The 57671-nt window shown below is 36.3% G+C and carries 35 protein-coding genes and 1 pseudogene (1 of these 36 running past the window's edge); 21 read left to right on the top strand and 15 right to left on the bottom strand.

Translation table 11 applies throughout. The annotated features are described in order from the left end of the window. From CJP74_RS00620 to purU, 10 genes are all read right to left on the bottom strand, one after another. Window positions 1–1626, bottom strand: the 5' portion of a protein-coding gene (locus CJP74_RS00620; RefSeq protein WP_119496342.1) for a glycosyltransferase family A protein. 1410 nt of this gene lie to the left of the window's left edge; the window shows 1626 of its 3036 coding nt (coding positions 1–1626); its start codon is at window positions 1624–1626; its stop codon lies off the left edge, out of view. A 588-nt stretch (window positions 1627–2214) separates the two neighbouring features. Continuing rightward, window positions 2215–3486, bottom strand: coding sequence for a serine hydroxymethyltransferase (gene glyA / locus CJP74_RS00615; protein ID WP_119496341.1), 1272 nt, complete (start codon window positions 3484–3486; stop codon window positions 2215–2217). Window positions 3487–3617: 131 nt separating this feature from the next. After that, window positions 3618–5531: a SurA N-terminal domain-containing protein gene (locus tag CJP74_RS00610; RefSeq protein ID WP_119496340.1), complete on the bottom strand. Its 1914-nt coding sequence runs from the start codon at window positions 5529–5531 to the stop codon at window positions 3618–3620. A gap of 147 nt (window positions 5532–5678) precedes the next feature. Beyond that, window positions 5679–6599, bottom strand: coding sequence for a cytidine deaminase (gene cdd, locus CJP74_RS00605; protein WP_119496339.1), 921 nt, complete (start codon window positions 6597–6599; stop codon window positions 5679–5681). A gap of 171 nt (window positions 6600–6770) precedes the next feature. Continuing rightward, on the bottom strand, window positions 6771–7274 hold the full coding sequence (gene ybeY / locus CJP74_RS00600; protein ID WP_119496338.1) for an rRNA maturation RNase YbeY: 504 nt from the start codon (window positions 7272–7274) through the stop codon (window positions 6771–6773). A gap of 8 nt (window positions 7275–7282) precedes the next feature. After that, entirely contained in the window at window positions 7283–10117 is a 2835-nt protein-coding gene (locus CJP74_RS08205; protein WP_245958023.1) for a PhoH family protein, read from the bottom strand. Window positions 10118–10263: 146 nt separating this feature from the next. After that, a complete protein-coding gene (locus CJP74_RS00590) occupies window positions 10264–15210 on the bottom strand; it encodes a BRCT domain-containing protein (protein ID WP_119496337.1) in 4947 nt (1648 codons plus the stop codon). 93 nt (window positions 15211–15303) lie between these two features. Then, the gene (gene rpoD / locus CJP74_RS00585; protein ID WP_119496336.1) at window positions 15304–17220 is read right to left on the bottom strand and encodes an RNA polymerase sigma factor RpoD; all 1917 of its coding nucleotides are present in this window, start codon (window positions 17218–17220) and stop codon (window positions 15304–15306) included. A 434-nt stretch (window positions 17221–17654) separates the two neighbouring features. Beyond that, window positions 17655–18662 (bottom strand): type I glyceraldehyde-3-phosphate dehydrogenase, encoded by a 1008-nt coding sequence (gene gap, locus CJP74_RS00580; protein ID WP_119496335.1) that lies wholly within the window; start codon window positions 18660–18662, stop codon window positions 17655–17657. A gap of 1031 nt (window positions 18663–19693) precedes the next feature. Next, a complete protein-coding gene (purU, locus tag CJP74_RS00575; RefSeq protein ID WP_119496334.1) occupies window positions 19694–20530 on the bottom strand; it encodes a formyltetrahydrofolate deformylase in 837 nt (278 codons plus the stop codon). Window positions 20531–20700: 170 nt separating this feature from the next. On the opposite strand from purU, the gene CJP74_RS00570 reads away from it, so the two are divergent. The 4 genes from CJP74_RS00570 to holA are packed head-to-tail and all read left to right on the top strand — an operon-like array spanning window position 20701 to window position 24754. Then, window positions 20701–21477: a cyclic nucleotide-binding domain-containing protein gene (locus tag CJP74_RS00570; RefSeq protein ID WP_119496333.1), complete on the top strand. Its 777-nt coding sequence runs from the start codon at window positions 20701–20703 to the stop codon at window positions 21475–21477. Window positions 21478–21532: 55 nt separating this feature from the next. Beyond that, complete coding sequence (locus CJP74_RS00565; RefSeq protein ID WP_119496332.1) at window positions 21533–22858, top strand: N5-glutamine methyltransferase family protein; 1326 nt, start codon at window positions 21533–21535, stop codon at window positions 22856–22858. Between the two features lie 40 nt (window positions 22859–22898). Then, a complete protein-coding gene (locus tag CJP74_RS00560) occupies window positions 22899–23597 on the top strand; it encodes a hypothetical protein (protein ID WP_119496331.1) in 699 nt (232 codons plus the stop codon). 5 nt (window positions 23598–23602) lie between these two features. Next, entirely contained in the window at window positions 23603–24754 is a 1152-nt protein-coding gene (gene holA / locus CJP74_RS00555; RefSeq protein WP_119496330.1) for a DNA polymerase III subunit delta, read from the top strand. Window positions 24755–24794: 40 nt separating this feature from the next. Here the strand turns inward: holA and leuS are convergent, their stop codons facing one another. Continuing rightward, window positions 24795–27422, bottom strand: a complete 2628-nt coding sequence (gene leuS, locus CJP74_RS00550) for a leucine--tRNA ligase (protein WP_119496329.1) — start codon at window positions 27420–27422, stop codon at window positions 24795–24797. A 308-nt stretch (window positions 27423–27730) separates the two neighbouring features. Between leuS and CJP74_RS00545 the strand changes: the two genes are divergently transcribed. From CJP74_RS00545 to CJP74_RS00525, 5 genes are all read left to right on the top strand, one after another. Then, a complete protein-coding gene (locus CJP74_RS00545) occupies window positions 27731–32533 on the top strand; it encodes a hypothetical protein (RefSeq protein WP_119496328.1) in 4803 nt (1600 codons plus the stop codon). 184 nt (window positions 32534–32717) lie between these two features. Continuing rightward, the gene (locus CJP74_RS00540; RefSeq protein ID WP_119496327.1) at window positions 32718–33644 is read left to right on the top strand and encodes a hypothetical protein; all 927 of its coding nucleotides are present in this window, start codon (window positions 32718–32720) and stop codon (window positions 33642–33644) included. Beyond that, entirely contained in the window at window positions 33631–33888 is a 258-nt protein-coding gene (gene yfaE / locus CJP74_RS00535; protein WP_119496326.1) for a class I ribonucleotide reductase maintenance protein YfaE, read from the top strand. Before CJP74_RS00540 ends, yfaE begins: the two co-directional genes overlap by 14 nt. A gap of 93 nt (window positions 33889–33981) precedes the next feature. After that, the gene (gene hutX / locus CJP74_RS00530) at window positions 33982–34485 is read left to right on the top strand and encodes a heme utilization cystosolic carrier protein HutX (protein WP_119496325.1); all 504 of its coding nucleotides are present in this window, start codon (window positions 33982–33984) and stop codon (window positions 34483–34485) included. Window positions 34486–34501: 16 nt separating this feature from the next. Then, entirely contained in the window at window positions 34502–35065 is a 564-nt protein-coding gene (locus tag CJP74_RS00525; RefSeq protein WP_119496324.1) for a pyridoxamine 5'-phosphate oxidase family protein, read from the top strand. A gap of 40 nt (window positions 35066–35105) precedes the next feature. Here CJP74_RS00525 and CJP74_RS00520 read toward each other — a convergent pair whose 3' ends face one another. The 3 genes and pseudogenes from CJP74_RS00520 to CJP74_RS00510 form a co-directional block, all read right to left on the bottom strand. Next, a complete protein-coding gene (locus tag CJP74_RS00520) occupies window positions 35106–36350 on the bottom strand; it encodes a NupC/NupG family nucleoside CNT transporter (RefSeq protein WP_119496323.1) in 1245 nt (414 codons plus the stop codon). Between the two features lie 265 nt (window positions 36351–36615). Continuing rightward, complete coding sequence (locus tag CJP74_RS00515; RefSeq protein WP_119496322.1) at window positions 36616–37890, bottom strand: NupC/NupG family nucleoside CNT transporter; 1275 nt, start codon at window positions 37888–37890, stop codon at window positions 36616–36618. Between the two features lie 685 nt (window positions 37891–38575). Further along, a pseudogene (locus CJP74_RS00510) lies at window positions 38576–39361 on the bottom strand (WlaTC/HtrL family glycosyltransferase); the annotation flags it as partial. A 591-nt stretch (window positions 39362–39952) separates the two neighbouring features. Between CJP74_RS00510 and CJP74_RS00505 the strand changes: the two are divergent. The 9 genes from CJP74_RS00505 to CJP74_RS00465 all read left to right on the top strand — a co-directional run bounded on the left by CJP74_RS00505 (window position 39953) and on the right by CJP74_RS00465 (window position 51849). Further along, on the top strand, window positions 39953–41806 hold the full coding sequence (locus CJP74_RS00505; RefSeq protein WP_119496320.1) for an ABC transporter transmembrane domain-containing protein: 1854 nt from the start codon (window positions 39953–39955) through the stop codon (window positions 41804–41806). 294 nt (window positions 41807–42100) lie between these two features. After that, window positions 42101–43186 (top strand): GDP-mannose 4,6-dehydratase, encoded by a 1086-nt coding sequence (gene gmd, locus CJP74_RS00500; protein WP_119496319.1) that lies wholly within the window; start codon window positions 42101–42103, stop codon window positions 43184–43186. 8 nt (window positions 43187–43194) lie between these two features. Next, the gene (fcl, locus tag CJP74_RS00495) at window positions 43195–44154 is read left to right on the top strand and encodes a GDP-L-fucose synthase (protein ID WP_119496318.1); all 960 of its coding nucleotides are present in this window, start codon (window positions 43195–43197) and stop codon (window positions 44152–44154) included. A gap of 165 nt (window positions 44155–44319) precedes the next feature. Next, a complete protein-coding gene (locus tag CJP74_RS00490; protein ID WP_119496317.1) occupies window positions 44320–45732 on the top strand; it encodes a mannose-1-phosphate guanylyltransferase/mannose-6-phosphate isomerase in 1413 nt (470 codons plus the stop codon). Between the two features lie 90 nt (window positions 45733–45822). Further along, the gene (locus tag CJP74_RS00485) at window positions 45823–47031 is read left to right on the top strand and encodes a glycosyltransferase family 8 protein (RefSeq protein WP_119496316.1); all 1209 of its coding nucleotides are present in this window, start codon (window positions 45823–45825) and stop codon (window positions 47029–47031) included. A gap of 26 nt (window positions 47032–47057) precedes the next feature. Beyond that, window positions 47058–47921 carry a WlaTC/HtrL family glycosyltransferase gene (locus tag CJP74_RS00480; RefSeq protein WP_222986794.1) on the top strand — a complete coding sequence of 288 codons (864 nt, stop codon included), beginning with the start codon at window positions 47058–47060 and terminating at the stop codon, window positions 47919–47921. Window positions 47922–48047: 126 nt separating this feature from the next. Next, complete coding sequence (locus CJP74_RS00475; RefSeq protein WP_147397031.1) at window positions 48048–48914, top strand: WlaTC/HtrL family glycosyltransferase; 867 nt, start codon at window positions 48048–48050, stop codon at window positions 48912–48914. Window positions 48915–49000: 86 nt separating this feature from the next. After that, a complete protein-coding gene (locus CJP74_RS00470) occupies window positions 49001–50245 on the top strand; it encodes a glycosyltransferase family 8 protein (protein ID WP_119496313.1) in 1245 nt (414 codons plus the stop codon). A gap of 359 nt (window positions 50246–50604) precedes the next feature. Then, entirely contained in the window at window positions 50605–51849 is a 1245-nt protein-coding gene (locus CJP74_RS00465) for a glycosyltransferase family 8 protein (RefSeq protein WP_119496312.1), read from the top strand. Window positions 51850–51889: 40 nt separating this feature from the next. Here the strand turns inward: CJP74_RS00465 and CJP74_RS00460 are convergent, their stop codons facing one another. Continuing rightward, window positions 51890–52648, bottom strand: coding sequence for a DeoR/GlpR family DNA-binding transcription regulator (locus CJP74_RS00460; RefSeq protein ID WP_119496311.1), 759 nt, complete (start codon window positions 52646–52648; stop codon window positions 51890–51892). 820 nt (window positions 52649–53468) lie between these two features. Here CJP74_RS00460 and CJP74_RS00455 point away from each other — a divergent pair. The 3 genes from CJP74_RS00455 to CJP74_RS00445 all read left to right on the top strand — a co-directional run bounded on the left by CJP74_RS00455 (window position 53469) and on the right by CJP74_RS00445 (window position 57509). After that, on the top strand, window positions 53469–54362 hold the full coding sequence (locus CJP74_RS00455) for an ROK family protein (protein WP_222986793.1): 894 nt from the start codon (window positions 53469–53471) through the stop codon (window positions 54360–54362). Between the two features lie 586 nt (window positions 54363–54948). Then, on the top strand, window positions 54949–55845 hold the full coding sequence (locus CJP74_RS00450) for an N-acetylneuraminate lyase (protein WP_119496309.1): 897 nt from the start codon (window positions 54949–54951) through the stop codon (window positions 55843–55845). Window positions 55846–55967: 122 nt separating this feature from the next. Beyond that, window positions 55968–57509, top strand: a complete 1542-nt coding sequence (locus CJP74_RS00445) for a sodium:solute symporter family transporter (RefSeq protein WP_119496308.1) — start codon at window positions 55968–55970, stop codon at window positions 57507–57509. Window positions 57510–57671 lie beyond the last annotated feature (162 nt).

Genomic DNA, 57671 nt, shown 5'->3' with positions numbered 1-57671 from the left:
CTGCTTACGTTCGCTTGCATTAAGTAAACTTAAATTCAGCATTAGCTGACGTCCAACGTTTAAACCACAAACACGATAAGTAATATTACGCGTGAGGTTTTTGCGGTTAAAGCCCAACGAATCTAAGAAGTTTAAAACCCGATTTGGAATATTGGTTACTATCGCTAAATAAGGTTCTTTATTTTTATAGTAAAGCTTACGATAGTACAGATAAGCTAACTCGGTAGCATTATTAACTAATTGCTTGTTAATTTGGCTATAAGTAGCTCGTTCTAGATGTTCGCCTACCGAACGCTCAATTGCTTGTTCTGAAGTTTGGTTATCAGGATTTGCAGATAACTCTACTACATCCACATGACGCGTTTTTGAACCAAAGAGAGCTTTGAAGCTGTTAGCTACTGACTGAATCGCTCGTTTAAAAGTACTAGTCTCTTCATAAACTCTTTGTTTTGGTACTTCGCTATTAGCGTTTTGATCGTTTGGATTTTTGGTTAATAACCAATCAATTACTTGATCACAACGCTCTGGGTTACAAGCTATAGCTTGTAAGAATAAAGCGTAAGGTTGAGCATTTACGCGCACTAAGAAATTATCGTGCGAAACTGTATCTAAGAACTGAATGGTTGCCCCTACATCACGAATTAAGAACATCCAGTTTTTGAGAATGTTCATAAAGGCAATTAATTCATTACGCACTTTTTCGGTGTAGGTTGTTAGACTTGGAGAAAAGTCTAAAGCGTAAACTAGAGATTGCGAAATAACGGTAAAGTTATCAACAATAAAGTTTACATCAAATTCACATCTTTGGGCTAGCTCATAGGCTGCTACTAAGTAACCTGTTTGCGCATAGATTAGGTCTTGGGAGTTAAATCCAGACTTAGTAAAGAAAATATCCTTGCGTAAAGCTGGCGGTAAAGTATGGAAAATAGCTCCTTTTACATATACCGATCTAAAACCTAAATGAAAACGTGGGTCACCCGCATCTACTAATTTTTTTAGAGCATAGAGATAAGTAAAGTGGAAGATTTTTTCCGAACCAAAGAGAACATCTTCACGGAAAAATACATGTTGTTCTAAACAAAGTTTACGGTTAAAAGCTATCCGACGTGCCGAACGTTGGAGTTTGTTTACCGCACTTAAATCAAAGATCTTGTTATCATCGAGGTCATTTTCAATGATGTTTTTTGGTGCCGAACCTTCAAGATCATGATAAGCTTTGTGATGGCTTGGATTTTGCGGATCATAGCTTTGAATGCGCGTAAAGAACATCCCTATACCTTGATATAAGTATATTGCATGTGCTAATTCAGAAACAAAGTGTTGATCAAAGAAATCACTTGCGGTGGCAAAAATTAACCAGTCACCTTTGGCATTTAAAATACCTAGGTTACGAGCAGCACTTACTCCAGCATGGCCTTGCGAAAGAATGCGTGCATTTTTGTCAGGAAAACGAGCAATTTGCTCTTCCACAACTTTTATATTTTCAGGGATTGAATTATCTACGACAAAAATCACTTCGTAGTTTTTAGGATCAGCATCATACTGAGCTAATAAAGAATCGACAAGAAATGGTAAATCTTTAGTTTGCTCACCTGTTGCACAAGATACAATAATAGAGAAAATCATTTGGTAATCTCACTGGCAAGGAAGAATATTTGTGTTTAAATTATAACTAGAAGTACTATATTATATTACCATGATAAGGCAATAAAAGCTTGGCATTTTTCCTCATCTAAATTATTTATATAGGCACAGGCTTTTATATTCAAACAAAGAGGACTAGGTAATTAAACCTAGTCCTCTTTGTTAGTGTATTAAACTAAAGTTACTACACCAAATATAACTAATACAACTAATAAAACAGTTGCATAAGTCCAGCCGATTTTTTTATTACGGCATGAGTTTAGTTCTGGAGCTGACATAATAATATCCCTTGTACAAGAATTAAAACATTTCCAGGTGATTACTTAAGGTAATCTCTTATACTAATATAATAGCACAGGGGCAAGCTTGCGGGGCTAAAATTGCGAGTTTTTTGCTAAATTGTCAGCTAAATGCTGATTGTTCTTAATTAGCCTTTTGCCTCTGTAAATAAAAATGCTTATTTGTGATTAAGTTAGGATCTTTTCAGAATTTACTTGCCTTGCTATTCTTGAGTAACCTAGTCTGAAATATGGACAAAAAAAAGCCCTGAAACGGGCTTTTTTTTGCTAATTATGCTTTTTTGTACACTGGGTGTTTTGCACAAAGTTCTTTAACTTTAGCACGAGCTTTTTCTACCACTTGCTCTTGGCTTTCTGGATGAGCAAAACTATCTAATAGATCACAGATTAAGTTAGTTAACTCTACTGTATCTTGGCTCGTAAAGCCACGGCGCGTAATAGCTGGAGTACCAAAACGTACACCCGAAGTTTGGAATGGTGAACGAGTTTCTCCAGGTACTGAGTTTTTGTTGGCTGTAATCCAAGCTTTTTCTAATAAAGCGGCCGCTTGCTTACCTGAGTATTCTTTACCAAGTAAATCTAGTAAAAGTAAGTGGTTATCAGTACCACCAGATACTACTTTATAACCGCGCTCTTGGAAAACTCTTACCATAGTTTTAGCATTCTCTAAAACCTTTTCCATGTACACTTTGAATTCAGGTTGTAAAGCTTCTTTAAAAGCTACAGCCTTAGCAGCAATTACGTGCTCTAATGGACCACCTTGGCTACCAGGGAATAAACCTGAGTTAAGTTTTTTATAGAACTCTGGGGTTTGTCCTTTAGAAAGAATCATTCCCCCACGTGGACCTGCAAGAGTTTTATGCGTAGTTGTAGTTACAACATGAGCATAGTCAAGAGGCGAAGGATATAAACCTGTAGCTACTAAACCAGCAACATGGGCAATATCGCAGAATAAATAAGCACCTACTGAATCTGCAATTTCACGCATGCGTTTCCAGTCAACTACACGAGAGTAAGCAGAAAAACCAGCTACAATTACTTTAGGTTTTACTTCTAGAGCTTGTTTAGCTATGGCATCGTAATCGAGATAACCATTAGCATCAACACCGTAACCATAAGAAATGTAGTTTTTCCCTGAAAAACTTACTTTTGCCCCATGGGTTAAGTGACCACCTGCATCAAGATCCATACCTAAAACTACATCACCATGCTCAATTAAAGCAAGGTAAACAGCTAGGTTAGCATTTGAACCTGAGTGAGGTTGCACATTGGCGTAGTCACAATTAAATAATTGTTTTGCACGCTCAATAGCTAATTCTTCAGCCTTATCAATAAATTCACAACCGTTGTAGTAACGGGCATGCGGATAACCTTCGGCATATTTATTGGTTAATACTGAACCTTGTAATTCTAATACTAGTTCTGATACATAGTTTTCCGAAGCAATCAGCTCAATGTGATCTTCTTGACGTTGTTTTTCTTCTTCAACTGTTTGGAATAACTCTGGATCAAACTCTTTTAGAGATAAAGGATTAATAGTCATGGGCAAATACCTCCGCAATAGTTGACTCTAAAAATCTTGACAAAAAATTGTCAACGCTTCTAATTATACCCTATATAAGGGTAAAATTTGCAAATAAAAGAGAGACAAGTCTAGACCTGTCTCTGCATAAATTAGTTATTGCTTGAATCACCTAAAAGGTCATAGTTAATTTTAACATCATACACTTTACGTAATTCTTGCATAATGTTTGAGTTGTATTCGTAGTTAACTTGTTGTAAATAGCCATTACTAAATTGACTGAGAACAGAATTATCTACACCCGCCTCTACAGTAAAGCCAAGTACACCAATTAAGTACACACTATTAGTACTGTTGTCGCTAACTACTAAGTAATCTTCTGGATGACCTGCATATTTTGAGGTAAATAAGGCATTAAAATATGGCACTTGATCCTCTTGAGGAGCAAGAAGGTCAACCGTTTGTTCTTCAGATAAGGTTACATTAGCCTGAGCTAAAAGTTCTTTAGTTTTCTCTGCTCCAGGGTTAGCATTTAATTGTACGGCTAGATCTTGGAGTTTAGCTAGGTTTTGTGCTTGCGCTAAAGAAAGTTTAGTAGCTTCGGTTACTTTATCTTTAATTTCATCTAAAGTAGGGTAAATTGTATCTTGGAACTTATCCAGTTGGGTAATTATCTCGTCTTGAGAATCAGCAATCCCTTGTGGTGAGTTTACGCGATTAACTTGCATGTCACCTGTAAATGAAAGACGTGCTACATCACGTGGCACAGATTCAGGTAAATTGTTTGCCGTAAACTCAGGAGTAGTGCTTACTGGTAAGTCAAGAATTTTTGCTACTTCGGCAATGTTTCCTTGCGATTCAACTACTTCATTAACTTTAGCAAAGAGATCTTGCAGATAAGTTTGCTGATTTGCTTGCGTTAAAGTTTGTTCAATTTGGGCACGAGCAGCCGCAAATGCAATAGTTGAAGTTTCTTTATTATTTAAATAAACAATATGATACTCACCATTTGCATCAGCAATAGGTGCTGAGTAGCTTTTATCTTGCATTAACGGCACTACTTCTTTTAAGTAGTCAGGTAATTGACTTGGCGTTAAACGACCTAATTCCCCGTTGTTAAACTGAGCAGCTACGTCAGTAGAGTATTTTTTCACCGCATCGGTAAAGCTCATACCATCTTTAAGAGCCTGTTCAACTTCTTGAGCTGTTTTTTGGTCAGCAACTACAATTGCCGAAAGGTCATAGATAGTTGAGTTAAATAATTGCGGGTTATTATCGTAATAAGTTTGAATTTGCTCTTGGGTTGGTTTAGGAGCTTTTTGCGCTAAAGTATTACGATTATAACGAATGTAACTTAAAGTAGCCTTAGCAGGAATTGCATAGCTTTCGCGGTGCATATCATAGTATTCTTGAATCTGCTCTTGGCTAGGATTAAATTCGTTTGCTGTTGCTGAGGCCTCTACTTTAGCTACTTGCACATAAGAAGTTGGCGTAGCTAGACGCGCATTTAATTCTACTTCTGCTGGAGTAGTAATATAAGCATTATTTAAGAGCTGAGTTACGCCTTGGTCTCTTAAATCATTAGCTAAAATCGCAAAATATTGCTCAGTAGTAATACCATAATAGTTTAAAAAGGCACGAATACGGTCTTCAGAGTATTGTCCGTCAGCACCTTGGAACATTTGGTTATTACGAATATTTTGAATAATCTCATTATCGCTAATGGTCATGCCAATGCTTTGTGCGTAGAGAATACGTAAACGATTGTTAATCAGATTATCTAATACTGCTTGACGTAATAATTGTTCGTTAGCAGGAGTCATAAATTGCTCAAAAGCTTCTTGACCATAGTTTTGCAGCAATTGATTATAACGTTGTTGATACTCTTGTTGGAATTCATTGTAGGTAATACCTACATCCTTGTTACTAAAAGTAACTAAGTAGTTTTGCTGTTGCGTACCGAGGTTTGCCCCTGTTATTGTTTGTAAAATAAAAGGTACGGCAATGGCAACAGGAAGTAATTTGAAAATAAATGATTTTTGAACCGAGTTAAACTTACCGATCATGGGCAGTAATCCTTGGATATGCTGTCTTATAAATAAATTCTGGTTGCTGTGTCAAAGATTACACAGGCTAATTATCAATTATACTATATATACTCCCAAATCACCAAAAAAAAGAGACCGCTTAAAGCAGTCTCCTTTTATTTAAGATTATAAATTCTCTACTCTTTCTCGGTCATCAACAACTTCGCATACTACATTTATACCAAAGTTGTCTCCCACCATTTTCACTAAATCGGCAATAGGTAATGGGGTGTACTTAGACTCACGCACATAGAAGCGACTAATTTTATTAGCATTTAAACCATATACGCGTACTAAGCAAATTGCCGATAATACCGCTGGAAAACTTGGGTTAAAGGCTGCATTTTCAATATAACGCCCGACAAAGAAATCACGGTCAACCGTAGCAGCTACCACAAAAGCTTCTGAGTGTGAGTAAGGAGAATAGGTTTTGCCTTGACGAATTACCTTTTCTTTTACATCATCATAGCAAGAACTGTGGAATACTGATCTATTATGGTTATTATCAAATAACCTTTCTTTAATCTCTAAATCCGCTGGACCAAAGCTGTCAGGGAGATAATGACTTAAAGGTGCTCCATCAGGAATTTGTGGCAAATAGATTTTGAGATCTTTTGCCGTATTCACTTCATTAATAAACTGACGACAATGACCGCATGGAGAGTAGTTTACAATAATAGATTTAATACCGCGTGCTCCCGAACAATAAGCATGGTTAATAGCACATTGCTCTGCATGCACAGTATATTGCATTAATAAACCTTCATACTCTTGGTTCCCACCAAAGTAAAAATTGCCATCGAGATCTTCAACTATTGCCCCTACGTTAAACTTAGAAATCGTTGGATAAGCATAACAAGTAGCAAATGGAAGTAAAGCAAAATATAACTCTTGGTCGGTTAATTTAAACTCGTATTTTAATCCGTGCGCTTGCTCGGCACTAATATAGCCACGTAATTTATTGTGTAATAAAGTACGATGGATAGCTTTTTGCAGAGGCGTTTCAATCGGATTGGTAAATTCAACTTGAGGAAATAAGCTTGCCATAGTCAGTGTCCTTTAGAGTTTAAAGTGGGCAAAATAATTTACCTTAAATCCTACCCTTTAGGAAGCTAAAGTTAAGATAAAAAAGTAATTACTTTCTCTTTTTATAATACCATAATTTCAGGGAAAAAAGAGAAAAACCTCTGGGAAATTCCAGAGGTTTTTTCGTTTATTTTACTCTAAAGACTCACGAATTTTTTCATCATCGCGATAAGGATCAGGAATACCTAATTGTGCTAAAAGCTCTTTTTCTTTGCCTTCCATTTCCACTGCATCTTCGGGTTCGATATGATCATAACCTAAAAGGTGCAATAAACCATGTAAACAAATATGCGTCCAGTGATGCTCAAGAGGCTTTTCTTGCTCTTTAGCTTCACGTTCGAGTACTGGTGGACAAATAATTAAATCCCCTAACTCGGTAAAACCAAAAGCTTGAGCTTCATGTTCATCACCCATAAACTCAAAACTCAGAACATTAGTAGCATAGTCTTTACCACGATACTGTCCATTGAGTTCTTGCATATACTCAGGCGTCACATAGGTCACCGAAACATGGTAATCCCCGTCTAAACGTTGCTCTACTTCACGATACCAAGTTTGTAGATCTTGTTCGGTAGGTAAAAAAGCAGCTTGGGCTTCTGCCGAATAAAGATCATTCACATCAATTTTTAAAGTCATACTTGCCTCTATTTAATTTCACTTAATACCGTTTGTAAAGGACTTTCTTTACGTTTATTGCCCTTAGCTGGTTCAGGATGTAAAGCTTCGTAAAGATCATAAGCATCAATTACTGCCGATACGGTTGAGTGACGTACTACATCCGAACGATCCATGGTATAAAAACGTACATTAGGGACATTATCTAACACCCGCATTGCATGCTCGAGTCCTGAAGCTTGATTACGTGGTAAGTCAGTTTGCGTTTTATCACCTGTAATTACCATTTTAGAGCCTAAACCAAGACGAGTTACCATCATCTTCATTTGGGCGGTAGTTGTATTTTGGGCTTCATCAAGAATAACAAAAGCATTAGCTAAAGTACGACCACGCATAAAGGCAAGCGGAGCTATTTCAATTACTTTTGAGTTAAGTAATTTGTCAGCTTGCATAGGTCCAAGAATCTCAATAATCGCATCAAAAAGAGGACGTAAATATGGATCGAGTTTTTCTTGTAAAGTACCTGGTAAAAAGCCGAGGTTCTCGCCCGCTTCAACGGCAGGACGCGTTAAAACTAATCTTTCTACTTTACGCTCGGCAAGCATTTTTAACGCCATAGCCACAGCAACTAGAGTTTTACCTGAACCTGCAGGACCTACCCCAAAGGTAATATCATTGTCGAGAATCCCCTGAGCAAATAAATGCTGGTTAATCGATTTACAACGAATTTTTGGGTTAATCTGCATAAAGCCACCAGTGTGACGTAAACGCTCTTCCTCTTGTAACTTTTGGTTACGACTACGTACACTAGCTTCGGTTGTTACAGAAGCTAATTGAGCTACAGACTTAGGTTCTGGGGTAAAGCCTTGCTCTTGAGCTGCTGGAGCATAACTTGGCTCATAAGAGGTAAACTCGTCATTAACATAACGATCCCCGTCTTTATAGCTAATGATCTGAGCTTTTTCTTTTGCTCTTAACTCAGCAATTTCTTGATCAGTATAAACTTTATTAACCAGTTTAGGACGATCAAGTTGCTCTTGCGTCTCTAGCTTAGCTTGGGCATGAGCTTGAGCCTCTTGATCACGAGCTAAAGCTTGAGCATGTAACTCAGCATAACGTTTTAATAGCTCTTGCTCATCAAAAAGTTTTGTATTTTTATTAGCTTGTTTTTGCTCTTCTGCTTGGGCTTGAGATTCAACTTCTGAGTCTGCTTCTACCTGCGCTTCTACCTCTGCTAGGGCTTGAGCTTGTGCTTGAGCTTCTGCCTCAGCTTTTGCTTGAGCCTCTGCTTTCTCAGCTTCTTGTGCTTCAATGGCAAGAAGATTTTCTAGCACCGTATGATACTCTTGCATAAATTGACTAAAGCTAATCGCTTCAGGATCATTTGCCGATAGATCACCTGAGAAGGCTATATCTAAATAAGTATCAGGTAAACCTGCCGACCAGTCTAACTGTTCAATTGCTTCTAAGTAACGATATTTACAATATGCCATTATCTCATAAGCTTTTTGGCGGGTATTTAAACCTTTTACGGTAAAAAAGTCGAGGAGGTCTTCAAGCTGTAAAGCATATTGATACTGCGCTTCATCACTTGCATCAAATTGTTCAAGATACCATTCTGGAGCGACAAACCCTTGACTAAAGAGATAGTAATAATCCCCTTCGGTAAGAATTTTTTGGGCAAAAGTAGAAGCTTTTAATAATTCAGTTAACTCGTCATCAGCCTCAGTTGCAGGTTCAGCGTCATCAAAGAGTTCTAAAAGATCACTTGGAATCGCTAAAGGACGTAATCCTGGAACGCCTGTAAGTAGCTCGCTTTGATTTTTTTCTGCAAAAGCCTGAGCTGCACGGGCTTCGATTTGCTCAAGTTCAATGCTTTTAGCATGGTCTTTGGCAGCTTGACGTGCATGCTGGTTAATTAACAATTGTTTTAATTGTTTTGGATCTAGTTTTTCTTGGGCAGCCATATGAGCTATACGTTGCTCTTCGTTTTCTGCATCAAAAGCTTCTTGTTGAGCAAATTGCTCTTGGGCTTGCTCGAGAGCCTTAGCTATAGCTTGGCTTCGAGTTAAAAGAGGTTCAGGCTCTTTAGCTTCATGCTCAGCAAATAAATCTATTTCTTTTGGATCAAAAGTTGGCATAGCAAAATTATTGCCTTGGTAGTTAGCAAAAAGATCTACTTGAGGCACATTATTTTGTGGTTGCTCTTTGGCAGGAGCTGGGTTAAAGAGATCCTCAAAGTCATCAAAGAAGTTTTCTTTGTATTTGCCTTCGAGAGGTACTACCTCATCATCGCCATATTCCCAATAATTGCGTTTTGGGGTAAGCGATTGTGTTTGCTCATCTTTAGCTTGCGCTAGAGCTTGTTTAGCTTTGGCTACAGCCGCTTGTACGGCAGCAGGAAGTTTAACTTTAGGTTTTTTCTCTTCTTGGGCTAATTGTTGCAGTTCAAGTAATTTATCAAATTGCTCTGCCTCAAAAGCTCTTTCTTCTTGCTCTTGAGCTGCCACTTTACGTTGCGCTTGCTCAAAAGCTTGCTGTTCTTTTAAGAGAGCTACAGCCTTTTCATCTTCGAGAGATTGATGAGCTTTCCATTCATGAATGGTCATATACACATCTTTGGTGCTAATTTCATGAACTTTTTTGCCCGCAAAAGTTTGCTCGTATAAATCACTAATAATATTTTTCGCTAGATTAACCTGCTTTTCTGTATCTGCTAGAAGTTCAATTCTAAAATTGTTTCCTCCTATTTCTACGCCTAGTTCGCTTTCAATGAGATATAGGTTTTCATTGTCAACGCCAACTAGAGCTTGCAGATTCTCAATTACTTCAGGTTGGAGAGAAAAACTTGTTCTTATAGACAAAATATTATCCTTACTTACTTAGTTTGCTAAAAAATTTTTTCCTTTTATATTATATCTTAATTCGCGATGAGAAATAAAAGAGATAAGCCAAAGCCATATAATACAAAAAAAATCCCCACCTCACAGAGGTAGGGAAATGGGGGTAATTATTCTTTAGCCGTACTTTGGTTGTAAATTTGCATAAACTCAGGCTCATAGATAATACGTTTACCCAAGTCTTGCGCTTTTTTCAGTTTACTCGACATGCCAGCAGTTTCAGGCGTACCTGCAACAACGAGAATATCTAGTTCATTGGTTACCGAGCTCGAGAACTTACCACCTGACTCTTTGATAAAGTTACTAAAGGCCTTACGATCCATAGACTCAAGTCCCCCTGTAATACAAACCTTTTTATTAGCAAAAATATTACTAAACTCAGGTTTGTTTTCAATGAGAGTAACCCCGTAACCTAAAAGCTGTTTAATTACGGCTAAATTACTTTCTTGCTTAAAGTAAGCAACTATATTTTGGTAAGTAATTTCCCCTATGAGGTTGAGCGTTGGCGCCTCTAAAGCTTGCTTGAGATCGAGGACATATTCTTGAGTTATAGCCTCATACTCTTGACGTGTTGAGCCATTTACTTTGCGATTGAGTAAATCAAACTTAGTATAAGTTTGTCCCACATGAAGAAATACTTCTTGCTGTGGACTAATTTTTACTCGTAAATCGCTCGTTCCTGAGGCATATAACCCAGGTACTTGCACTCCTACTTCTTGGGCAAAATCTGCTCCTTGCAGTTGCTCAGACTGGGTATAACGACTTTGCAGATGTCTGAGCATTAACGAGTAGTTTAATGCTAGTAAGAGCTTACCTTCATCAAAGTCTAAGAGAGCTTGAGTATTTGGTAAGAGCTGTGGACTTACAAGTTCTACCGAAGCTGAATCTCCGACACCATTGATACCAATTGAACGTAAGAAGTCGGCAATTTTTAGCGTCATCTTTTCGTTTAAACCTGTAGCTATAGCTTTATAGGCTTTCCCCCCAAACAGCTCTTTGCTAATAAAGCTTTTACTTACTTGCTTCCAGTTATAGTCAGAAGTTGCCTCTTTGGCTTTAAGTTTTTGCTTATAAGGGGCTAGTAAAGCTTTAAATTGATTTTGGCGCGTTTGCAGATCCTGACTTAAAAGACTAAAGTACTTGTGCATGCGCGAAGCAAAATGCATAGCATAACTTGGAGCTTTTTCCAGCAGTTGTAAAAAGTCACACAGGTTAGCAATAATTAAACTGCGGGTAGTATAACCTAATTTAGTAAAGTTAACTTCTTTAGAGTTAAGGAAAAGATCTAGGTTATCTCCCACTTTAGCAATTTTACTTTGGTGCTCGGCAAGTAAACCTTCGAGCTCTTGCTCATAGTTTTGATCAAGTAAAGGATCGAGAGTTAAAATGCCAACATTATGCATTACCTTAAGATCATTCATTTGCTTAGCAAAGGCGAGATTTAAAGGTTCGGCATAACGGTTAATTAACTCTACACGAGCATAGAGCTCATTAAACACTAAACTATGTTGTACTCTTTGGGCAAAGGCCGCAAACTGCGTCGCAGGGAAAAGCTTACCTTGAGTTAAGCTTAAAGCAAGCTTAACTTGCTCGTTGGTGAGCAAACTAACTCCTGCTTGGAGTTGAGCATAGGTAAATAAATAAGCATAAATACCATGCTGACGCTCGGTATTAAGTAAACTTCCCGAAGCTACATAAGATGCTAAATCTGCATTATAGTACTCAGGAATTTGACTTACACTTTGTTCTTGGGCAGTATTATAAGCCCAGGTTAAAGGTAAAGCCTCAGCCTGCTCGTCCACTTGCTGTTTATGCTCTTGATAACGACGCATAAACTCGCTTTCGAGGTGTTTACCTTTGGCTAATTCTTGAGCATCTGCTTGCACTTGCGGAGCATAGGCTTGCACATAGTCTTGCTCTTGTAAACTATGATAATCAAAAGCTAAACGCTCTTCGAGATTTAATTGCGGTGAAGTAAAACGTGATAAATAGGTAAGAATATAGTCACGTTGATCACGGGCAAAATCTTGCTCTTGAGCTAAAAACTCTTGCACCCAAGGATAACCTGCAGTTTTTTGCACAAGACTTTCGCGAGCTTGACGCATCCACTCTTCAAAATCAAAATCACTGTCAAGTTCAAGCACTTGCTCGCCTTGCTCTGCTAAAGCTTGGAGCTCAGGCTCAGCAAAAACTTGCTTAAATTCTTTATAAGCAGTTTTAACGGCATCAGTTAAACCATAGGCTTGGGCATTGCTAAACACCTGGGCAAAAAGTTGACTGAGCTCTTGGGCAAGGTCAGCGAGATGCTCGGCACTACTCTGTGCCAATACCTCATAGTTTTGTGAGGCAATTAAATCCTTACTGCTTAGACGCGTTAGTTTAGGGTTGAGATTACCTCCTAAAAACTCAGGTAAAGCAAAAGTATGCTCGTGAGTTGCTTGCTCTAGGTTCAACTGAGCCTTGTTGGCAAAGAGCTCTTGGGCTTGTGCTTTGAGCTGAGGATAACTCGCTAAAAGTTGAGCTAAATAGCCCCAGGTTAAACTAATTTGGTTTAAGAGAGAATTATGCTTACTTACTCCAGCGACAAACTTAGCAAAGGTAGAGGCATAATCTTGACTAGTATTAGCAAGTAAAAACTGTTTAAAACTCTGCTCACAAGCTTGCCATGGACTGGAAAACGTATGCGCTTGTGCCTCAACAAAGTGAGCATAGTCTTGGAGGCTAAATAAACTTGCCAGTTGCTCTTGCCCAGCAAGAAGATCTCTTACTTTTTCACGATAAGCACCATAAGTTGGGTCTTGCTTGCCCTGTTGCTCTTGCACCTTAGCTAAAAAGCGCGTTTCTAGAGCTTTAAGATAGTCCGCACGTAAACTATAGGCTAAAGTAAAAGCTGGCTCGTGCACTACTAGAGCTTTAGCCAAGTCAGATACTTGGCTTAAAAAGCCCTCTTGTCTAAATTTATAGACATCGGCATAGCTACTTACTGCTCCTAGGGTAACAAATTGTTCGAGAATATTTGGTCCTAAGCCTTTGAGTTCAATACCGTCTTTAGAGTAGAAAAACTCAATAGCTCCATTTAATTGCCCCACACAGTTATGGGCAGGATTAGAACAACTTAAAGAACCACTTTGCATTACTTTAAAGCGTTGCTGGTTCTTGCTTGCATCCTTGCGTAAAGAAGCTTGATTATAGAGCTGGTAGAATTTAGCCTTGTACTCTTTAGCTTTTAACTCCTCAGTGGCATGCTGATAATAATACTGAGCAAGCATTAATTCTTTGAGTTGAGCAAAATCACTAGCTTTTTTACCCTTGAGTTCGGGCTCTTTACCCTCGAGCGTAAGAGCTAGAGCTTGCTCGAGTTCACTATCTAAAGTCAGAGGTAAATCTATGGCTGTACGTACCTTAAAGTCTAAAGCCCCTAAAGTACGATAATCGGCAATGGCTAAATCTTGTCCATTTTGGCGATTAAGCTGTTGTAAGCGTGTGTCTTGCACTAAAAACGAACCACACTCAGGGCACGTAGGCAGTATATTTATTGGTAAGGCATCGGCTTTACGCTCTTCAACTACTGCCTCTTTTACCACCGGAATTACTTCTCCACCACGATAAATTATTACCTGATCTTGTTGATAAAGATCCATGCGTTTGAGTAAGTAATAGTTATGTAAACTTAAACTACTAATGGTTACTCCACCAACAAAGCAAGGTTCTACCTTAGCTACAGGACTAACTATGCCCGTACGCCCTATATTGGTTACTACATCAAGTAATTGGGTTTTTGCTTCGTTAGGTAAGAATTTGTAAGCTATAGCCCACTTCGGAGAGTTAGCTATCCAACCTACCATTTCTTGGTCAGTAAGATTATTTACTTTAAATACAGTTCCGTCTATATCAAAATCTAAACTTGGACGTTGTTCGCTTATCTGGTTATAAAAGTTAGTTATTTCTTTTTCGCTTTTTACTAGTTGCACTAACTCAGAAACCGTAAAACCTACGCGACGGGCAAACATTAAAAGATCATAGTGCGTATCACTAGCAAACTCAGGAGCACTGATGTTTTCATGCTGGTTAACCGCATAGGCCATAAAGCGCAAAGGCATTTGTCGTGGCAGGTTATCAATTATGTAAAGATCGTTTTTCTTTACCACTTTACGATAAGGTTCGCGCGAAACAAAAGCTCCAGCAGCATTGCGTAAATTAGCTAGTGGCTTGCGTTTGTAACGTTTATACAAGGCATTGAGATAAGAAAACTCTTGCTGTTGCATAATAAGTTCGCCTCGCACTTCAAGAGTATTCTCTTTTCCTGTTTTGGCAAACTCTTCCATAAGTTCAGGAATTTCTTGCGGAATATTAGGTACTCTTTGCACATGCGGGGTAATATCATAACCGCGACTACCATCTCCACGCGTTGCCCCTGTGACTAATTTACCATTGCGATAAATTAAAGAACAGGCAATTCCATCAAACTTAGGTTCGGCACAAAAAACTATTTTAGCTTTTTTCTCGCCCCGTTCACGGCTATATACTTTAGCCACACTGTCATAAAACTGTTTAAACTCAGGTGCCGAGTAAACATTACTTAACGAAAGCATAGGAATATCGTGACTAATAATTTGGCTTTGGTATTGCTCAGCTAAATTATTAATTTCTTCCTCGCTTACTTGCGGATAATGCTTTACTACTTGCCAAGGCTCAAATTGGCTTTTACTTTGTAAAAGCACAGCATAGAGTTCATCATCTATAGCTTGGTTTTGCCCTTGCTCTTGGGCATGGATTATCTCTTGTTTTTTATCGCTCTGTAAGTCCGAGCCTACTTGATCTTTTACTAAAAAATGCTCAAAGTGGCTTAAATAAAAATCACTATAAGTAGTTTCGTAATACTCGAGTTCTTTTACCAGCATGTCATACTCATAATCAGAAACCTTACTGAGCGACTGTTGGTAATAACTAATTTTTAAGTCTTGAATTTGACTTCTTAATTGCTCAAGGTGAGCTAAGAGTTGAGCAGTGATTAACTCTTGCTTACTTTGATAGGCAAGAAAAATTTGTTGCGTCATAATAAATAGATGCCATTAAGTTTTTGTCTCTATTATAACCAAATCAAACCGAGCTAACAAAAAAAAGACCCTGGTTAGACCAGAGTCATTTTTTTAATTATAAGAATTTTCAAAATCTTCCATTAAAGCTTGAAGATTATCATTTTTTGAGGTATTACGTAATTTTTTGAGAGCCTTAGCTTCGATTTGACGAATACGCTCACGAGTTACGTTAAATTGTTTACCAACTTCTTCTAGAGTATACTCGCGTGGCATACCTATACCTAGACGCATTTGGATAACAGTTCTTTCTCTTTCATTTAAAGTTAAAAGAAGTTGATCCACAGCTTCGCGTAGGTTTTGTTGTAAAGCAATTTCAAGCGGATTTGCTACGCTTGTATCCTCTAAAAAATCTCCTAATGATGTATCTTCATCATCACCTACAGGGTTTTCCATAGAAATAGGTTCTTTAGAGATTTTTAAGACACGACGAACCTTGTCTTCGCTAAGATTCATTTCTTTAGCTAATTCATCAATAGATGGTTCGCGTCCTAGTTTTTGCACTAATTCACGGTTTACACGATTAAGTTTATTAATCGTTTCAATCATGTGCACTGGAATACGAATCGTACGAGCTTGGTCAGCAATTGCACGCGTAATTGCCTGACGAATCCACCAAGTAGCATAAGTCGAGAATTTATAACCACGTTTATACTCAAACTTGTCTACAGCTTTCATTAGACCTATATTACCTTCTTGGATAAGATCTAATAAATGTAAACCACGGTTAGTGTATTTTTTAGCAATGGAGATAACTAGACGTAAGTTAGCTTCTACCATTTCAATTTTTGCTCGACGTGCTTTTTCGTAAGCAGTTTGAATACGCTCAGATAAGTCACGAATTGACTCTATGTCTAATTGATACTCGCTTTCGAGTTCTTTGTAGTGTTCTAGAGTCTCAACGATAATATCTTTATAGTTTTTCACGCGACGTGTCCAATCGCCATCTTTGCGCACAATTGGACTGTCACCATTGAGCAGATTCTCAAACCATGCAGCATCTATATTCGCAATTTGTTTTAAAATTGCTTGACGCGTTGCTGGTTTAGCTCTTGGTAATTCAATTAAGTATTTTAATAATTGTTTGTCGTTTGCCTTAACGTCTTGGTAAAGGTTACGAACAAACTCAAGCATTTTATCAAACGCATATGGCGTTAGATTAAATGATAAAAATTCATTTTTTAACTTCTCAATGTCTTTTAATACATTGCCAGTTAATTGTTTTTTACGATTTAAAGTAGGGTGATTATGGAGCTCAGCTAATACTTTTTCTTGTAATTCACGTAAAGAGTTAATACGCTCGTTGGCAATTTTAGCATCTACAGCCTTGTCGTCGATATCACTCATGTGATAGTCGTCATCAAAACCACCAACTATATCCATAATGCCGTCGCTATCATCATCAAAAGCATTAAAAATTTCAGTAATTTTACGATTTGATGAAAGAATAGCTTCATATTCTTGGAAAAGAACGTTTAGAACTTCAGGGTATTCTGCGATAATTGATTGAATCTCGGTCATAGATTCTTCAATACGCTTAGAAATTTCAACCTCACCTTCACGGTTTAATAGGTTTACTGCCCCCATTTCTTTCATGTAGATACGTACTGGATCTGATGAACGCGAACCCGAAGAGGTAGCAGTTGGAGTACTACGTGCGTCATTACTATCGCTCTCCATTTGCATAACGTCTACTTCAAAGTCTTCGTGCACTACACGGATTGAGTAGTTATCTTCGAGATATTTAACTAATAGCTCAATTTGTTTATCAGAATAATCTGGGAATTCCTCTTGAAGTTTAGCGGTAGTAATAAAGCCATTTTCGTTAGCTTGATCAACTAAACTTTCAATTGTTTCTAATTCATCCTCTTCAAATCTTAACGAAGTCGCTTCCTCAACTTCATCTAATTCGTTTTCCGGGTCATATGAGTCGAACTGAGCGTCGTTATGATTTTGGTTAAAATTTTTCATTAAGTTGTAAATCCTGAATGTAAAGCTTAATTTAATAAAATTATTTTTTATCTTTACCGCAAAGGATCAAGTTAAAGCTTTCTCACACCTAAAATCTGAATTCTGTAGTCTTAACTCGCATTCAGCTAGGTACTTTACTGCTTGATTTTGCTATGTAATATAGCTAATCTAACTCTGAACTTTTGTATCTTCTGCAAAACTATCCCCTGTTTATTCTACCCTAATAGCAATCTCACAAGGAAGTCATAACAATATAGAAAAAAGAATAAGTTAGTAACTTTTTTCCTGCTCAAGTACTTTCATACTTCCGCAGCTTCTCAAATCTGTTATTATAACAAATTTTATTAGTTAGAGCTAATATATTTTTTTGTCTTAATGTGCAAAAGGCCTCCCGAGGGAGACCTTTAGACGCTTCGAATAGTTTTGGTAAGATATTATTTACCGTAGTTGTATACGTGTTTAGCTAAATCTAATACTTTGTTAGAGTAACCGATTTCGTTATCGTACCAAGTAACTAGTTTGAAGAATTTGTCAGTTAAACCGATACCAGCTTTAGCATCGAAGATTGAAGTGTGAGTATCACCATTGAAGTCTGTTGATACTACTTCATCTTCAGTGTAAGCTAAGATACCTTTTAATTCACCTTCAGCAGCTGCTTTAACTGCTTGGCAGATTTCTTCGTATGAAGTTGATTTTTCTAAGTTAACAGTTAAGTCAACTACAGAAACGTTAGGAGTAGGCACACGGAAAGCCATACCTGTTAATTTACCGTTTAATTCAGGGATAACTTTACCTACAGCTTTAGCAGCACCTGTTGATGAAGGGATGATGTTTTGTGCAGCACCACGACCACCTCTCCAGTCTTTTAATGAAGGACCGTCAACAGTTTTTTGTGTAGCTGTTGTAGCGTGAACTGTAGTCATTAAACCTGAAACGATACCGAATTTTTCGTGAAGAACTTTAGCTAATGGAGCTAAACTGTTAGTTGTACATGAAGCGTTAGATACGATGTCTTGACCAGCGTAAGTTAAGTGGTTAACGCCCATTACGAACATTGGAGTAGCATCTTTAGAAGGACCAGTTAAAACAACTTTTTTCGCACCAGCTTCGATGTGTTTACGAGCTGTTTCGTCAGTTAAGAAGATACCAGTAGCTTCGATAGCGATATCAACACCGATTTCGTTCCATTTTAAGTTAGCTGGATCACGCTCAGCTGTAACACGGATAGTTTTACCGTTAACAACTAATTGACCGTCTTTAACTTCAACAGTACCTTTGAAACGACCGTGAGTTGAATCGTATTTTAACATGTAAGCCATGTATTCAGCATCGATTAAGTCATTGATACCTACAACTTCAAAATCTTCTGGACGCTCAACAGCAGCACGGAAAACAAAACGACCGATACGACCAAAACCGTTAATACCTAGTTTAATTGTCATTGATTGATACTCCTTGTTTTTAGCATATAGCTTAAACAATTAATTGTGAATAATAAAAAACTCTATAAATTAGGTTAGTGTAGCTTAAATTAATTTATAAAGTCATTAGCTTAAGTACATTAGTATGTAATAACCCAAAGTATATACATTTATTATTGCTGTTACAAAGTTAGTAACGGTTATTACACTTAATGACAAACTAACTTACAAGTTTTGTAAGTCTGTGAGACTGAGCCAGAGTAAAGAATTATTCTTTACTCTAACTCTTTTGAACCGCAAAGGTTACAGGATAAGTCTTTTATCCTAAATTCGGTTGAAACCATTTTTTTGTGAAACGCTTGTGAATTTTCACGGTAAAGAAATTTTAATTTTTTCTTCTTTTCCCTTTTTTGGTTCGCCTATATTATACCGCTAATTGGAAAATATTTTTAAATTTTTCCGCAATTATTTTTTAATATTTTTTTCTTCTGGTTAAAAATACTGAGCTTAAACCCCGATAGATTCGTGTTTTTTGTTTTGAGCTTGCCAGAAATAGGCAAGGTTAATAACCTTGCTAACTAGTCAAGTAATTTGTTTTCGTTTTCCCCTAGGGCAAAGAAATTTTCCCTTCTGGGAATTTTTCACAGGTTTTTGTTAAATTACCAAGCTCAATGTTAATAATTGTTAAGCTAGCTAGTACCTAAAAGTTGCAAGGCAAAGAAAAAAGAAAAAACCTCGCTAATTTATACGCAAAAGCAGAGCTTAGAGTAAGGCTCAAGCTCTGCTTTAGGGGAAAAACTGAGAAAACTTTTATTACATCTTTGCTCTTTGCCTAGTCTAAGTTAGGCTTTAGAGCTTGCTTTTTTTGCACCTGAGCTTAGCTTTTACCTTAGCTAGATGTTAAAAGTAGCTCTTTTGCTTACCTTTTTTTACTAGCTCAAACTTTAACTGAACTAGATGCTTAACTTGGCTAAGCTCTCTTGCTTTATATGCTTTCTCGAGTTTAAATAATTAACTTTTACTTTTGGTTAATTACTTTTTATTACTTTTTATTAAAGAATAATCGTTTTGTTTTGGAAAACAAAAATACGATCATGCAGAGCTAAATCTAAAGCACGTGAAAGAACAGTTTTTTCTACATCACGTCCTGCTTTCATCATAGCTTCGGCAGTAAAAGTGTGGTCTACATTTATTACGTTTTGCATAATAATTGGACCTTGATCTAGCTCATTATTAATAAAGTGAGCCGTTGCCCCGATAATTTTTACCCCACGCTCATAAGCTTGTTGATAAGGTTTAGCCCCAATAAACGCAGGTAAGAAGGAGTGGTGAATGTTAATTACACGATTTGGGTAACGTTCCACAAACTCAGGGTTAAGCACACGCATGTATTTTGCTAGAACTATATAGTCAGGAGAAAACTCATCGATTTTGTCTGCTAAAAGCTTATCATGCTCCACACGGGTTAAATTCTGGTGGCTAATGCAGAAAAATGGAATATCAAACTTTTCTACTAGCGAACGTAAAGTATCATGGTTACCAATTACGGCAGCTATTTCTACATCTAACGCACCATAATAGTTTTTCATCAGAATGTCACCTAAACAGTGTGCTTCTTTAGTAACCAGAATTACAATACGTTTTTTTTCTTGCCCTAGTAGACGTAGATTAGCTCCCTCAGGTAAAGCTAAGCGTAAATCTTCTAAAAGAGTAGTTTCATTGAAAATACCTTCTAGTTCCGTACGCATGAAAAAGTGTTTAGTTTCAAAATCCACAAACTCATTATTGTGGAGAATGTTTAATTGATGTTTATAACAAATATTAGTAATTTTTGAAATTAAGCCTTTGTCATCTGGACAATCAGCTAGGAGAATTTTTTTCTCAATCATGGTATATTTTGTTTCTATAAATTATAGTTAGAATGCAGTAAAGATATAACCTGCTAAAGAATATACATACCTTTTAAGATTTTTCAACTGAAATTAGGTATAATAAAGGATAACATTCAATATTACAAAGTTATTTTTCTTTTGCTCCTTAACATCGAGGCTGATAAATTATGGTTGGACGCGAATTAAGAAATCGTTCAAGTGATCGTAGTCTAGATGAAAAGAAATCTCTCATAGAAGCTATTGTCAAAGTTGACCCTAACATTGAAAAATTCTATGAGGCAGGACGTGTCTTAACCGGCATTAATCGTCAGGTTCTCTTCGAAGCAGGAGACTTGGCTGATCGTATCTACCTTCTTCTGGATGGAAATATTCAAGTTTACACTAATAATGATGATCATGAATTAGTTTTAAATTACCTTAATGGACTTAACTTTTTCGGTGAAATGGGATTTGTTGGTCAAGAATCACGCCGTAGCGCAAGTATTCGTTGCCGTACCGATTGCATTTACGTAGAAATGGAATACTCCAAATTTAAGGAATTTATTAAAGAATATCCAGGTATTCTCAAAACCCTTTGTGAACACCTAGCACGCCGCTTAAAACATACAACGCAACAAATATCTTCCATGGCATTTGATGATGTCCACGATCGTGTCATTGAAACTCTTTTCCAATTAGGACGTGGAGTAGACGCTATTTCTCACCCTTGCGGAAAACAAATTCGGGCTACGCGCCAAGAAATTGCAAATATGTTAGGCTGTTCGCGTGAAACAGTAGGAAGAGTAATTAAAGCCTTAGAAGACAAAGGATTAATTCAATCGCGTGGTAAAACCATGGTTATTAATTATCCGCGTTCCTATCGTGATGAACCTTCAAACTCTGCTTATCGTCATGAAGAAATTAATGATTTTTATGATGATGACGAATTTGAAGATCTAGATTAACATTTTTTCTAACAACCACCAAACTCTGTTTGGTGGTTGTTTTCCCTATTGTTCTATGAATCTCTATCAAAACCAAGAACTTTGGCTCGAACTCTATACTTCTTTAAAGCAAAAATACCCTCAACTCGAGATGGCTTTTGCTCCAGAAGTTCTATTTGCTCCAACAGACGAGCAAATTAATTGGCCAGTTTGGCAAAAACTTAGACAAGATTTTTATGACCAATTGCGCCAAATAAATGTAAACTGGCAAGATTTTGTTACTAGTCACAACCAAGCAAAGTGGCAAACAGCCTTTGCTTTACTTACCCTTTGGCGTCAGGCTTTACCTTTTTTACGCCCGCAAGTAAACCAAAATCTGCGCATTTTGCAAAATAATCCCCCTTATTGCCTCACGCGTAGTCTAGTAATTGCTTTAACTTTATTGCCGCAACTCGAACAAATTATTCAGCAAGGGCAAGGCGATGCTCGCTTATGCCAACTCTTAGGGCAAGTGGACTTTCGTTTTCCTTATTACCCCGAACAAGAAAAAAGAGAGCTCATGTGGTTATTAGACAAGGCTGAACCACAAAACTACGCTCAACTTTTAGATGCCTATTTTCTTGAGGCTAAGCCTCTGGGCAAGGTCGAACAAAGCACAGTGTTTTATAATAGCGAATTCTATTGCCAAGGGGTATTAACGCCTCGTCCTGGAACCGAAGCTGTAGTTGAGCAAATTGTCGAAGCGGCAACAAGCTTTATTCAAGCCAATTGGCAAGAAATTAGTAGTCGCCCTCGTCCGTTTAATATAGTGGATTTAGGCTCAGGTTCAGGTTGTCTGGGCATTAGTATTTTGCAAGAACTTGTGTTAAAGTTTGCTAAAACTAACTTAAACTTTAGTCTTATTAGTGTGGATATAGATGAGCAAGCTCTTGCTGTAAGCCAACACAACCAAGACAAGTGTTTAAACCCAGATCCTCTCAATTGGGATAAAAGTGATCCTTTTGCTTGTGCCTTAAGCAAAAATCCTGCTCTCAAGCAAAAATTTAATGCTCGAGTGCAAAAAAGCAATTGGCTCGAGGCAATTGACGCCCCAGTAGATCTCCTTGTTTCCAATCCCCCTTACATAGAAGCTGATGATCCGCTCTTGGTTTATAGTCAAGATGACCCTTGGTTAGCTCTAGTAGCTGACAAGCAAGGCTTACAAGCCTATGAAACTATTTTAGCCCAGGCACCAAGAGTTCTTGCCCCACAAGCTTTAGTGGGCGTAGAATATGGTTATCAACAAGAGCAAGCAGTTACCCAACTAGCCCAAAGCAATCGGCAATATCATCTTCTCAAAAGCTTTGTCGACTATGGTGAACAACCGCGTGGTACTATTTGGCTCTGGCAAGAAGATAAATGATATAATAACAAAAAATTAAAACTTTCTCTTTGTAAATTAAATGAAAAAAAGATTAACAAAATGGCTGGGGATTCTCGGCTTGTCCCTTATTGCCAGTGGTTGTACCAATTACTCAGTAGTAAATGTCCCATTTATTAGTAACAACTATCGTTATGTTACCCTGAGTGTAAGTGATTTTGATTTATATAATGAAATTCGCGATCAATTAGCTCGTCAAGATATTATGATCCTTGATGCTAATACGCCTCAGAGCCAACTTAAACAGGTAGTAAATCAAGTAAATGCTGCTATGCAGGCAGCCAATAAGCAAGTGCCAAAGCGCAGAATTACTTATTTACCAACTTCACAAAATGCAAACCCGCTTGGCATTACCAGTATTAGCCAGTGTAGCGGAGAAAATCTCAACTTTAGTTGTGTGCAAAACTTTATTCCGCACGTTAATATCCAAAACTATACCCAAACAACTAGCGTTTTATCACGCCTTCCTGACGGAAGTACAGGACAAGTTCTCTACTTAGGAGCAATTGTTGGGGAAATAGATTTACCTACGCTAGGCGTAATTAATTTACGTGATATCCAAAACGATATCCAATTAAACGATGACACCCAACCTTTAGCCCAAGTAAGGGCAAGTGCGCAAAGTACTCAGCTCTTGAAAAAAGCTGTAGCTGAATCTATTGTAGGTAAAATTGTCTTTGTTCTCGAAGACCAAACCTTACGTGAAATAAAAAAACAATAAGTTGAATGACTTTATTAAAATTTTCTGCCGAAACCTTAGCTAAGGATTTAGCTCAACAAGGTTACCCAAATTACTTTTTAATTACCGGAGCTGACTTACTTTTACAAAAAGAAGCTACCGAGGCAGTGCAAAAACTCGTTACTGATCCCCAAGGCTATTATGCTTGTGAGGAAGTAGAAATTTACACTGACGCCGACAAGTATAACCTCAATGAGCTCTTGCTTGATGTTAACCAAGTAGGCTTATTTGGGGTGCGTAAATTTATAAAAATCATTATAAACCGTAATGTAACGGCAAAAGTGCTTAGCGACCTCAAAGAACTAGCTCAAGCTAATGATCAGTTTCATGTTTATGCCTTTATTCTTCTCAATTGGGAAAGAAAAAATGAGTCCTCGCCTTTATATAAGGTATTTCAACAGCAAGTAAACTGTGCCCAAATTCCTTGTGAGCCACTTAGCGGTGATGCCTATCGGAGTTGGATTCGTAAACGCCTGCGTAAGTATCATTTTACTTTTGCTGATAACGTAATTAACTTTCTCTATGAACGTTTTGAAAATAATATGTTCATGTTGCAACAATTGCTCGAACAATTACGTTTACGCGATATTAAGGAAATAGACATTAAACTTATCGAACAAACTTCCCAAGAGTTTTCCGATTACTCAGTTTTTGATTTAATGCCTTATGTTGTGGCAGGTAATATTCGCAAAGCCAAGGCCGTACTCGATTATTTGGTGTACCAAAAAGGTGAGTCTCTGGGGCTCATTATTGGCGTTATGCGTCGTGATTTAATCAGAATCTACTCTTATCGCTCCCATAGCCAAGTAAGCAGTGCTGCTGAGTTTATGACTAGTGCTCTCGCCCATCAAGGGCTTAGCCCATTACAAAACCAGCAATTTAAAAAGTTTTATTGGGATAAGGACAAACGACGTTATTATGAAACCTATTTGCGTACTATAGGTTCGCGCGATCGCCTCTATCGCCTCTTTATTTATCTGTGCGATATAGATATAGCCAACAAAACTATTTTTAATACAGATACAACTGTAGAACACTTAGGTTATTTCTTTACCGAATTTACCTCACGTAATCCTTTTGCTTTACGCTCGTGTGAAATTTTTAAAGATAAGTACATAACCTACAGTGATGTAAACTAAAAAAAAGACCTCAAACGAGGTCTTTTTTTATGGGTAAAATTTATTTAACGACAATATTTAGTAGTTTGTTTGGTACGTAGATAACTTTAACTACTTGTAAGCCTTCGGTAAATTTAACTACATTTTCATCAGCAAAAGCAGCTTCACGTACTTGCTCTTCTTGTGCATCTGATGCTACTTCTAAACGAGCACGTAATTTACCATTTACTTGCACCACAATTAGTTTAGTATCTGTAACTAGAGCATCCTTGTCTGCTTCAGGAAGTAACTCAAAGTCTAGTACTGTATCTTGCTCTAAAAGTTGCCATAGAGCATGGGTAATATGTGGGGTAAATGGGTGAAGAAGTTTAACTAAATTAAATACAGCTTCGTACATTACCGCAAAGTCTAAACGCTCAGCTAGTGGGTGTTTAGTTAAAGAGTTCATTAACTCCATTACCGCAGCTATTGCCGTATTGTAAGCTTGACGATCTACGTCATCACGTACTTTAGCAATAGTTAAGTGCACTAAGCGACGGATTTCTTTTTGTTCCTTACTTAAGTAAGCATGGTTAAAGCTAAAGTCAGTAATACCTTTTTCTTTAGCACCTAAAACCACATCATGGCTAAGGTTCCAAACACGACGTAAGAAACGGCTTGCCCCTTCTACCCCAGCTTCTGACCATTCAAAAGCAGCTTCGGTAGGAGCCCCGAACATAATATATAGACGTACAGCATCGGCACCATAGTTTTCTAACATCTCAGTTGGAGAAACTCCATTTAACTTAGATTTAGACATTTTTGGTAAACCAGCATAAACTACATCATATTTACCGTCTTTAGTTTTACCTGCAAGAATTGCACCTTTTTCGTCACGGATAACATCTACTTCACTTTGAGGAATCCAAACGCGCACGCCATTGTCATCATGGTAGTACCATGCGTGATTTAGCACCATTCCTAGAGGTACATATTTAGTTACTGGCTCATCACAAGTTACAAAACCAGCATCACGAAGAAGTTTGTGGAAGTAACGAATGTAGATTAAGTGTAAACATGCGTGTTCAATACCCCCTACATAGTTATCTACAGGTAACCAGTAATTAGCTTCTTCTTTGTTTAGCATGCCACCTTCAAAGTGAGGCGAAGTATAACGGGCATAGTACCAAGAAGACTCAACGAAAGTATCAAAAGTATCTGTTTCACGTGTTGCAGGTTGACCTTGGTAAGTAGTTTCTTTCCAAGCTTGGTTGTCAACTAATGGGTTAGTTACTTCTTCACCTAGAGTTACATCTTCTGGCAGAACAATTGGTAAGTCTTGTTCTTCTACTGGCACTACCGAACCATCAGCTAGACGTACCATAGGAATTGGACAACCCCAGTAACGTTGACGTGAAACACCCCAGTCGCGCAGACGGAAGTTAACTTTAAACTCACCTAAACCTAGAGATTCAAGTTTTTTACCAATAGCAGCGTGAGCTTGTTCTGAAGTTAAACCATCAAACTCACCTGAGTTACAAAGAATACCTTTTTCGCCATAAACTCCTGCACTATAGTCCCAAGTTGAACCGTCTTGGGCTTTAATTACAGGAAGAATAGGAATGCTGTATTTAGTTGCCACTTCCCAGTCACGTTCATCGTGAGCAGGAACACCCATTACTGCTCCCGTACCATAGTTCATTAAAACATAGTTAGCAATATAAAGAGGTACGAGCTCGCCAGTTAGTGGATGAGTTAGTTTAACTCCTGTATCAAAAGCTAATTTTTCAATTGTAGATAAATCAGCTTCTGAAGTTTTCATTACTTTACATTGTTCTACAAAAGCATTAACTTCTTGGTTTTGTGCCGCTAAAGCTGTTGCTAAAGGATGCGTTGCAGCTATAGCTGCAAAGGTAACGCCCATAAATGTATCAGGACGAGTTGTAAATACTGTAATTTTACTTACTTGTTCGTCAAGTTGGTAACCGTTTTTCTCAGTTACATTAAAAGTAATTTCTAGACCTTCAGAACGTCCAATCCAGTGACGTTGCATTTGACGTACGCGCTCGGGCCATTGCTCCATAGTATCAAGACTATCTAAAAGTTCTTGAGCATAGTCTGAAGTACGTAAGAACCATTGATCTAATTCTTTTTGTACTACTGGAGTATCACAACGCCAACAACGTCCGTCTACTACCTGCTCGTTAGCTAGTACAGTTTTATCTACATTACACCAGTTAACCGCAGATTTTTTACGGTAAGCAATACCTTTTTTGAAAAGCTCAGTAAAGAATTTTTGCTCCCATTTATAGTAATCCGGTTTACATGAAGTAATTTCACGATCCCAGTCATAACTATAACCTAGGCTCTTAACTGTTTGCTTCATTTTCGCAATGTTTTCGTAAGTCCATTTTGCAGGAGCTGTACGGTGAGCAATAGCCGCATTTTCTGCAGGCATCCCAAAAGCATCCCAACCAAATGGATTTAATACGTTTTTCCCTAACATACGTTGGTAACGTGCTACTACATCACCAATGGTATAGTTACGTACATGTCCCATGTGTAACTCACCTGATGGGTAAGGCCACATTACTAAACTATAGTATTTTTCCTTGCTAGGATCCATCTCCACATGGAAGGTATTATTTTCTTCCCAGTATTTTTGGGCTGCCGCTTCAACTTCGTGCGGCTTATACATATATTCGCTCATAAAAACCTTTTTTCTGTTAATGAAAATTACACCAATCAAACATAAAATTATCTTAATTTTATGCAAGTTAGACCTTGCATAAAAGATGAACAATAACTAGGATTGTGCATCTTCTAAACAAGGGAAACTAATCTTTAAATTATACTCCAATTTACTCTAGTTTGGGAAGATTATTTTTTTCCGCAATTTTTTCACATATTTAGGGCATTTCATAGTAATATATAGTAGAATAATACCCACAAGAACGCCCAGGAGTTAATTATTGCAATTTGCTCTAATTTAACTCTACCAAACAACATACCATCGCTATGGCTCTAATTAAAAAAGACATCAAATTCTTAGGGGAAACCTTCTCTTTCCCGGTAAAAGATACAGCTGAGCACCGTAATATTTCTGACCGTGCAGCCGAACGCTTAAATACCTACTATAATCTGGTACTAAGTAATTATCTAAATTCTTTACCTAATCTCAGTGAACGCGAACGTAAAGAGTTTAATCAAGTTCCTGAAGATAAGAAAAACTTTTTTGCCGCAACTATTTCTTATAATGCGGTAAAAGAACTGATTGTTAATGAAGATTTACGCAAAGAGCAGCATCGTAAAGATCAGGCTGCTCTAGCTGCCGTGGCTCAAGAACAAATTAAGTTAAACCAAGCTCTCACTGAGAGTAAGTCTAACCTGAGCCAACTCCAAGATAAAGTAAAAGAATTGCAAGATACTATCCATAGCCTCAATATGGATAAAGTTAATCTGCAACGTAATCTCGATACGGCAAATACGCGTTATCAAGATTTAGAATTAAACTTTAGATTTACTACCGATAACCTAGATAAATCTTTGGCTAAGGCTAAAGAAGACCTGAGTGAAGCAAAAAAACTTGCCGAACAAAATAGTCGAGCAGCCGAAGAAAAAGCAGAAAAAGCTTTAAAAGACCTTAAAGCTAGTCTCAATCAACAGTTAGCGGCAAGTAAAGAAAAGGCAGAACAAGAATTAGCAGCTTTACAAGCGCGTTATGAGCAAGAAAAAAGCGAGCATCGCAAAGCTAAAAACCAAGTTGCTAGTCAAACTGCCGAGCTTACAGATCTAACCCGTCAATTTGACTATATCAATCGTCAATACCAAGATCTAAGCGACAATTATAAAAGCCTCAAGCAAAATAAAACTGATCTCGACCTCGAACACGCCTCAGCTCTGGCTAAGGTGAAAAAACTTGAAGATGAACTTAAAAACGCTAAAAGCGAAAGTTCGGATTATAGTCAAAAACTAACGGCTGCTGTAGCGGCACAAGCGCAAGCGGAAAAAGAACTTAATGATCATCTCTCAAGAGCGAGTTATGTAGAAAATTCTCAAATTGAAAGCCTACAAAATCAGCTTAAAGCAAGCAGTAAGCAAGTAGAAGAACTTACTCAAGCTAAAGCACAACTCGAATTAGATCTGGCAGCTAAACAAGAAGCTTTAACTAAAGCTCAAAAAGAAGCTACGCGTCTTGAAGACCAACTTGCTCATGCTAATCAAGAATTAGAAAATCTTGAAGCCCTACAAGCAAGTAAAGAGCAAGTAGAACAAGAACTAGAACAACTGAAAAAAGAGCATCTTTCCTTAGTGGCTTCTCTTTTAGATGCCCAAGAAACTCAAGTTAAATACGAGTTAGCCCAAAAACAAATTGCTCAACTTGAAGAGCAATTAGTTGCCCACGACTATCAAAGTCTAAGCCAGCGTGAAAGTAAAGATAGCTTACAAGCAACTTCACAAAACCTCCAAAGTGAACTGCAAGCGAGCCAAGCTCAAGTGCTTACTTTACTGCAAGCAAAAGAAAATCTTGAGTTAGATTTTAGTGCTCTAAAAGAAGAAAAAGAAAAACTAAGCCAAGACTATGCTGAGTTAAAAGATCTTCCTGAGCAACTCGAGCAAGTGCGTGCTGAAAATCTTGAAGCTCAAGAGCAAGTAGATACTCTACTTAAAGCCAAAGAAACGCTTGAGTTTGATTATGAGGTGCTCAAAGAAGAAAAAGAAAAACTGAGCCAAAACTACTCAGAACTAAAAGATCTTCCTACACAACTCGAGAAAGTTCGTGCTGAGAACCTCGAAGCCCAAGAGCAAGTTGATACTCTTCTCAAAGCCAAAGAAACTCTTGAGTTTGATTATGAGGTGCTCAAAGAAGAAAAAGATAAACTGAGCCAAAACTATGCTGAGTTAAAAGATCTTCCTGAGCAACTCGAGCAAGTGCGTGCTGAGAGTCTTGAGGCACAAGAGCAAGTAGAAAGCTTACTTAAAGCAAAAGAAACGCTTGAATTTGACTATGAGGTGCTCAAAGAAGAAAAAGAAAAACTAAGCCAAAACTATGCTGAGTTAAAAGATCTTCCTGAGCAACTCGAGCAAGTGCGTGCAGAGAATCTCGAAGCGCAAGAGCAAGTAGAAAGCTTACTCAAAGAAAAGCAAACACTTGAATTTGACTATGAGGTGCTCAAAGAAGAAAAAGATAAACTGAGCCAAGACTATGCTGAGTTAAAAGATCTTCCTGAGCAACTCGAGCAAGTGCGTGCTGAAAGTCTTGAAGCCCAAGAGCAAGTAGAAAGTCTACTCAAAGAGAAGCAAACTCTTGAGTTTGACTATGAGGTGCTCAAAGAAGAAAAAGAAAAACTAAGCCAAGACTATGATGCGTTAAAAGATCTTCCTGAGCAACTCGAGCAAGTGCGTGCCCAAAATCTTGAAGCCCAAGAGCAAGTAGATAGCTTACTCAAAGAAAAACAAACCCTTGAGTTTGATCTTAAAGTGGCTAAAGAGCAAGAACAAAAATATCTTGCTGAGTACACTAAACTCAAAGATCTACCTCTAGCTCTGGAAAAAGAGCAAGAACAAAATCTTGAAGCCCAAACGCAAGTAGAAACTTTATTACAAGCTAAAACAAGCTTAGAAGCAGATATAACTAGCTTAAAAGAAGAGCTAGCTCTGGCTCGTGAGCAACTCGAAGTAATTTCTGTGGTAAATGAAGAATTACATCTTCAACTTGAAGAAATGCAAAATGAGTATACGCAAAGCGAATGCCAAGCTGCTATAGAGCAAGCGCAACTGCAAGCAGATCATTTAGTAACCCTCAATGACCATAAACGTTTACTTGATGCTGTAACTGCAAATGACTACCTCACCCTTGACTTAATTGAAAAATACTCAAGTCAAAACGAAGCTCGTCAATTAAACGACTTAAATCGAGCATATAAAGAACTTGAACACGCTCTTGAAGCTAAAGACCATGAAATAGATACTTATGAACAGTATCTCTTTAGCCATATGCAACAACTTCAAGCTCGTAATGACGAACTTGCGGTATTAAAAGCTAAATACCAGCACTTAAGCGAGAAAAATGAGCAGTTAACTAAAGCAAGTGAGCAACTTAAAGAGCAACAACAAAAAGTACAACAAGCTTATCAAGCTAACAGTGAACTCAAAACTAAACTTGATGCAAGCCAAAAACAGTACAATCAAGCTCTGCAAGGACAAGAACAACTGCGTCAAGCCCAAACTGCGTTACAAGCTCAACTGCAACAAGCTACTAAAGCTAGTCAAGAGCACGAGCAAAGTCTTGCACAACTGAGAGCGGAAAAAGAACAAGCTCAAGCTGAGTTAGACAAACTTGCTAAACAACACCAAGAAGCTCAAGAGCAAGTAGCAAGCCTACAAACGCAAGTGAGCGACAAAGAAGCTCAAGTTGCAAGCTTAGAAGCTCAAGTTAGCGACAAAGAAGAACTGACAGCTCAAGTTGCAAGCTTACAAACTCAAGTAGCTGACAAAGAAGCACTCGCAGCTCAAGTTGCAAGCTTACAAACTCAAGTAGCTGACAAAGAAGAACTCGCAGCTCAAGTTGCAAGCTTACAAACTCAAGTAGCTGACAAAGAAGAACTCGCAGCTCAAGTTGCAAGCTTACAAACTCAAGTAGCTGACAAAGAAGCACTGGCAGCTCAAGTTGCAAGCTTAGAAGCTCAAGTAGCTGACAAAGAAGCACTCACTTCTCAAGTTGCAAGTTTAGAAGCTCAAGTAGTAGCAAGTAAAGATTTAGCTAACCAAGTTGCAAGCTTAGAGGCTCAAGTAGCTGCAAGTAAAGACTTAGCTAACCAAGTAGCAAGCTTACAAGCTCAAGTTACAGCTAAAGCTGAGCAAGCTAGCCAAGCTCAAGAGCAGTTAGCTCAAGCTAAAGAACAACAAGTGGTGCTTCTAAATCAAGCAGAAGAGCGCTTAACTGCTTTAGCGCAAGAAAAAGACCAACAACATAAATTAGCAGTAGAAGCTTTAGAGCAACAACTTACTGCTTTACAAAAACAATCTGTATCTATGACAACATCAAAAGAGTATCAAGATCTACTGCAAGAGTTTGAGAATTATCGTCGCGAAAATAGCTTTAATCTCGAAGCTCTGCGTAGTGAAAAAACTCACTTAATTCAAAAACTAGAGCGTAACCAAGAAGTATTAGTTAATTTAAGAAGTCGTTACGAAAAAGAAATTAACCAACTTAAAGCTAATGCTTCAAGCCCTAATTCTGGACAAACGGAAAAACTTCAAGAACAAGTTAAAAGCTTAACCGCTCAACTTGAACAACAAAACTCTAGTAATGAAAAAAGCTATCAATCTCTAGTTAGCGAACTGGAGCAAGCTAAAGCTCAAGTGGCAAGCTTAACTCAAAGCAAACAGCAACTAGAAATTGAACTGCATAACCTCAATATTGACAAGCAACAGCTAGAAAACCAAGTTGCTGATTTAAGTCTTGAAATTGGTAGCAATAGTGCCGAATACGATGAACTGGCTGAACACCAAGAAAATCAAGCTGAACTTATTGCCCAATTAGAAGCACAACTTGAGAAAAAAGGTCGCACGCTTAAAGTAAAATTTGCAGACGACCCACAAGTAGCTAAACGTCAAGAAAATGCATTAGAAATTCTGGGCCGTGAAAGAGTACGTTTCCAAGCTGTTCAAGATGGCTTAACCAACATGTTAAGCAATCTACAACAGCAAGCTCATGAACAAAAAGCTAAAAGTGGCGTAAATAAAGCTCGTCACGAACTGCAACAAATGCAAAAACAGCTAGAAAAACTAACTGAACTTGCCAAAGAAGTGCTTTAACTTGAGTCCTCTTGTCAAGTATAGATAAAATAAGCCTCGCGAATATAATTTTCGCGAGGCCTTTTTTATGAATTGCGGTCAATTCAATCTAAACGCTGAGGATAAATCGAGCAGAGCTTGTTCTTTACGTTATAATCAAGGGCGTAGAGCCCTAATATTTAACTAATCAACAAAACTCTTTTCTATGCTAAATTTTCGTCTCAATACTTACGCCCTTACAGCTAAATTTGCCCAATTAGCTAATTTACGTAAGCCAGTAAATATTGTTTACTTTCATGGTTTTACCATGCATGATAATAATTATCTCTTAGCCGCTGCCATGGCAAAAACTGGGCTACTAAAAAACCTTGAAGGCAAAGAGCTAACTCAATTTGAGTTCTATAATGACCCAGAGGCTCTAGCTAAGGTTGAAGCTAAACTCAACACTTTACCAGCCTCAGAGACCGAGCAACAAAACTTTGGTAATTTTATTACGGTAAGCTTAGACTATGGTAAAGAAAGTTTTTCTTTAAATGAGGTAATCCCAGAATTTGTAAAACTTCTTGGACGTCGTAAAACTATCTTTTTTGCCTATAGTTATGGTAATCTAATAGCTCAACTTTTTATGCAACGCCTCAATAACCTTGCTGGAGAAGAAGAATTTGTCTTTCAGCGTTTAGTTGGCGTTTATGGTATTAATGGTAGCCTCTTACCTTACGATGACAACTACTCGATTCCCGCAGCCATTGCTTTAAAAACAGCTCTAACTTGGACGCGCAATTCATTTTATATGTTTGCCGTGAATATGGGCATGCCTAAAGAGCAATTACAACTGGTACGACAAAGAGTAGAAAATGTTGCTGATAATACCATTCTTGCCCAACAACAAACGCTAAAAGCCCTAATTCGGGATTATGATATGTTCTTAAGCTATCTTAATAATCCAGCTCTTACCGAAAAATGGCGTTCGATTCAAGCAGCTACAGATGATAAGATTTTCCCTCTGGAAAATCTCTTAAAACTCGGTCGGGCATATAAAATTCCTATCCGTACAGCACGAGGTCCTCACTATCTTGCTCCTGCTGAACTGTTAGAAATTCTTTGTGCCTCTACATGTTATGAAGAAGTATAAAATTACCTTACTCCGTTCGCAAATTACCTTTGATTTTGATAATAGCAAGAGTTTATTGCAAGCTCTTGAAGAACAAGGTATCCAACCTGAATATGGTTGTCGGACGGGGTTTTGTGGGCACTGCCGTACGGTTGCTGCTTCTGGACAGTGGCATTACCAGGATGTGCCTCTAGCCTTTATTCGCTCAGGGCAAATTTTACTTTGCTGTGCTATAGTCGATTCTGACTTGGAATTAGACCTTTAAAAAGGAGCTTGGGCAAGCTCCTTTTTAAATGTAAATAGTTAACATTTGGGGTATAATAAAACATAACTAGTTACTTTTAAGTCTGAGATAAATATGACCCTAAATTTAAAAGAGCAGATTAGTGCTTATTTAGCCGACAATCCGCATGCCCATACTTTAGACTTAGCCCAGACTTTTGCTCAACCAGAAGGGCTAATTATTCAAGCACTTCCTGATGAGTTTGTAAAACTTCTTCCAGGAGAACAAGCTTTTAAACTTCTTGAAGAGCTAACCACCTGGGGTAATCTTACGACTATTGTCGAAAAAGATGGCTTTATTTGGGAAGTAAAAGCTCCATTCCCTACAGGCTCGTTTGCCCGCGGTTACTATAACCTGAATATGGGACCAGGAGCTAATCCTGAATTACAACTCCAAGGTCATTTACCTGAAGGTAAAATTAGTCAAATCGCTCTAATTAGTAAACCTTTCCGTGGTAAAGAAAGTTATGCCTTTGCTTTTATTTTAGAGAACGGACATGTAGCTTTTAAAATCTACTTAGGCCGTGATGAAAATCGCAATCTCTATCCAGAGCAAGTGGCTAAATTTAAATCACTCTAACTCAAAGAAAATAAATATGTCACTAGATCCGCAAGAAAAATCACGTCGTTTAACTGAACGCTTAAATCCGGAAATAGCGGCTTTAAAAGCTTCAGTAAAAACTGCAATTATTTCCAGTTATGATAATCAAGGGGTACCTAATGCCTCTTATTCTCCTTTTGCCATTCACGATGGCTACTACTATATTCTCATTTCTGATGTAGCAAAACACGCAGAAAACCTTCGTCAAACAGGTAAAGCTCATATTTTACTAATTGAAGACGAAGATAAAGCGCGTAATATTTACGCTCGTCAACGTTTATCTTTCCACGCTAAGGTAACTCCTGTGGATGCAGATACACCTGAGTTTACGCAAGGGGTTAAAGCCCTCGGACAACGCTTTGGTGAAATTGTTAGTGAACTTTCTACTATGAAAGACTTTAACCTTTTCCGTCTTGAACCGCAAGATGGTCTATATGTAAAAGGTTTTGGTAAGGCATTCAATGTAGGTAATGATGAACTTGTTGAACCAGTTCACTTAACTCAAGGTCACTTATTTGATCAACGTGAAGCTGTAGCTTTAGACGAAGATAAAGAATAAAAAAAATCCCTTAAGGCTTGCTGCCTTAAGGGACTTTTTATTAGAGGCTTACAAAAAAGCCTGCAATAGCTGCCGAGTTTAAGTTAGCTAAACTTGAAGCTAAAAGAGCATAAACACCAAAGCGAGCTAGGTCATGTTTACGACTTGGTGCCAGATAACTAATACTACCTAAGAATACGGCTATTGAACCTATATTAGCATAGCCACATAAACCAAAGGAAATCATTACTCCAGTTTTAAAATCTAAATCTTTAAAACCTTCAAATACTCCATTGGCATCACGTAAAATATACTTACTAAACTCAAAGTAACCAACAAACTCATTGGTAATGGTTTTTAAACCTAAAAGTTGAGCTGCTACTTCAGTATCTTGCCATGGAACACCTAGTAAGAACATGAGGTATTTTAATACCTTAGCTAACATCCATTGTAAGCTCAAGTTATCTAAACCTACAAACGAACCTGCCCAAGAAAGAATACCATTAATAAGGGCTATAATTGATAAAAAGGCAATTAGCATAGCTGCCACATTTAAGGAAATAAATAAGCCGTCTGAGGCTCCATTAGCAGCTGCTTCTAAAACATTGGAAGGACGTTTATATTCGAGTTTTACATCCTCATCATCTTCACTTTGTTGGGTCTCAGGAATTAAGAGCTTAGCAAAAAGTATTGCCCCAGGTGCCGACATGCACGAAGCAGCAATAATATAATTTGCAGGTATGCCTAAGCCGACATATCCCCCAATCACTTCTCCAGAAATACTTGCCATGGCAGCCACCATAACTACAAATAACTCTGAAGTGGTCATTTTACTTAAATAAGGTCGTACGGTTAACTCAGGGTTACCGATAAAAATTGCTGAGGCAGTTGCTAAAGACTCAGTACGTGTTGTACCAAGAATCCAACGTAAAAAGCCACCTATAGCCTTAATCAGAATCCCCATTATGCCCAGATAATAAAGAACGCCAATTAACGCAGATAAATAAATAATGGTCGGAAAGACATCAAGAGCAAAAACATAATCAAACTTCTCTTGATTGATTAAACTGCCAAAAAGAAACTCTGATCCAGCTTTGGCATAGCTAATTAAGCGAACAAAGCCCTCAGATACAGCTTCTAGGATCTTTTGTCCTAGGGGCACATATAGAACAAAGCCCCCAAATGCCCATTGAATAGCTAAGGCTAAAAGAACTGTACGCCAGCGAATAGCTTTACGATGTTTAGAAAAGAGGAAAGCAATAAAAATTAAAACTGCAATTCCCACTAGGTTCATTAAGGGAAACATAGCTCGTCCTAATTAAAAGAGTAAAAGAGCGAATAAGCTAGACCTATTCATATCCTATAAGGTCAACACTTATAGTTCCATTTATTATACTTATTCTCACCCCAACCCCTAAACTTTATTGCCAAAGCGTGAGGTAAATCACATTTTTTTGCATCAAAATGATCATTTTAAAACAATCTTGCATTTTTGTTGACCAAAGAGTAAGTGTTTTAGCTTAATTTAGGCACAAAAAAATAGGCTCACAAGGAGCCTATTTTTTTTAAGATTAAGCTACGCCACCACCAATGCTGAAGAAGAAACCAGCGATTGTAGCTGACATTAGGTTAGATAAAGTACCACCTAATACTGCGTATAAACCTAAACGTGCTACGTCTGCACGACGGTTAGGAGCCATTACACCTAAACCACCGATTAAGATAGCAATAGATGATAAGTTCGCAAAACCACAAAGTGCGAATGAAAGAATTGTACCTGTGATTGGTTGGATACCTTCCCAAGCAGCAAATACACCATTTTCACCTTTTACTACGTATTTAGATAATTCTAAATAACCTACGAACTCGTTAGTAATTAATTTAATACCGATAATACCACCAGCTAGAGTAGAATCTTGCCATGGAACACCGATTAAGAATGCTAAGTAACGGAATGGAATAGAAACTAACCATGTTAAGCTTAGGCCATCAAAACCAAATAGGCTACCGAACCAACCTAAGATACCGTTAATTAAACCGATGATTGATAAGAATGCTAAAAGCATTGCAGCTACGTTAAGTACTAAAAACATACCATCAGAAGCACCGCGTGCAGCAGCTTCTAATACGTTAGCTGGAGCGTCATCTTTATCAACTTCCCCATCTTTAACAAAAGTTACAGATTTTTCTGTTTCAGGGATTAATAACTTAGCAAATAGTAAACCACCTGGAGCAGACATGAATGATGCCGCAATTAGGTAAGGTGCAGGGATACCCATACCGATATAACCTGCTAATACAGAACCTGCAACTGAAGCAAGACCACCCACCATTACTGCAAATAATTCTGATTCAGTCATTTTTGCAATATATGGTTTAACTGTTAATGGAGCTTCTGTTTGACCAACGAAAATGTTAGCAGCTGCAGATAATGATTCAGTTTCAGAAGTACCTAGAATAGCTTTTAAAGCACCACCGATACCACGGATGATGATTTTCATTACACCTAAGTAGTATAAAACTGAAATTAAAGACGCTAAGTAGATAATAACAGGTAAAGCTTTAAACGCGAACACAAAGCCTACGTTGCTTGCGTCTGTTAACCAGAAACCTAAAAGGAAGTTAACCCCTTCACTTACATATCCTAATAATTTAACGAAACCATTTGATACAGCGAATAAAATCTCTTGACCAATTGGTACATAAAGAACGAAGCCACCAAATAAGAATTGGATTACCAGTGCTAAACCTACTGTACGTAATCTAATTTGTTTTTTATGCTTCGAGAACAAGAAACCAATTGCTAGTAGGACAATAATGCCTACAATACTCATAACGATGCTCATAATTACCTTTTGAAGTTAAATTTTACCTAAAGTAAAAAGATAATTTGAGCTAGCTACATAAAAGCAAAGTCCATTTTTTTAACAGCCCCCATGTAACAAAGTTCGCATTATTTTTAACTTTAAGTAAAGCCAAACATTAAATTAGTAGATCTATTCTGCTCGCCAAGCTCTAGGATTCAAGACCAAGTAGAGAGTGGGGAGATTATAGAATCTAAACTTAACTGTAACTTTATAATTTCGATAAATTACAGATTATTACTGGGGATATACATAACTTATAAAATAAAATTAAAAGCTATATTATGATAAATTTTATGAGTTTTAAACATAAAAATCAATAATTTAGAATTTAATTTTATAAAATAAGAGTTGCATACTTGTAAGATTGTTAAGCTTATTATACATATAAAAGCTGATTACGTCAGAATAAAATAATCTTTTACGCAAAATTTTTTTCCACTCATCTTTTATGTTAGGCTAACTCCCTGTAGTTAGGCATATTATTTAGGTATGACTAAATGATCCCTGAGTAAAAATAAGGGTTTTAGGGGTATTATTAATTATTAGTTATTTACTGGCAAAGATAAAGACAAAAAAAGTAGAATGGATAAATACAAAAAAAGAAGAATAGGGAAATTCCATTCTTCTTTTTTAGTTGTATAAAATCAACGATAAATTATTTAAGTTACTTACCGATTAGTGCTCTAAGAGCTTTTCTAATTTTAAAGCCACGTGAGTTTTGGTTATAAAGATTAGCAATATTATCTACTTTCCAAGTTACACCTACATAACGTACTTTGAATAACTCTGGACGTTTTAACATACAGTACATATACACGCCCTGATCATCATCAATAATATTTTTTGAGAGCAACTCTTCAATTGATTGGTTTAATAAAGTATTAAATTCACGCCAAGCTTTATGATCACCTGCAAAAATACAACCTACGATATAAACATGGTTTTCGTACATATAACGAAAAACTTGTTCTTCGGTATTAAATGGCGGAATACGCTTTTTCTTCATTACGTTAAAAAAGTTGATTTTATTTGGGGTAAAATCAAATTCCCAACGTGTTAATCCTTTAAAGAACTTTTCTCCACGGTGATAACCAAAATCTACCCATGCTACTTGTTCATGCTCTACTAAATTATGGTCAATAGCATAATTTACAAAAAAGGTTTTTGCAAAGTTAACTACATTGTATTCAGGTTTAAAGTATTCAATGTTACCATTTTCGAGAAGTTCAGGAGAAACTTTACTTCTATACTCAGGATCAAAAAGTACCTTTGTAACTCTTTCTAATAACTCAGCTTTTTCTTTTAATAAATCGTAGATAATAACTGTAGTTTTACGCTCTCCGCGAAGCTTAAGTACATGTTCTTTATCTTCTTGGTTAGCAACAAAAACAACCATGTCATTTTCTAACTTCGCTAAATTAGCAAAGTAATTAAAATAGTCTTGTGCACTACGTTTAGACGCTTGCTAATTTGCACGACCTAAATCATAAAAAGCGGTTACAATAGAAATGTTTGTATCTTGCTTCGACAAAGTATTCTCCTTTGATAAAAATGGAATTTTCTTGCATTATATCAATAAGCCTTTATATAGTCTTATTTTTTCATTTCTGCTAATTATTTAAAGGAAATAAAGTTATTCTTACTATGCTCAATAGCACCTTTTATTTTATATACGTGACCTAGACGGTTAAGATGAAAATTTATTAAAGCACATGTACGCCATACCGTTTTATATTAGCTTAATCAGGCTAATCACATAAAGAAATTTATACTGATTCCTCATTATTATATATTATGCTAACAAGCTAACTAATATATTCCTCGCTTCGATTATTTAAAAGTCTAACTTCTTTTCAACTTCTTTAAATCCTATATAATAAACAAATCAAAACAATCTTATTATTTTTCTAATTGCTTTATTTGATATAATAAGGCGTCAAATTATAAGTTTCATTAAAGTTTACCGTGGGGATAGATCCCCTCTGATATAAAAGTAAGCTGTATTTTCTACAAAGATATACCTCTTACTTTAAGATATTTTATGAGTAAATTATTTTCTAAAAAGAAGATTTCACCTCGTGATTTCTTAAATAATGTAGATCCTACCAACCCCAATCCAGTATTAGAATGTTCTAACTGGTATGCATTTCGCCTCTACTGGAGATATGTTATTCCATTTCAATGGGCACTGTTTGTTGGGATTATCTGTATTTTTATAGGTTCGGGTATTGATGCCTACCTAATTTCATCTATTAAAACCATTGTTGATAATGGTACTGGTATTTTAAATAGCTCGGTATTACTTGCATTTGCGTATATTCTAATTATCTTTATGTCTATCCGAGCAGTAATGCAATTTGTTTCGCAATATCTTTTTGCTTGGGCTCAAGAAAAGCTTTCAGTTAGCCTTTCAGAAAAGGTTTTTGCCCATATTTCGCGCATGCCTCAAGCATTTTTTGATATTCACGGAAATGGTCGCATTATTTCTAAAATCCAATACGAAGTTAGTACCATGTTAGGAGCTATTAGTAACTCCTTACTAACTATAAGCCGTGATGGCTCAACAGTAATATCATTTTTAGTGGTAATGTTTTATACCAACTGGGTATTATCTTCGGTGATCTTTTTAATGATTCCTGTAGTTTATCTAGTACTAAAACTAGTTTCAGCTTCAGTAAAAAGAATTACCCAAGGGCAAATGAAGTCTAGTGAAATCCAAACTAAACTTCTTAATGAAATGATTCATGGTCATGCTGTAGTGAATCTTTACAATGCCCAAGAATTTGAGCATAAGCGCTTTTATGAACAAATTGAACAAATTCGTAAACGTAGCCAAAAAGGGGTAGCTATTACCAACCTTGGTCACACTATTGTACAATTTGTCGCTTCTCTACTTTTAGTTTTAGTTATTGTTTTAGCTGCTTATGCTACAGATTTAGATTTACCACCAATTACTCCAGGTGATTTTATTGTAATCTTCTCGGCAATGTTTGGTTTACTAAAACCTGTGCGTAACCTTACTAATGTTTATACAGGATTTGTGCAATCATTAACCGCAGGTAAATCAATTATGGGTCTTTTATCTTTAGATACCGAAGAGGATAAAGGAACTTTAACTGCAGAACAAGTAGACTTTAGTAAAGATATTAACTACGAGAATATCTCTTTTGCATATCCAACTCGTAAAGACGAGCCAATTCTCGAAGACTTTAACCTAAAAATTGAAGCAGGAAAAACCTATGCTTTTGTTGGTAAGTCAGGAGGCGGTAAGTCAACTATAGTTAGCCTCTTAAGTCGTACTTATGACGTTGATAAAGGTAAAATTACTATTGACGGACACGATATAAGAGATATTAAACTTGAAGCTTTAAGAAATAATATTGGTGTAGTTTCTCAGAACGTGCACTTATTTGATGACACTATTTACAATAATATTGTCTACTGTGATGTAGATAAGTACACTCCTGAACAAGTGCAACGTGCAGCTGAGCTAGCATATGTGACTAACTTTACTTCAGAGTTCCCACAAGGATTACAAACGCGTATAGGTTCTTCTGGTTCGCGTCTGTCAGGGGGACAAAGACAAAGAATTGCTATAGCTCGTGCTTTACTACGCAATAAACCTATTTTAGTTCTTGATGAAGCAACATCTGCTCTTGATAATGAGTCAGAATACTTTATCCAACAATCGCTTGAAGAACTACAAAAAGGTAGAACTGTGTTAACTATCGCTCACCGTTTATCTACAATTGAAAAATCAGATCAAATCTGTGTAATTCTTGGTGGACAAATTGTTGAGCAAGGTACTCATGCTGAACTTATCCAAAACCCGCATGGAGAATACCATAAACTATACACACGAGATTTCAAAGAACAAGCAATCTCAAATAGTTAAAAGGATGGCATAATGCCATCCCTTTTTTATGGTCAATATTTGCTATTTAGGATATAATATCCTTAGGTTAATTAAATAGGGCTAGTGCTTTACAATGATTCTATAAAATTAATAAAAAAGAAGACCTTTATAGAAAAATCATTTATCAGTGGTATAAGTAAAACTTATAAGTTATGCAAATAAATTGTACTTATAGAAGCTTATTTATAATCCACCTGAATATTAGCCATAAATTATTTAAATAACCTAAAGTTTTACAATTACTCTACAAAGTAATTAAAAAAGAATATTTCTATGAAAAAAGCATTTATCACTGGTATAACAGGTCAAGATGGCTCTTATCTTGCCGAGTTTTTACTTGAAAAAGGATATGAAGTACATGGTCTAATCCGTCGCAGTTCTACCCCAAATACTGTCCGCTTAGATCATCTTGAGCATGCCTCAAATTTACATTTACACTATGGTGACTTAACCGACTCAGCCAACTTAATTAGCCTCATAGGGCAAATTCAACCCGATGAAATCTACAATCTAGGGGCTCAAAGTCATGTAGCTGTAAGTTTTACTTCGCCTGAATATACTGCTGATGTAGATGCTTTAGGTACTCTACGTATTCTTGAAGCTGTGCGTATTTTAGGGCTAGCTTCAAAAACCCGAATCTATCAAGCAAGTACTTCTGAACTCTATGGTTTAGTGCAAGAAGTACCACAAAAAGAAAGCACTCCTTTTTATCCTCGTTCCCCTTATGCAGTAGCAAAACTTTATGCCTATTGGATTACGGTTAACTACCGTGAAGCTTACGGCATTTATGCGTGCAATGGTATTCTCTTTAACCATGAGTCTCCTAGACGTGGAGAAACCTTTGTCACGCGTAAAATAACTCTCGGTCTTGCTCGCATAGCTCTAGGCTTACAAAAAGAACTGCAACTGGGAAATCTCAATGCCTTACGTGATTGGGGACATGCCAAAGACTATGTGCGTATGCAGTGGTTAATGCTCCAACAAGAACAACCAGAAGATTTTGTTATAGCTACAGGTAAGCAAGTTACCGTACGTGACTTTCTTGCCTTGGCTGCCAAAGAGCTGGGCATAAGTCTGCGCTTTGAAAATGAAGGTGTGCATGAAATTGGCATAGTGGATAAAATCCAAGGCGATAAAGCACCTGCCTTAAAAGTAGGAGATGTAATTATTAAGGTTAATCCAGAATTCTTCCGTCCTGCTGAGGTAGAAACTCTTCTTGGTGATCCGAGTCGAGCTAAAGAAAAACTAGGTTGGGAACCAGAAATTACTCTCGAGCAACTTTGTGCCCAAATGATCCAAGCAGATCTCAAAAAAGCACAAAAAGAGCTGCTTTTAGCCGCTCACGAGCAAGGGGAGTAAGCTAAATTATGACACTAAATATTTATGTTGCTGGGCATAATGGCATGGTAGGACGAGCCCTTTGTCGTCAACTTGCTTTAAATCCTGAGGTAAACTTAATAACAGCCAGCCATGCTGAACTTGATTTGACCAATCAAGCTCAGGTTAATGCTTTTTTTGCAGCTCATAAAATTGACCAAGTTTATTTAGCTGCAGCTAAAGTGGGAGGCATTTATGCTAATAACACTTTCCCAGCTGACTTTATCTATCAAAACCTCATGATTGAAGCTAACGTGATTCACGCTACTCACACCCATGGGGTAAATAAGCTAATGTTTTTAGGTTCGAGCTGTATCTATCCTAAATTTGCTCAACAACCTATGCGTGAAGAGCAATTACTCCAAGGCAGTTTAGAGCCAACTAACGAACCCTATGCTCTTGCCAAGATTGCGGGTATAAAACTCTGTGAAAGCTATAATCGTCAGTATGGTCGTGATTATCGTAGTGTAATGCCAACTAATCTCTATGGTCCTTATGACAACTTTCATCCTGAAAATAGCCATGTAATTCCCGCTTTATTACGTCGCTTTCATGAAGCTAAGGTAAATCAAGCTCCTGAAGTTATTGCTTGGGGGACAGGTTCGCCTCTCAGAGAATTTCTTCATGTAGACGATATGGCTGCTGCCGCTATCTTTGTTATGAACCTTAGTCCAGAAGAGTATGCACAGCATACCCAACCTATGTTAAGTCATATTAATGTGGGTACGGGAGTTGACCTTTCAATTAAAGAGTTAACTGAGTTAGTTGCCAAAGTAGTTGGCTATCAAGGGAAAATTATTTGGGATACAAGTAAACCTGACGGTACCCCTAAAAAACTTCTCGATGTCAGTCGCCTTAAAGCTTTAGGTTGGCAGGCAAGTATCGAACTTGAACAAGGCTTGCAAACCACTTATCAATGGTTTTTACAGCAAGATAACAAACGTATGTAACTAATCGAATAATAAATCGATACAAACAAAAAAAACAGTCCTATAAAATGGCACTATCTGTCTGTGGCCTTAAAGATTTAGATTGGCAAGCAAGTATCGAACTTGAACAGGCTTGCAAACCACTTATTAATGGTTTTTACAGCAAGATAACAAACGTATGTAAATATGGAACATAAAATCTTTCCTGTGATTTTAGCTGGAGGTACAGGTACGCGTCTCTGGCCAGTATCTCGTACTTCTTATCCTAAACAGTTCCAAACTTTTTTAGGTGATAAATCTATGATGCAACAAACCTTGTTGCGTCTAGAGCAAGTACCAAAACACGCACCTATAGTAGTGTGCAATGAAGAACACAGATTTATTGCAGCCGAACAATTACGGCAATTAGATCAACTTAATCATAACATTATTCTTGAACCTGTAGGACGTAATACTGCTCCTGCCATAGCCCTTGGAGCTTTAGAAGCTCTTAGTAAAGATCCTGAGGCAATAATTTTAGTGCTTCCAGCTGATCACGTTCTTTTTGAGACGCAAGTGTTTACTGAAGCTTTACCTTTAGCTTTAGCACAAGCTCAAAAAGATAAGCTTGTGACCTTTGGTATCAAAGCAACTCAAGCTGAAACTGGCTATGGCTATATTGAACAAGGGGCAAGTATTACTGCAAATTGCTTTCAAGTACAGTCTTTTAAAGAAAAACCAAATAAAGAACAAGCTCAAGAATTCATTGCTCAAGATAAATATCTCTGGAATAGTGGGATATTTATGTTTAAAGCAAAAACTTATCTTGAGACTTTAAAAAAGCAATGTCAAACGGTATATAACATCTGCTTCGAGGCTTATCAAAAAGCTCAAATAGATCTGGATTTTAAGAGAATTGCCAAACATGATTATCTAAGTTGCCCAGATATTTCCATAGATTATGCAATTATGGAAAATACTTCTCAAGCGGTAGTATTTCCCTTAAACCTAACCTGGAATGATATAGGCTCTTGGGAAGCTCTTTGGGAAATTTTACCTAAAGACAAGCAAGGAAATGTAATTCAAGGGGAATATCTTGGTTTAGATAGCCATAACAACTTCATTAAAAGCGAGAGCTCATTAATTTCGACTATTGGCGTGGATAATTTAATTATTGTCCAAACTCGTGACGCTCTTTTTATTGCTAATAAAGGACGTAGTCAAGAAGCAAAACAAATATTTGCTCAACTCAAAGAGCAAAATCATTCTACTTGCAGTAGCCATCCTCATGTGTTTCGTCCTTGGGGAAGTATGCTCTTAATTGATCAGGGAGAAAGATATAAGGTTAAACGTATTTCGGTACTCCCTGGAAAAAAAGTAGCTACGCAATTACACCATCATCACGCTGAACACTGGATTATAGTTTCGGGGACAGCAAGAATTATTTTAGAAGGGCAAGAGTTTTTAGTTACAGAAAACCAACCTTTCTACATACCTGTTGGTAAAAAACACTCTATTGAAAATGTAGGTAAAATCCCTTTAGAATTTATTGAAGTGCAGTCAGGAAGCTACCTTGGCGATGACGACGTAATACGTTTTGAAAGTGAATACTACCAATAGCATTGAAAGTGAATATTACCAATAGCATTGAAAGTGAATACTACCAATAGCATTTTTATATAAGATTTGACTTAACTTTTTATTACTAATATGCAAAACACAGCAAAGGTTAATCAGTTAGCTTTTAATACTAATGAAGCTTTCCTACCACACCTTGAAACACTTTTAAAAACTTATATTGCTTTTAATCGTGAACCAGCTAGAGCTATTATTCTCCATAATATAGCTGATGTAGAAAACTCTAAAATAGCTCAAGATTTTATTAATAACTTTAAAGCTTACCCAAATTTAGAGATTAATTTTCATTACGTAAGCCCACAAGATTTTCTCAAACTAGGCGTACGTGAACAGGATGCTAACAATGTAGCTAACTACCGTCTACTTCTTCCAACTTTACCTTACCAAGGTATAGTTTTATATCTAGATGTAGATGTAATGATTGTCGACAATATTGAAGAATTATTTAACGCTGAGGTTCTACAAGGTAATTCTCTTGGGGTTGTACCTGATTTATGTAATATTCGCCAAGTTTTAAATCGGAAAAAATTCTTTAGAGAGAAATGTTTCATTCCAGAAGTTTTAGAATGTAACTTTGGTTATAATAATCTATACTTTAATTCTGGAGTATTGTTGTGTGATTTAGATAAGTTAAGATCCAAAGCTAAAAATCCTGGACAAGATGTGTGGACTGAAAATTTAGGTAAATATCTTGATCGTAAGACTCTTATGCCTGACCAAGACTTTTTAAATCTTATTCATTTAAATGATAAGACTGAAATATCTTCAGTTTATAACTATCCAATGCGCTACTTAATTAGTCAAAGATTTTACTTAAATTACTATGGCTGGGATAAAGTAGAACCACCTGCTGATAAGGTTAAAAAAGTAAGACCTAAGATTCTCCACTTTTTAGAAAAACGTAAACAATGGGATAGTTTAGCTCCAGAGTGGACAGATTTATATAATTACTTTAAACAACAAAGTATTACCCAAATAGTGGAAAATAGTACAACTATTTATACTGATCTGTTAAGTAAATATTATCAGTATTACGAATATGAACCTTGCTTAGAAGAGTTAAATAATACACCTGCGTTACAACTTACGAGAAAATCGTTTAGAAAGCTTTGGAAAGAAAAACGTGAACCTTGGCAAATAAACCAGATTCTCATTAATTACTCATATGCAAAAATCCCGCTCTTTTTTGAGAAGTATCGTTTTAAAAAGGCTATTATAAAAACTCATAAAGACGAAAGCTACGCAAAAGAAATCTACGAGAAAAAAGGTAAACTTCTCTAAAAACCAAACAAACTAAGGATATTACTTTGGCAAATTTAGATAACAGCATCTCAATAGTCACAGCCTTTTATGATCTAGGGCGTGCTAACTGGAAAGGATTTGAAAGAAGCGTTGACTACTACTTTAATAATTTTGCTCGTTTAGCACAATTAGAAAATGAGATGGTAGTATACGTTGCTTCAGAAGAACATAAAGAACGAGTTCTAGCTTTACGTGGTAATCGTAAAACAGAAGTGGTTATTTATGACTTATTTAAAGAGCAAGCGGATTTAGTACAAAGAGTAAAAGCAGTACTAGAAAATCCTGAATATAAATCTAAAGTTAAACCTGAACTATTAGAAAATGGCAATATTGAGTACTTCAATGCAGAATACGATGTAGTAAATTTTGCTAAAACTCTATTCATTAACCACGCTATTGAAAATAACTTAGTTTCACATGAACAAGTAGCTTGGGTAGACTTTGGTTATCATCGTAACAAAAAATTCTGTAAAAACATTAGCGAATGGAGATTTGCTTTTACCCCAGATAAAATCAATTTCTTCAACGTAATAAAAGCCAAACGTATTCCTCCTTTTAATACCGAAGAACAAATCTTCCGCTTTATGTATGAGAATATAGTTTATATTGTCGGTTGTATTATTGTTGGAAACCGTAAAGCGTGGCAAGAGTTTAACCAACTTCTTTACCCAATCATTGATGAGCTTTTAGCAAGAAATATTATCGATGATGATCAAGGTGTTTACATGTATTGTGTCCATAAAAAACCTGAGTTATTCAAAATTAACTATGTAGGTAAAAGATGGAGAATCCAAAATATTGTAAACAACTATAATGATCAAACATTAAGAGCTAAGGTTTTTCAATTTTGGCAAAAAATTAAAGGTTAAGTTAAAAACGTAGGTTTTACCAAAGCCTACGTTTTTAATTTATACATTCCATATTAATTACTTACTATATAATATTAAAGCATATAAAATAGTTAGAGTTTTTATATTAAATCGAAGGATACTACTTTGAATAAGTTAGATACAAATATCTCAATGGTTACTGCTTTTTATGATTTAGGTCGTGGAGAGTGGAAAGGCTTTAAACGAAGTGCAGATGATTACTTCAACACTTTTGCAAATCTTGCTAAAATGGAAAACGACATGGTCGTTTTTGTTGCTAATGAAGAACATAAAGAACGAGTACTTAAACTACGTGAAAACCGTAAGACTACAGTTATCGTTTATGACTTAATTAAAGAAAAAGCGGATTTAATTAAAAGAGTAAAGGAAGTTCTTTTTAATCCAGATTATCGTGCAAAGGTTTTACCTGAACTTATTGAAAATGGTAATATTGAATATTTTCATGCAGAATATAATGTAGTTAACTTTGCTAAAACTTTCTTTGTTAATTATGCTATTGAAAACAATCTGACTGAACATGAACAAATAGCTTGGGTCGATTTTGGTATAGATCGAGATGGAAAGTTTTTTGCTGGATTAACTAACTGGAAGTACGACTTTACCCCAGATAAAATTAATTTCTTTAACATTGTTAGAGCAAAATATATCCCTCCGTTTAATACCGAAGAACAAGTTTTTCGTTTTATGTACGAAAATATTGTTTACATATGTGGCGGAGTTATTGCGGGAAATAAAAAAGCTTGGCAAGAATTTAATGCTTATCTATATCCAACAATAGACGAAATCTTAGCAAAAAATGTTATTGACGATGATCAAGGCATTTACATTTACTGCTATTGGAAAAGACCTGATTTATTTAAAGTTCGCTATGTTGGTGCCCGTTGGAAAATTGAAAACATTGTAAAACTAAATAATCAAAATACTTTTGGTTATAAAGTTCGTCAAATTTTACGTAAACTATCTCTTATCTAATCCTTATTGCAAGTAATTTTACTCTTAGCTTTATTAATAAATAATTGTATATAAAGTATAGTAGAGTAACAAAAAATATATCTCTTATGACTAAACCATACCAAATTTATGTTACAGGAACAGCTAACTACTTTCCTCATTTAATTGTATTAATTAAAAGTTTTGTAGCCTTTCATCGTCATTCGATGACTTTTATTATAGGTCATAATATAAAAGACCCTAATGATCCTGCTATTTTAGAAGTAAAAGAGACGTTTAAAGATTATCCTAATGTACAATTGGATTTCCACTATATAGATCCGCAATTATTTATTGATTGGGGAGTGGTTCCTGATGTAGCTAAAGAGGCGGTATTATTACGTTTAGCTCTACCGACTTTACCATATAATGGTCGTGTTTTATATATAGATATAGATACTCTTGTAACAGGTCCACTAGACGAACTCTTTACTGATGAAAATATTTTCCAAGGTAAGTCTATTGCCGTTTGTGCGGATCTAACAGATTACTTTGATAAGTTCAGTCCTAAAGGGTTTTACAGACAAGAAAAATTCCCAAGCAAGTTCTATACTTTACCTTTTGGTGAAAAAGGAAATGTATTCTTCAATGCAGGAGTAATGTTAATTGACTTAGAGAAAATACGTATAAGCCCTGATAAGGATAAAAATCTTTGGCAATATCATTGTGCAGAGATATTTAACGAAGGAAGATTTGCAGGACTCGACCAAACCTTTTTAAATATAGTTCACTTTTACGATAAGACAATTATTTCTAATAAATATAACTTTTTTGTTTTCTTATTAAACGAAACTCGTCATGTATTAGATATAGCAGGTTGGAAAAACTATCCACAATCTTTAGCTGAAGGTAAAGTTGAAGCACCTATGTATCCTTCAGTAATTCACTTTCTAACTCTAAGCCCTAAAAAACAATGGGATAGTTATTTAATTGACCATCAAGACTTATACAACTTCTATAAAGAGCAAAGTGTAGAGCAAATTATAGACGAGGATGTTGACTACTACTTCCAGATGATGATCAATTATTATGATCACTATGGTTACACCCCTGGTTTAATAGATTTTGGTAAATATGATAAATATCTATACAATTACAGTGTTGAACAAGTATCTAAAGCTGTAGGTTTATTTAGTAAGCCATGGAGTTTTTCTCCTCTTTTATTATCAACAACCATCTATAAATTAAGAGGGCTAAGAAAACTTTTAAATCGTTATAGATTAAATCACCGAGGCAATATTAAAGGGGCAATAAAACATAGTAATAAAGTTTTTGTTCCATTTAAAGATCTGGCTAAGAGAACAAAGAAATAATACAGAAAAAGCCTGTAGATTATACAGAAGTTATGCATATGTAAAAGTCATTCTAATTTTTTGAGTTAGCAATAACAAATGTTTTTCTTGTCTCGAGATTTTTTCATTGTAAAAAAATAAATTATGAATGTTCGAACTAAGATATGCCTCCTCAAGGTATTTTCTTAGGTTGCTTAATTAGAAAATTATTTGAAAAATATATGTTTCTTTCTTTAAAAATTTAGAAAAATTCAGCTTTACCTCAGTAGTATTTTATAGCTTATTTAAATAATTAACCAAACCTATGTCTTAAAGACTGAATTATAAGACTTACTTTCTGTTATTTTAAATATCCAAATATAATATCTAGCGGTACAATTATGACTAAACCATACCAAATTTATGTTACTGGAACGGCTAACTACTTTCCTCATTTAATTGTATTAATTAAAAGTTTTGTAGCCTTTCATCGTCATTCGATGACTTTTATTATCGGTCATAATATAAAAGATCCTAATGATCCTGCTATTTTAGAAGTAAAAGAGACGTTTAAAGATTATCCTAATGTACAATTGGATTTCCACTATATTGATCCGCAATTATTTATTGACTGGGGAGTGGTTCCTGATGTAGCTAAAGAGGCGGTATTATTACGTTTAGCTCTACCGACTTTACCGTATAATGGTCGTGTTTTATATATAGATATAGATACTCTTGTAACTGGTCCACTAGACGAACTCTTTACTGATGAAAATATTTTCCAAGGTAAGTCTATTGCCGTTTGTGCAGATATATTAGATTATTTCCATAAATTCCATCGTAATAGTCCCTATAAAGTAGAGAAATTCCCTAGTAAGTTTTATACTTTGCCTTTTGGCGAAAAAGGGAGTGTATTCTTTAATGCAGGGGTAATGCTAATCGACATAGATAAAATACGTATAAGTCCAGATAAGGATAAAAGCCTTTGGCAGTACTATTGTGCTGAGGTATTTAACGAAGGGAGATTCTCAGGGCTTGATCAAACCTTTTTAAACATAGTTCATTTCCACGATAAAACTATAATTTCAAATAAGTACAATTTCTTTGCTTTTCTTCTGAATGAAACTCGCTATGTACTAGAAGTTGCGGGGTGGAAAAACTATGATAAAGCTTTAGCTCAAGGTAAAGTTGAAGCTCCTATGTATCCTTCAGTAATCCACTTTTTAACTCTAAGACCTGCAAAACAATGGGACAGCTACCTAGTAGATCATCAAGATCTTTATAGATTCTATAAAGAGCAATCTGTAGAACAAATAGTTGGTAAAGATGTAGCCTACTACACTCAAATGATGATTAACTATTACGATCACTACGGTTACACTCCAGGCTTAATTGACATTGGTAGATATGATAAATATCTTGATAATGTAACTATTGAAGACGTTTCAAAATCAATCGGCTTATTTAGTCGCCCATGGAATGTTTCACCATTTTTCCTCTGCTCTACAGTTTATCGTTTACGAGGTCTAAGAAAATTCCTTGGACGTAAACGTCTAAGCTTTGATAATAAAATTAATCAAGCCATAGAACATAGCAAGAAAAACTTTGTTCCATTTAAAGAACTAGCTCAAAAAACAAAAAAATAACACACAAAAAAAGCTCAGTCGATTTTGACTGAGCTTTTTCTTAAACTAGTGAAATAGAAATGCCTCGTTTATCAATCATATCTTGAGATTTTTTCTGTAAATTTTTATCACTGATAATTAAATTAAATACAGATAAATCCGAAACATTAAAAGTCGCTATTTTACCGTACTTCGATGAATCTACAACAAGAATTTTTGAACGAGCTGATTTAATAATGGCATTTTTTACGATGATTTTACTTTCATCAGGAGTTGTAATGCCTTCAGAAGACCATGCTGAAGTAGAAACAAAGGCAACATCAATAGAAATATTTTTAATAAAACGTGCAGCTAACTCCCCAACAGCAGAGTAGCTATCTTTGTTTACTGTTCCGCCAGTATGCATTAATTTACAACGTCCATGACGCATTAACCAACGGGCAATCTCAAAGTCATTTGTCACAACTAAAAGGTCTTCATTGTTTTTAATATGACGAGCAATTTCACGGGTAGTTGTTCCAGAATCTAAAAACACTGTACCACGAGAAGGAACATACTCGGCTGCTTTTAAACCAATTGCCGCTTTTTGTTCTTGATTTAAAAATGACTTGTCATCATGAGTCGGTTCTTCAATAACTCTTTCGATTAATTGCACCCCACCAGACACAGGAACAACTTGTCCCATGGCTTCTAGAGCTTTGATATCACGACGAATCGTCATATGCGAAACACCAATCTCTTCAACAAGTTGGGCAATGCTCATAATCTGCTGGTTATTGATTAATTCTAAAATCCTTTTTTGTCTTGCAGCAGGAATCATAATAGTCCACTAAATTAAGAGATTATGACAGCATCTAGCAACAGCTATTAGCTAAAGATGCTATTAATCCCGTGTAAATGACGTTATCACATGCTTAATTTATAGATTTAATAAATAGCTGCATAAACCTAAAAAATATCCTAAGCATTATGAACTTAGATTTAAAAAAGGAAAAAGTCTTCAATCGGGGAAGTCATTTTACGAGAAGTTTTGCTATAAGGTATAAGTTTGAGTTTGTTCGTAAAATGACTTAACTCCGAATAAGCGGTAGTCTATGTTTAGACGATAAATTTTTTATAAATGGATGAGCTTAAGCAAATTATTCTTATATTTTGATCTTTTCCTTAGACTATATTTTAACAAAAACACACGTGAGTTTCACAGTTACTTATAAATCATTTTCTCTAAATATTTAACTTAAGTGGAGATAAAATATGCCTATTCGTTTTCTTTACCCCACTCTTTTTCTTAAATATCAAAAGCTTAATATCGATATTAAAAAATACAGTTGTCCTCCAGAAAAATAAATTAAAGTCATTTAATATATTAGTACTTTATGGGGAGATTAATTAAAACAAATATTAACTCAAAGAGAATTTTTCTCGCTTCAGCGGTTAATTAAATAATACTTATAAATAAAAAAATTGCTTGGGGTCTAATATTTAAGTATCAAGAATAGCTTAATAGTGTTATAATGATATCTGTGATATTTTGCACGCACGAAAAAAATTTCACACGATTGTATCAAGTTTTTAGAAGGAAAACTAATTTTAAACCTTGTAAAAGGACCAAACCTTTTACTTCAATTAAGGAAAGCGTCATGAAAGTATTATCAATTGATATTGGTGGAACAAAAGTTGCGACAGCGATTATTGATAACAATCTCCAAATCACTAAGCGTCTACAGTTTAAATCACGTAACGACCATACACCAGAGATTTTTGAGCAATTTTTCACTGATATCTTAAGTAACTATGACTCTAACGAATACGATGCAATTACTATAGGTACAGCAGGGATTATCAATAAAGGGATTTATACTTGCTTAACTAAAACTTCAATTGGTCAATTAGATGGCTTACCTTTTATTGATCTCTTTAAACGCATTTCAGGCAATAAACCTGTCATTGCTTTAAATGATGCTCAAGCAGCAACTTACGCTGAATACTGCACGGCACAATTAGCAAACATGTGCTTTGTTACAGTTTCAACAGGTGTAGGTGGGGGATTTATCTTAAATGACGATATTCTTATCGGTGAAGATGGTCGTGCTGGCCACATAGGTCACATGCTAATTAAAACTCCATCTCCAGTTGCTCAAATTTGGGGTAACTATGCCAAAGTTGAAGACTTAGCTTCAGGTCGTGCAATTGCTGCAGCTACTAAAGATTGGGAAAGACCTTTAACTACAGCCGAAGTATTTAATGGTCAAGCTGAAGGTGATCCACGTTGTGATGCTATAGTTAAAGCAGCTGCCGAAGCTATTACTCAAATGATTGCTAATATTGTAATTAGTTATGATATTCAAGAATTTTTCCTAGGCGGTTCAGTGGCATATCACACTAACTTTATTGACCAAGTACAAGAAATGCTGAACTCTATGCCAGAGCAGTACCATGCTAAATTACATCGTGCAGCTCATGGTCAAGACTCAGTTTTAGTTGGTGCGGCACAGTACTACTTTAACCGTGGCTTAAAAGGTTATAATTCTTAATTGATATCTCAGGTTAATTATTTAAATTATTTAACCCAGAAAAAAAGCTTCCGTTTAAAATGGAAGCTTTTTTTAAGTAATAATTCCTAAATTTAACCTAAATTAGGCAAAAATTGCTTTTTTAAAGCAAAATACCCCCTCTGTTTTTAAGGAATTATTTTGATCGTTTTCGATCATTTTTTATTAAAGGAAAAAACTTTTCTTAACAAATTAACGCCCAAACCCCTCTAAAATTTACCTTTTATTTTCTTAATAATCAAGAACTTGATCTCTTTTAAGCTTTAGTTTTGCCTTTTACCGCAAAAAAGATAAAAAAATCTTTGTTTTTTTGACCAAAAAACAGCAAAAAAGAAAAATCAAAAAAGTGTGACGCGTGACAACTTTTTGAGATAAATTCTCCCAAAGATTTTTATTTTGGATATTATATAAATATAAACAAAAGAGAAAAATGCCAATTATATATTTATATATTCTCTGGTATTTTATTCTTAATATTTCCTCTAAAACTTAAACTCGACTCAAAGTTAGACAAAAGATTCCGAACCCTTTGTCTAATGTCCGAATATTTCACAGGGAGAAATTCAAAATGAGTAAATTAGGCGGTATTATTAGTGCTTTATTAGTATCTTACAATACAGACGGTTCATTAGATGAAGCAGGTACTCGTGCAATAGTACGTTACAACATCGACGTTAACAAAATTGATGGTCTATATGTTGGTGGTTCTACTGGTGAGAACTTCTTAATTGACACCGAAACTAAAAAACGTATTTTTGAGATAGTTGCTGATGAAGCTAAAGGTGAAGTACCTTTAATTGCTCAAGTAGGGGGCATTAACCTACTCGAATCTCTAGAACTTGCACGATATGTTAAAGAATTAGGAGCTTATGCTGCTGTTTCTGCAGTTACTCCTTTCTACTACAAATTTAGCTTTGCGGAGATAAAAGAGTACTATCGTCGCATCGTTGAAGCAGCTGAGTTAGATTTAATCATCTACTCAATTCCTCTTTTAACTGGGGTTAACTTATCTCTCAAACAATTTGAAGAATTATTTAATATTCCTCGTATTATTGGCGTTAAGTTCACAGCTGCAGACTTCTACTTACTCGAAAGATTAAGAGGAGCATTCCCAGATAAATTAATCTTCTTTGGCTTCGATGAACTACTACTTCCAGCAGTTATCTACAAAGTTGACGGTGCTATTGGTTCTACTTATAACGTTGACGCTCCATTAGCAAAACAAGTATTTGCTAAAGCACAAGCTGGTGACTTAGACGGTGCTCGTGACGCTCAAGCTAAACTAAACAACTTTATTGACCAAGTATTAGAAAATGGTCTCTACCAAACACTGAAAGAAAGTTTACGTTTAGGTGGCGTGGACGCTGCTCTAGCAGTAAGACCACCTATGTCTCAACTTACTGAAGCACAAAAAGAACGTGCTAAAGAGATTTTTGCAAGCTTAAAAGCGGATCTGCCGAACTAAGCTGAAAAAAAATTAGTTACTTCAAGTAGCTAAAATATCTAAATCCTTTTATCTTCTTTGATAAAAGAAATCCCCACTATCTAGTTACCCAACTAGATACCACTTAAAGTTAGGATTAACGTATGGAAACAGCAGCAACTTCATGGAGCTGGATTAACTGGGCGATTGTCGGACTCTACTTAATAGGGATGTTAGGATTTGGCTTTTTATTCTCAGGAAAAAAAGAAACCTCTAAAGACTACTTCTTAGGTGGAGCTAAGATTCCTGCTTGGGTATCTGGTTTATCCATTTACTCAACCATGTTATCTTCAATCTCGTATATTGCCTTACCAGCGTCTATTTTCAAAAACGGTCTCGTTATTGGTACAGCTTCATTAGGTACAATTCCATTAGCATTCTGGGTTGTACGTTACATTATTCCAGTATTTAGAAGCGTTGATGCTATTACAGGTTATGAATATTTAGAAAGACGTTTTAAATCACCTTTCTTTAGATATGTAGGTGCAGTGTCATTCTCTTTATTCCACCTTGCACGTACAGGTCTTGTACTCTACTTACCAGCGATCGCATTAATGATCATTTTCCCTGGTGCTTCAATCATTACTCTAACAATTGCAACAGCTCTTGTGTGCGTAGTGTATACCACAACTTCAGGTATCGAAGGGGTTGCATGGCTTGATGCGGTACAGGCGATTATCTTAATCGTTGGTATGCTTATTGTAGTAGGTGTAGCTTTCCAATATATTCCTGAACAAGGTTTATGGCAAGCACTTCAAGATCAAGGTAAAGCATATAGTGCAGAAAACTTCAGATTCGCTTTAGCTAGCGACTCTATGTGGGCATTAGTAATTGGTCACGGTATCTTCAGTTCTGTATATTCATATATCGGTTCTCAAGACGTAATCCAACGTTACTCTATTACTCCATCTGAAAAAGAAGCGAAAAAAGCAGTTCTCTTCAACGTACCATTACTATTCATCTCTGTAGTAATGTTCACTCTAATGGGTGCGGCTTTAATCATCTTCTTCAACTACTCAGGTAATGAATTACCAGCTGATGTTTCAGGTAACGCTATCGTTCCTTACTTCATCTTCAAATATATCCCAGTTGGTCTTTCAGGTTTAGTGGTAGTTGGTATCTTAGCTGCAACACAATCAACAGTGTCTTCATCTATTAACTCACTAGCGACATGTGTGGCAAACGATATTATCTTACCTAAATCTAAAAATGAAAAACTAAAAGTTAGAGTAGGTATGGCTGCTTCAGCTATCTCTGGTCTATTAGGTACTGCATTAGCTTACTACTTAATCGTAGAAGGTCAAGGTGACGCATTCAAACTATTTGCTGGTTTAACTGGTCTCTTTGGTGGTCCTTTAGCAGCTATCTTCTTATTAGCTCTATTCTGGGATCGTGCTGGTAAAGCTGCAGGTTATGTGTGCTTACTAGTAGCAATCGCTGTATCTTTCTACATTGCAAACCCACTAGGCTTAGACTACAAAGCGAACATTAGTCCGTTCTTAGTAGCTCTAGTAATCATTGCATGTGGTGTTATCTCAGGTGTGATTGCTTCTTTCATCTTCCCAGCACCTAAACGCGAAGAAATTAAGAACTTAACTTATAAAACTGTAATGGAAACTCGCCGTGCAGCTAAATTAGAAAAATAATAATTAAGTTTTTTAGCCTCCTTAAATCTTAAGGAGGCTCCTATTTTTGTTTAAACCAATTGGCACTAGAATAAAAATCTGTTAAAATATAGTATTAGTCTTGTTCTTAAGGGGCAAAAGGAACAATATTTAAATATACCTATAAAACTCCTGAATAAGTTA

Source organism: Psittacicella melopsittaci (assembly GCF_003585925.1).
GTDB classification, from domain to species: domain Bacteria; phylum Pseudomonadota; class Gammaproteobacteria; order Enterobacterales; family Psittacicellaceae; genus Psittacicella; species Psittacicella melopsittaci.
Note: the sequence above shows the minus strand (reverse complement) of the source record. Positions and strands in the feature narration are given on the sequence as shown.

Bases quoted from the DNA above. Each gene is read 5' to 3' on its own strand.
- CJP74_RS00460 (WP_119496311.1), bottom strand. From the start codon at position 52,648: ATGATTCCTGCTGCAAGACAAAAAAGGATTTTAGAATTAATCAATAAC.
- holA (WP_119496330.1), top strand. From the start codon at position 23,603: ATGACTTTATTAAAATTTTCTGCCGAAACCTTAGCTAAGGATTTAGCT.
- ybeY (WP_119496338.1), bottom strand. From the start codon at position 7,274: ATGACTTTAAAAATTGATGTGAATGATCTTTATTCGGCAGAAGCCCAA.
- rpoD (WP_119496336.1), bottom strand. From the start codon at position 17,220: ATGAAAAATTTTAACCAAAATCATAACGACGCTCAGTTCGACTCATAT.
- CJP74_RS00505 (WP_119496320.1), top strand. From the start codon at position 39,953: ATGAGTAAATTATTTTCTAAAAAGAAGATTTCACCTCGTGATTTCTTA.
- CJP74_RS00455 (WP_222986793.1), top strand. From the start codon at position 53,469: ATGAAAGTATTATCAATTGATATTGGTGGAACAAAAGTTGCGACAGCG.
- cdd (WP_119496339.1), bottom strand. From the start codon at position 6,599: ATGGCAAGCTTATTTCCTCAAGTTGAATTTACCAATCCGATTGAAACG.
- CJP74_RS00490 (WP_119496317.1), top strand. From the start codon at position 44,320: ATGGAACATAAAATCTTTCCTGTGATTTTAGCTGGAGGTACAGGTACG.
- CJP74_RS00525 (WP_119496324.1), top strand. From the start codon at position 34,502: ATGTCACTAGATCCGCAAGAAAAATCACGTCGTTTAACTGAACGCTTA.
- CJP74_RS00570 (WP_119496333.1), top strand. From the start codon at position 20,701: ATGGTTGGACGCGAATTAAGAAATCGTTCAAGTGATCGTAGTCTAGAT.
- CJP74_RS00450 (WP_119496309.1), top strand. From the start codon at position 54,949: ATGAGTAAATTAGGCGGTATTATTAGTGCTTTATTAGTATCTTACAAT.
- glyA (WP_119496341.1), bottom strand. From the start codon at position 3,486: ATGACTATTAATCCTTTATCTCTAAAAGAGTTTGATCCAGAGTTATTC.
- CJP74_RS00565 (WP_119496332.1), top strand. From the start codon at position 21,533: ATGAATCTCTATCAAAACCAAGAACTTTGGCTCGAACTCTATACTTCT.
- leuS (WP_119496329.1), bottom strand. From the start codon at position 27,422: ATGAGCGAATATATGTATAAGCCGCACGAAGTTGAAGCGGCAGCCCAA.
- yfaE (WP_119496326.1), top strand. From the start codon at position 33,631: ATGAAGAAGTATAAAATTACCTTACTCCGTTCGCAAATTACCTTTGAT.
- CJP74_RS00560 (WP_119496331.1), top strand. From the start codon at position 22,899: ATGAAAAAAAGATTAACAAAATGGCTGGGGATTCTCGGCTTGTCCCTT.
- CJP74_RS00545 (WP_119496328.1), top strand. From the start codon at position 27,731: ATGGCTCTAATTAAAAAAGACATCAAATTCTTAGGGGAAACCTTCTCT.
- gmd (WP_119496319.1), top strand. From the start codon at position 42,101: ATGAAAAAAGCATTTATCACTGGTATAACAGGTCAAGATGGCTCTTAT.
- CJP74_RS00465 (WP_119496312.1), top strand. From the start codon at position 50,605: ATGACTAAACCATACCAAATTTATGTTACTGGAACGGCTAACTACTTT.
- CJP74_RS00540 (WP_119496327.1), top strand. From the start codon at position 32,718: ATGCTAAATTTTCGTCTCAATACTTACGCCCTTACAGCTAAATTTGCC.
- fcl (WP_119496318.1), top strand. From the start codon at position 43,195: ATGACACTAAATATTTATGTTGCTGGGCATAATGGCATGGTAGGACGA.
- CJP74_RS00470 (WP_119496313.1), top strand. From the start codon at position 49,001: ATGACTAAACCATACCAAATTTATGTTACAGGAACAGCTAACTACTTT.
- hutX (WP_119496325.1), top strand. From the start codon at position 33,982: ATGACCCTAAATTTAAAAGAGCAGATTAGTGCTTATTTAGCCGACAAT.
- purU (WP_119496334.1), bottom strand. From the start codon at position 20,530: ATGATTGAGAAAAAAATTCTCCTAGCTGATTGTCCAGATGACAAAGGC.
- CJP74_RS00520 (WP_119496323.1), bottom strand. From the start codon at position 36,350: ATGTTTCCCTTAATGAACCTAGTGGGAATTGCAGTTTTAATTTTTATT.
- gap (WP_119496335.1), bottom strand. From the start codon at position 18,662: ATGACAATTAAACTAGGTATTAACGGTTTTGGTCGTATCGGTCGTTTT.
- CJP74_RS00445 (WP_119496308.1), top strand. From the start codon at position 55,968: ATGGAAACAGCAGCAACTTCATGGAGCTGGATTAACTGGGCGATTGTC.
- CJP74_RS00485 (WP_119496316.1), top strand. From the start codon at position 45,823: ATGCAAAACACAGCAAAGGTTAATCAGTTAGCTTTTAATACTAATGAA.
- CJP74_RS00610 (WP_119496340.1), bottom strand. From the start codon at position 5,531: ATGATCGGTAAGTTTAACTCGGTTCAAAAATCATTTATTTTCAAATTA.
- CJP74_RS00515 (WP_119496322.1), bottom strand. From the start codon at position 37,890: ATGAGCATCGTTATGAGTATTGTAGGCATTATTGTCCTACTAGCAATT.
- CJP74_RS00590 (WP_119496337.1), bottom strand. From the start codon at position 15,210: ATGACGCAACAAATTTTTCTTGCCTATCAAAGTAAGCAAGAGTTAATC.